56 protein-coding genes, 1 pseudogene and 1 riboswitch (2 of these 58 running past the window's edge) are annotated in these 55,696 nt (G+C 58.9%); of the genes and pseudogenes, 26 read left to right on the top strand and 31 right to left on the bottom strand.

The genetic code is table 11. The features are described from left to right. The 3 genes from AB4O41_RS22150 to AB4O41_RS22140 form a co-directional block, all read left to right on the top strand. On the top strand, positions 1–490 hold the 3' portion of the coding sequence (locus AB4O41_RS22150) for an ornithine cyclodeaminase family protein (protein ID WP_460144710.1). It extends 458 nt beyond the left edge of the window; only the last 490 of its 948 coding nucleotides appear in the window; the start codon falls outside the window, past its left edge; its stop codon occupies positions 488–490. Between the two features lie 149 nt (positions 491–639). Then, complete coding sequence (locus AB4O41_RS22145) at positions 640–1,767, top strand: NAD(P)/FAD-dependent oxidoreductase (protein WP_460144709.1); 1,128 nt, start codon at positions 640–642, stop codon at positions 1,765–1,767. A gap of 99 nt (positions 1,768–1,866) precedes the next feature. Then, positions 1,867–2,508 (top strand): helix-turn-helix transcriptional regulator, encoded by a 642-nt coding sequence (locus AB4O41_RS22140; RefSeq protein WP_038981650.1) that lies wholly within the window; start codon positions 1,867–1,869, stop codon positions 2,506–2,508. A 119-nt stretch (positions 2,509–2,627) separates the two neighbouring features. Here AB4O41_RS22140 and AB4O41_RS22135 read toward each other — a convergent pair whose 3' ends face one another. Beyond that, positions 2,628–3,404, bottom strand: a complete 777-nt coding sequence (locus AB4O41_RS22135) for an ABC transporter substrate-binding protein (RefSeq protein WP_460144708.1) — start codon at positions 3,402–3,404, stop codon at positions 2,628–2,630. Positions 3,405–3,636: 232 nt separating this feature from the next. Beyond that, a complete protein-coding gene (gene hmpA / locus AB4O41_RS22130) occupies positions 3,637–4,818 on the bottom strand; it encodes an NO-inducible flavohemoprotein (RefSeq protein WP_460144707.1) in 1,182 nt (393 codons plus the stop codon). A gap of 146 nt (positions 4,819–4,964) precedes the next feature. On the opposite strand from hmpA, the gene norR reads away from it, so the two are divergent. From norR to AB4O41_RS22105, 5 genes are all read left to right on the top strand, one after another. Beyond that, a complete protein-coding gene (gene norR / locus AB4O41_RS22125) occupies positions 4,965–6,518 on the top strand; it encodes a nitric oxide reductase transcriptional regulator NorR (protein ID WP_460144706.1) in 1,554 nt (517 codons plus the stop codon). A gap of 232 nt (positions 6,519–6,750) precedes the next feature. Continuing rightward, on the top strand, positions 6,751–7,653 hold the full coding sequence (locus tag AB4O41_RS22120) for a chemotaxis protein CheW (RefSeq protein ID WP_460144705.1): 903 nt from the start codon (positions 6,751–6,753) through the stop codon (positions 7,651–7,653). A 27-nt stretch (positions 7,654–7,680) separates the two neighbouring features. Next, positions 7,681–8,139 carry a GNAT family N-acetyltransferase gene (locus AB4O41_RS22115; protein WP_460148400.1) on the top strand — a complete coding sequence of 153 codons (459 nt, stop codon included), beginning with the start codon at positions 7,681–7,683 and terminating at the stop codon, positions 8,137–8,139. A gap of 144 nt (positions 8,140–8,283) precedes the next feature. Beyond that, positions 8,284–8,610, top strand: coding sequence for a hypothetical protein (locus AB4O41_RS22110; RefSeq protein ID WP_460144704.1), 327 nt, complete (start codon positions 8,284–8,286; stop codon positions 8,608–8,610). Positions 8,611–8,693: 83 nt separating this feature from the next. Then, entirely contained in the window at positions 8,694–9,443 is a 750-nt protein-coding gene (locus tag AB4O41_RS22105; RefSeq protein ID WP_460144703.1) for a YkgJ family cysteine cluster protein, read from the top strand. 155 nt (positions 9,444–9,598) lie between these two features. Here AB4O41_RS22105 and AB4O41_RS22100 read toward each other — a convergent pair whose 3' ends face one another. The 8 genes from AB4O41_RS22100 to rplM all read right to left on the bottom strand — a co-directional run bounded on the left by AB4O41_RS22100 (position 9,599) and on the right by rplM (position 14,972). After that, positions 9,599–9,856: a hypothetical protein gene (locus AB4O41_RS22100; protein WP_367372892.1), complete on the bottom strand. Its 258-nt coding sequence runs from the start codon at positions 9,854–9,856 to the stop codon at positions 9,599–9,601. A gap of 228 nt (positions 9,857–10,084) precedes the next feature. Then, on the bottom strand, positions 10,085–10,498 hold the full coding sequence (locus AB4O41_RS22095; protein ID WP_008004998.1) for a ClpXP protease specificity-enhancing factor: 414 nt from the start codon (positions 10,496–10,498) through the stop codon (positions 10,085–10,087). Between the two features lie 16 nt (positions 10,499–10,514). Beyond that, positions 10,515–11,132 (bottom strand): glutathione S-transferase N-terminal domain-containing protein, encoded by a 618-nt coding sequence (locus AB4O41_RS22090; RefSeq protein WP_007905304.1) that lies wholly within the window; start codon positions 11,130–11,132, stop codon positions 10,515–10,517. Between the two features lie 150 nt (positions 11,133–11,282). Then, positions 11,283–12,065, bottom strand: coding sequence for a cytochrome c1 (locus tag AB4O41_RS22085; RefSeq protein WP_123358157.1), 783 nt, complete (start codon positions 12,063–12,065; stop codon positions 11,283–11,285). Continuing rightward, a complete protein-coding gene (locus AB4O41_RS22080; protein WP_367372893.1) occupies positions 12,065–13,276 on the bottom strand; it encodes a cytochrome b in 1,212 nt (403 codons plus the stop codon). The genes AB4O41_RS22085 and AB4O41_RS22080 overlap by 1 nt, the downstream gene beginning before the upstream one ends. After that, a complete protein-coding gene (gene petA / locus AB4O41_RS22075; protein WP_007905300.1) occupies positions 13,276–13,869 on the bottom strand; it encodes a ubiquinol-cytochrome c reductase iron-sulfur subunit in 594 nt (197 codons plus the stop codon). The genes AB4O41_RS22080 and petA overlap by 1 nt, the downstream gene beginning before the upstream one ends. Before the next feature lie 267 nt (positions 13,870–14,136). Continuing rightward, positions 14,137–14,529 carry a 30S ribosomal protein S9 gene (gene rpsI, locus AB4O41_RS22070; protein WP_002555064.1) on the bottom strand — a complete coding sequence of 131 codons (393 nt, stop codon included), beginning with the start codon at positions 14,527–14,529 and terminating at the stop codon, positions 14,137–14,139. Positions 14,530–14,543: 14 nt separating this feature from the next. Next, entirely contained in the window at positions 14,544–14,972 is a 429-nt protein-coding gene (gene rplM, locus AB4O41_RS22065; protein WP_007905295.1) for a 50S ribosomal protein L13, read from the bottom strand. A gap of 245 nt (positions 14,973–15,217) precedes the next feature. Here rplM and AB4O41_RS22060 point away from each other — a divergent pair, with 245 nt between their 5' ends. Beyond that, positions 15,218–16,258: an NADP(H)-dependent aldo-keto reductase gene (locus tag AB4O41_RS22060; protein ID WP_460144702.1), complete on the top strand. Its 1,041-nt coding sequence runs from the start codon at positions 15,218–15,220 to the stop codon at positions 16,256–16,258. Between the two features lie 117 nt (positions 16,259–16,375). On the opposite strand, the gene AB4O41_RS22055 is transcribed toward AB4O41_RS22060, so the two are convergent. Continuing rightward, a complete protein-coding gene (locus tag AB4O41_RS22055) occupies positions 16,376–17,512 on the bottom strand; it encodes an acyl-CoA dehydrogenase family protein (protein ID WP_460144701.1) in 1,137 nt (378 codons plus the stop codon). A gap of 244 nt (positions 17,513–17,756) precedes the next feature. Here AB4O41_RS22055 and AB4O41_RS22050 point away from each other — a divergent pair, with 244 nt between their 5' ends. Further along, entirely contained in the window at positions 17,757–18,653 is an 897-nt protein-coding gene (locus AB4O41_RS22050) for a GlxA family transcriptional regulator (protein WP_173667540.1), read from the top strand. A gap of 187 nt (positions 18,654–18,840) precedes the next feature. Here the strand turns inward: AB4O41_RS22050 and zapE are convergent, their stop codons facing one another. The 3 genes from zapE to AB4O41_RS22035 form a co-directional block, all read right to left on the bottom strand. Further along, positions 18,841–19,935: a cell division protein ZapE gene (gene zapE, locus AB4O41_RS22045; protein ID WP_460144700.1), complete on the bottom strand. Its 1,095-nt coding sequence runs from the start codon at positions 19,933–19,935 to the stop codon at positions 18,841–18,843. Positions 19,936–20,025: 90 nt separating this feature from the next. Beyond that, positions 20,026–21,381, bottom strand: coding sequence for a tryptophan--tRNA ligase (locus tag AB4O41_RS22040; protein WP_460144699.1), 1,356 nt, complete (start codon positions 21,379–21,381; stop codon positions 20,026–20,028). Between the two features lie 24 nt (positions 21,382–21,405). Continuing rightward, positions 21,406–22,050, bottom strand: a complete 645-nt coding sequence (locus AB4O41_RS22035) for an alpha/beta hydrolase (protein WP_460144698.1) — start codon at positions 22,048–22,050, stop codon at positions 21,406–21,408. Between the two features lie 145 nt (positions 22,051–22,195). On the opposite strand from AB4O41_RS22035, the gene AB4O41_RS22030 reads away from it, so the two are divergent. The 3 genes from AB4O41_RS22030 to AB4O41_RS22020 all read left to right on the top strand — a co-directional run bounded on the left by AB4O41_RS22030 (position 22,196) and on the right by AB4O41_RS22020 (position 23,946). After that, positions 22,196–22,630, top strand: coding sequence for a Z-ring associated ZapG family protein (locus AB4O41_RS22030; protein WP_447794267.1), 435 nt, complete (start codon positions 22,196–22,198; stop codon positions 22,628–22,630). A gap of 180 nt (positions 22,631–22,810) precedes the next feature. Continuing rightward, entirely contained in the window at positions 22,811–23,113 is a 303-nt protein-coding gene (locus AB4O41_RS22025) for a transposase (RefSeq protein WP_223464023.1), read from the top strand. Next, the gene (locus tag AB4O41_RS22020) at positions 23,110–23,946 is read left to right on the top strand and encodes an IS3 family transposase (RefSeq protein ID WP_223464022.1); all 837 of its coding nucleotides are present in this window, start codon (positions 23,110–23,112) and stop codon (positions 23,944–23,946) included. The genes AB4O41_RS22025 and AB4O41_RS22020 overlap by 4 nt, the downstream gene beginning before the upstream one ends. A gap of 205 nt (positions 23,947–24,151) precedes the next feature. Here the strand turns inward: AB4O41_RS22020 and AB4O41_RS22015 are convergent, their stop codons facing one another. The 7 genes from AB4O41_RS22015 to AB4O41_RS21985 all read right to left on the bottom strand — a co-directional run bounded on the left by AB4O41_RS22015 (position 24,152) and on the right by AB4O41_RS21985 (position 35,480). Continuing rightward, a complete protein-coding gene (locus AB4O41_RS22015) occupies positions 24,152–24,874 on the bottom strand; it encodes an OmpA family protein (RefSeq protein ID WP_460144697.1) in 723 nt (240 codons plus the stop codon). Between the two features lie 117 nt (positions 24,875–24,991). Further along, the gene (locus AB4O41_RS22010; RefSeq protein WP_460144696.1) at positions 24,992–25,633 is read right to left on the bottom strand and encodes an MBL fold metallo-hydrolase; all 642 of its coding nucleotides are present in this window, start codon (positions 25,631–25,633) and stop codon (positions 24,992–24,994) included. 84 nt (positions 25,634–25,717) lie between these two features. Further along, the gene (locus AB4O41_RS22005) at positions 25,718–28,456 is read right to left on the bottom strand and encodes a LuxR C-terminal-related transcriptional regulator (RefSeq protein ID WP_460144695.1); all 2,739 of its coding nucleotides are present in this window, start codon (positions 28,454–28,456) and stop codon (positions 25,718–25,720) included. A 393-nt stretch (positions 28,457–28,849) separates the two neighbouring features. Continuing rightward, positions 28,850–30,214 carry a DUF1329 domain-containing protein gene (locus AB4O41_RS22000; protein ID WP_460144694.1) on the bottom strand — a complete coding sequence of 455 codons (1,365 nt, stop codon included), beginning with the start codon at positions 30,212–30,214 and terminating at the stop codon, positions 28,850–28,852. Positions 30,215–30,240: 26 nt separating this feature from the next. Then, the gene (locus AB4O41_RS21995) at positions 30,241–32,130 is read right to left on the bottom strand and encodes a DUF1302 domain-containing protein (RefSeq protein WP_460144693.1); all 1,890 of its coding nucleotides are present in this window, start codon (positions 32,128–32,130) and stop codon (positions 30,241–30,243) included. 334 nt (positions 32,131–32,464) lie between these two features. After that, the gene (locus AB4O41_RS21990) at positions 32,465–34,147 is read right to left on the bottom strand and encodes a fatty acid--CoA ligase (RefSeq protein ID WP_460144692.1); all 1,683 of its coding nucleotides are present in this window, start codon (positions 34,145–34,147) and stop codon (positions 32,465–32,467) included. Between the two features lie 148 nt (positions 34,148–34,295). Further along, on the bottom strand, positions 34,296–35,480 hold the full coding sequence (locus tag AB4O41_RS21985) for an MFS transporter (RefSeq protein ID WP_460144691.1): 1,185 nt from the start codon (positions 35,478–35,480) through the stop codon (positions 34,296–34,298). 85 nt (positions 35,481–35,565) lie between these two features. Here AB4O41_RS21985 and AB4O41_RS21980 point away from each other — a divergent pair, with 85 nt between their 5' ends. Then, entirely contained in the window at positions 35,566–36,336 is a 771-nt protein-coding gene (locus AB4O41_RS21980; RefSeq protein WP_460144690.1) for an AraC family transcriptional regulator, read from the top strand. A 13-nt stretch (positions 36,337–36,349) separates the two neighbouring features. Here AB4O41_RS21980 and AB4O41_RS21975 read toward each other — a convergent pair whose 3' ends face one another. Next, a complete protein-coding gene (locus AB4O41_RS21975) occupies positions 36,350–36,979 on the bottom strand; it encodes a LysE family translocator (RefSeq protein WP_460144689.1) in 630 nt (209 codons plus the stop codon). Between the two features lie 350 nt (positions 36,980–37,329). Between AB4O41_RS21975 and AB4O41_RS21970 the strand changes: the two genes are divergently transcribed. The 3 genes from AB4O41_RS21970 to AB4O41_RS21960 all read left to right on the top strand — a co-directional run bounded on the left by AB4O41_RS21970 (position 37,330) and on the right by AB4O41_RS21960 (position 40,344). Further along, positions 37,330–38,295, top strand: coding sequence for a 2-hydroxyacid dehydrogenase (locus tag AB4O41_RS21970; RefSeq protein ID WP_460144688.1), 966 nt, complete (start codon positions 37,330–37,332; stop codon positions 38,293–38,295). A 33-nt stretch (positions 38,296–38,328) separates the two neighbouring features. Beyond that, positions 38,329–39,327, top strand: a complete 999-nt coding sequence (locus tag AB4O41_RS21965) for a methyltransferase (RefSeq protein WP_460144687.1) — start codon at positions 38,329–38,331, stop codon at positions 39,325–39,327. A 216-nt stretch (positions 39,328–39,543) separates the two neighbouring features. After that, a riboswitch (yybP-ykoY riboswitch) is annotated at positions 39,544–39,668 on the top strand. Positions 39,669–39,759: 91 nt separating this feature from the next. After that, positions 39,760–40,344, top strand: coding sequence for a TMEM165/GDT1 family protein (locus tag AB4O41_RS21960; RefSeq protein ID WP_460148398.1), 585 nt, complete (start codon positions 39,760–39,762; stop codon positions 40,342–40,344). A gap of 148 nt (positions 40,345–40,492) precedes the next feature. On the opposite strand, the gene AB4O41_RS21955 is transcribed toward AB4O41_RS21960, so the two are convergent. After that, positions 40,493–41,311: a M48 family metallopeptidase gene (locus tag AB4O41_RS21955; protein WP_460144686.1), complete on the bottom strand. Its 819-nt coding sequence runs from the start codon at positions 41,309–41,311 to the stop codon at positions 40,493–40,495. Positions 41,312–41,578: 267 nt separating this feature from the next. Between AB4O41_RS21955 and AB4O41_RS21950 the strand changes: the two are divergent. Both AB4O41_RS21950 and AB4O41_RS21945 read left to right on the top strand, forming a co-directional pair. Next, positions 41,579–42,817, top strand: a pseudogene (locus AB4O41_RS21950) (cache domain-containing protein); the annotation flags it as partial. A gap of 60 nt (positions 42,818–42,877) precedes the next feature. Further along, positions 42,878–43,720, top strand: coding sequence for a methyl-accepting chemotaxis protein (locus AB4O41_RS21945; RefSeq protein WP_390176107.1), 843 nt, complete (start codon positions 42,878–42,880; stop codon positions 43,718–43,720). Positions 43,721–43,833: 113 nt separating this feature from the next. Here the strand turns inward: AB4O41_RS21945 and AB4O41_RS21940 are convergent, their stop codons facing one another. Genes AB4O41_RS21940 through AB4O41_RS21930 form a run of 3 tightly spaced genes read right to left on the bottom strand, consistent with a single transcriptional unit; the run spans position 43,834 to position 44,942 of the window. Further along, positions 43,834–44,457, bottom strand: a complete 624-nt coding sequence (locus tag AB4O41_RS21940) for an SOS response-associated peptidase (protein WP_460144685.1) — start codon at positions 44,455–44,457, stop codon at positions 43,834–43,836. 35 nt (positions 44,458–44,492) lie between these two features. Further along, positions 44,493–44,753, bottom strand: coding sequence for a putative signal transducing protein (locus AB4O41_RS21935; RefSeq protein ID WP_038981600.1), 261 nt, complete (start codon positions 44,751–44,753; stop codon positions 44,493–44,495). Positions 44,754–44,759: 6 nt separating this feature from the next. Then, a complete protein-coding gene (locus AB4O41_RS21930) occupies positions 44,760–44,942 on the bottom strand; it encodes a CPXCG motif-containing cysteine-rich protein (protein ID WP_123359205.1) in 183 nt (60 codons plus the stop codon). A 142-nt stretch (positions 44,943–45,084) separates the two neighbouring features. Between AB4O41_RS21930 and AB4O41_RS21925 the strand changes: the two genes are divergently transcribed. Further along, positions 45,085–46,248 (top strand): 1-acyl-sn-glycerol-3-phosphate acyltransferase, encoded by a 1,164-nt coding sequence (locus AB4O41_RS21925; protein WP_460148396.1) that lies wholly within the window; start codon positions 45,085–45,087, stop codon positions 46,246–46,248. Positions 46,249–46,338: 90 nt separating this feature from the next. On the opposite strand, the gene AB4O41_RS21920 is transcribed toward AB4O41_RS21925, so the two are convergent. Further along, on the bottom strand, positions 46,339–46,617 hold the full coding sequence (locus AB4O41_RS21920; protein ID WP_460144684.1) for a hypothetical protein: 279 nt from the start codon (positions 46,615–46,617) through the stop codon (positions 46,339–46,341). Positions 46,618–46,810: 193 nt separating this feature from the next. Here AB4O41_RS21920 and AB4O41_RS21915 point away from each other — a divergent pair, with 193 nt between their 5' ends. Next, on the top strand, positions 46,811–47,017 hold the full coding sequence (locus AB4O41_RS21915) for a hypothetical protein (protein ID WP_460144683.1): 207 nt from the start codon (positions 46,811–46,813) through the stop codon (positions 47,015–47,017). Positions 47,018–47,338: 321 nt separating this feature from the next. Continuing rightward, positions 47,339–47,713 (top strand): DUF6124 family protein, encoded by a 375-nt coding sequence (locus AB4O41_RS21910; protein WP_460144682.1) that lies wholly within the window; start codon positions 47,339–47,341, stop codon positions 47,711–47,713. Positions 47,714–48,455: 742 nt separating this feature from the next. Here the strand turns inward: AB4O41_RS21910 and AB4O41_RS21905 are convergent. Further along, a complete protein-coding gene (locus AB4O41_RS21905) occupies positions 48,456–49,040 on the bottom strand; it encodes a YajG family lipoprotein (protein ID WP_007905851.1) in 585 nt (194 codons plus the stop codon). A gap of 204 nt (positions 49,041–49,244) precedes the next feature. Here AB4O41_RS21905 and AB4O41_RS21900 point away from each other — a divergent pair, with 204 nt between their 5' ends. Beyond that, complete coding sequence (locus AB4O41_RS21900; protein WP_123719503.1) at positions 49,245–49,478, top strand: hypothetical protein; 234 nt, start codon at positions 49,245–49,247, stop codon at positions 49,476–49,478. A gap of 739 nt (positions 49,479–50,217) precedes the next feature. Then, positions 50,218–51,726: a malate dehydrogenase (quinone) gene (gene mqo, locus AB4O41_RS21895; RefSeq protein ID WP_052965774.1), complete on the top strand. Its 1,509-nt coding sequence runs from the start codon at positions 50,218–50,220 to the stop codon at positions 51,724–51,726. Between the two features lie 179 nt (positions 51,727–51,905). On the opposite strand, the gene AB4O41_RS21890 is transcribed toward mqo, so the two are convergent. Together AB4O41_RS21890 and AB4O41_RS21885 are read right to left on the bottom strand one after the other, a co-directional pair. After that, positions 51,906–52,193, bottom strand: a complete 288-nt coding sequence (locus AB4O41_RS21890; protein ID WP_123719505.1) for a PA4642 family protein — start codon at positions 52,191–52,193, stop codon at positions 51,906–51,908. Between the two features lie 63 nt (positions 52,194–52,256). Next, the gene (locus AB4O41_RS21885; RefSeq protein ID WP_460144681.1) at positions 52,257–52,742 is read right to left on the bottom strand and encodes a hypothetical protein; all 486 of its coding nucleotides are present in this window, start codon (positions 52,740–52,742) and stop codon (positions 52,257–52,259) included. A 151-nt stretch (positions 52,743–52,893) separates the two neighbouring features. Here AB4O41_RS21885 and dauA point away from each other — a divergent pair, with 151 nt between their 5' ends. Then, positions 52,894–54,615 carry a C4-dicarboxylic acid transporter DauA gene (gene dauA, locus AB4O41_RS21880; protein WP_460144680.1) on the top strand — a complete coding sequence of 574 codons (1,722 nt, stop codon included), beginning with the start codon at positions 52,894–52,896 and terminating at the stop codon, positions 54,613–54,615. A 100-nt stretch (positions 54,616–54,715) separates the two neighbouring features. Here dauA and AB4O41_RS21875 read toward each other — a convergent pair whose 3' ends face one another. Further along, positions 54,716–55,273: a hypoxanthine-guanine phosphoribosyltransferase gene (locus AB4O41_RS21875; RefSeq protein WP_033061274.1), complete on the bottom strand. Its 558-nt coding sequence runs from the start codon at positions 55,271–55,273 to the stop codon at positions 54,716–54,718. 163 nt (positions 55,274–55,436) lie between these two features. Between AB4O41_RS21875 and upp the strand changes: the two genes are divergently transcribed. Beyond that, positions 55,437–55,696, top strand: partial view of a uracil phosphoribosyltransferase gene (gene upp / locus AB4O41_RS21870; protein WP_367372917.1) — the 5' portion only. Its footprint extends 379 nt past the window's final position; only the first 260 of its 639 coding nucleotides appear in the window; the start codon lies at positions 55,437–55,439; its stop codon lies beyond the right edge, outside the window.

The raw sequence follows: 55,696 nt of genomic DNA, 5'->3' as shown, positions 1-55,696 counted from the left end.
GCAAAGCATCAGCCTGTATTCGCCGAGCCTGCGCGGCAAGAATCCCGAAGCGCTGGCACAGCTCAAAAGCCTCGATCCACGACTGACCCTCGCCGACAGTTGCGAAGCCGCGATTCAGGACGCCGACGTGATCATGCTCTGCACCTCGTCCGCCGGACCGGTGATCGACCCGTCAATTTTGAGCAAGCCGGCGCTGATCACCTCCATCAGCACCAACGCCCCACGCGCCCATGAAGTGCCGCCGCAGAGCCTCAATGACATGCAGGTGTTCTGTGACTATCGTCAGACCACTCCGGGCTCGGCCGGCGAAATGCTGATCGCTGGCGAGCAGCATGGCTGGGACAAGCGTTCGATTGTCGGCGACCTGCCCGACTTGCTCAGCGAAAAAGTCCAGCGCCCCGAATACGATCGCCCGGTGTTCTTCCGCTCCATAGGCCTGGGCCTGGAAGACATCGCACTGGCCAATGCCCTTTACCAACTACAGCGCTAACACCACAACCCCTGTGGGAGCGAGCCTGCTCGCGATAGCGTCGGGTCAGTCGACATCGATGCTGGATGATTGACCGCTATCGCGAGCAGGCTCGCTCCCACAAGGGGACATCTTCAACATTGGCATTTGCGCCCCCACAGGAGACGTTCATGAGCCAGGCAGACTTCATCATCATCGGCGGCGGGATTGCCGGCGCTTCCACCGGTTTCTGGCTGTCGCAGCACGGGCGGGTGATTGTGCTTGAACGCGAATCCCATCCGGCCTATCACTCCACCGGACGCTCGGCAGCGCTGTTCACCGCCGCCTACGGCACACCGCAGGTTCGGGCATTGACCCAGGCCAGCCGCGACTTCTTCGACGCACCGCCGCCCGGTTTCTGCGAACACCCATTGCTGACCCCGCGCGGCGAGATAACCGTCGACTTCACCGGCGATCCGGCCGAGCTGAGCAACCAATACCTGAGCGCCAAAGCCACGGTGCCGGAAATGCAATGGCTCAGCGCCGACGAAGCCTGTGCGCGTCTGCCGATCCTGCGCCGGGAAAAAGTCCATGGCGCAATTTATGATCCAACCGCCAGCGACATCGATACCGACGCCCTGCATCAGGGCTATCTGCGCGGTATCCGGCGCAATAAAGGTGAGGTTCATACCGACAGCGAAGTATTGAGCCTGAGCCGTGATGCCGAAGGGCAATGGCAGGTTCAAACCAACACTCAGACCTTCAGCGCCCCGATCATCATCAACGCCGCCGGTGCCTGGGCCGACAAGATTGGCGAGCTGGCCGGCGCCCAACCGCTGGGCTTGCAACCCAAGCGTCGGGCAGCCTTTATCTTTGCCGGCCCCGAGGGCCTGGATATCCATGACTGGCCAATGCTGGTCAGCCTCGACGAATCCTTCTATATGAAGCCCGACGCCGGCATGTTCCTCGGCTCACCGGCCAACGCCGACCCGGTAGAACCCCACGACGTGCAGCCCGAAGAGCTGGACATCGCCATGGGCATTTACCAGATCGAAGAAGCCACCACCCTGACCATTCGCCGCCCGACCCGCACTTGGGCCGGCCTGCGCAGTTTCGTGCGCGACGGGGATTTGCTGTCCGGCTTCGATCAGCAGGTGCCGGGGTTGTTCTGGGTCGCGGCGCAAGGCGGCTACGGCATCCAGACGTCTCCGGCCATGGGCCAGGCCAGCGCTGCGCTGGTACGCGGTGAAGCCTTACCCGAGCAGCTCACCCGTTTCGGCCTGGACGCCGAGATGCTCTCCCCCGCCCGCCTGAGCTGATTCTGATCCTGCCTCTCAGGTGACGTGTCCACACGATTGCGGCAAACTTCCAGCGCCCCCTTTTTAACGGGGCGCTGACGCCGCCTGGAGTTCCACTGTATGAACGCACCTGAAAAAGACTCGGCCCTGGACGCTACGTCCATGGACAACTTCCGCGCGATTGCCGATGCGATCGCCACGTTGTTCTTCCCTCACGCCGAGGTGGTGCTGCACGACCTGCGCACGCAAAAGGTCGATTACATCGCCAACAACCTGTCCAAACGGGAAATCGGCGACGACTCGTCGCTGGAAGACATGCTCAGTGAAGAGGTCAGTGAACGAAACATCGGGCCGTACGAAAAGCTCAACTGGGACGGCCAGAAGATTCGCAGTCTCAGCAGCGTGCTGCGCGACAGCGAGGGTCGTCCGCTGGCGGTGTTGTGCATCAACCTGAACATATCGCTGTTCGAGAACGCGAAAGCGGCGCTGGATTTGTTCCTGTCGCCGACCAAGCTGATCCCGCAACCGGACTCACTGTTTCGCGATGACTGGCAGGAACGGATCAACACCTTTCTGCACGCCTGGTTGCGCGAGCGTCAGTTGAGCCTGAACGTGCTGACCCGCGACCACAAACGCGAACTGGTGCTGGCGCTGCACGCCGAAGGCGCCTTCAAAGGCAAAAGCGCCTCCAACTATGTGGCCAATGTGCTGAACATGGGACGGGCGACGGTGTACAAGCATTTGAAGGAATTGAAGGGCTGAGAGTTGAGATGTGTTCTGTCTGCCGAGGCCCCTTCGCGAGCAAACCCGCTCCCACATTCGATCGCATTTCTTCAGGAAGAACTCGATCAACAAGCGGGCTTGCTCGCGAAAACGATCGATCAATCGCCGTAGATATCCGACTTGAAATACTTCTGCGAAATCTTCTGATACTCGCCACTAGCGCGAATCTCGTCGATCGCCTTGTTCAGATCCGCCACCAACTGCGTGTTGCCCTTGCGCACGGCAATCCCGGCACCCTCGCCCACGTATTTCGGATCCTTGAGCTCCGGCCCGACAAAAGCGTAACCGGCGCCACGAGGCATCGCCAGGAAGTCACTCAACGGGATGGTGTCGGCAAAGATCGCATCGAGACGACCGGCTGCCAGATCCATGTAAATTTCTTCGTTGTTACCGTAGCGCTTGACGTTGATGCCTTTGGGTTCAAAAACCTCGGTGGCGTAACGGTCGGTAGTGGTTGCGCGTTGCACGCCGATATTCTTGCCCTTGAGGCTGGCGTACTGGTCATCCACCACGGCGCCGTCCTTCATCACCAGACGCGACGAGGTGAAGTAATACTTGTGAGTGAAATCCACCGACTTCTTACGGTCTTCGTTAATGGTCATGGACGATAGCGCCATGTCGATTTTCTTCACCTTCAGGGAAGGAATCAGACCGTCGAACTCGCCTTCGACCCACTCACACTTGACCTTCATCTGCGCGCACAGGGCATTGCCGATCTCGTAGTCAAAACCGACTATTTTGCCTTCCTGGGTTTTGGACGCGAACGGTGGATAAGCCGCTTCGATGCCGATGCGCAGGTTTTTCTCGGCGGCGAACAGGCTACTGCACGCCAACAGGCTCAAGGCCAGACCGGTGATGAGGGGGAATTTCTTCATATTCGTTCTCTCGCGGGTTGTTGTTGGTTTGGCAAGACAGAAGAAGCTGAAACAGGGAAGCACTTTTTTGTACTTATAATTCCATACTGGACTTTTACGTATTATCCGTCAATCGGGCAGACAGCCTTATATCCGGCCTCTGGTCGGGTGCTAGCCAAATGCAAAAAAGGCCGGGTCGGTGTTTCGCAAACAAGCGAAACACCGACCCGGCCCTCAGGAACCGCCCAGACAGTTATTCCAGCGCGGCAGCCGGCCCGAAGAACTCGTAACGGCTCTGCTTCTCTGGCACACCCAAGGCCTTGAGGTGACGCTTGATCGCCGCCATGAAGCCTTTAGGCCCCAGGAAGTACGCATCCACATCGCGCTGTTCCGGCATCCACTCGCCGAGTTGCTCCTGGCTCAACAGTCCAACCTTGTCCGCCGCCGGGCTGACGCCATCGTCTTCGGCGTAGCAATAAAAACGCTTGAGCTGCGGATGACGCTCGGCCAGGCCATCGATCCAGTCACGGAAAGCATGCACGCTACCGTTGCGCGCGCAGTGGATAAAGTGCACCGGCCGCTCGGTCGCCAGCGCCGCTTCGAGCATCGCCAGCGTCGGGGTGATGCCGACGCCACCACTGATCAGCACCAGCGGTTTGTCGCTGGCGGTCAGGGTGAAATCGCCCGCTGGCGGGAACAGCATAATGCTCGCGCCCACATTCAGTTGATCGTGCAAATGGTTGGAAGCGCGGCCGCCGGTTTCACGCTTGACGCTGATGCGGTACTGGCCCTTGTTGGCCAGCGCCGACAACGAATAGTTACGTCGAATTTCTTCGCCATCGAGGATCAGTTTCATGCCGATATACTGGCCAGGCTCTGCCGCGAGAATCGGGCCCTTGTCCGCCGGTTCGAAGTAGAACGAGGTGATTTCCGCGCTTTCCTCGACCTTGGCCGCCACGATGAACTCCCGCCCACCACGCCAGCCGCCCGGCGCCTGTGCTTTCTGGTCGTAGATGCTGGCTTCGGCGCCGATCAGGATCTCTGCCAATTGGCCATAGGCCGCGCCCCAGGCACTCATCACTTCAGGCGTGGCAATCTCTTCGCCCAGCACTTCGGAGATCGCTCGCAACAGGCAGCTGCCCACAATCGGGTAATGTTCCGGGAGGATTTGCAGGGCCACGTGCTTGTTGATGATCTTGGCCACCAAGTCGCCCAACTGATCGAGCTGGTCGATGTGCCGCGCATACATCAATACACCGTTGGCCAAGGCGCGAGGTTGATCGCCGCTGGCTTGGTGGGCCTGGTTGAACAGTGGGCGGACTTCCGGGTATTCGGAGAGCATCATGCGGTAGAAGTGAGTGATCAACGCTTCGCCGCCGCTTTCCAACAATGGCACGGTGGACTTGACGATGGCACGGTCTTGAACGCTAAGCATAAGAGCAACCCTGGGCTTTATATGAATAGCCTTTACATATCAGTTTCCATGCCAACAATTAAAACCTTATAAATCATATAGTTAAAAACACAGTAGTCATATCGACACACAACACTTTATAGTCATACCGACTACACGGAGTCATTATGACTGCAAAACTATTGCTCACGACCCTGCTGCCCCTGGTCTCCGACCTGTCCCGCGAATTGCCCGAAGGCGAGCGTTACCGACGCCTGCTCGAAGCCATGCGCGCTCTACTCCCTTGCGACGCCGCGGCCCTGCTGCGACTCGACGGCGAATGGCTGGTGCCGCTGGCGGTGGATGGATTGAGCACCGACACCCTCGGGCGACGTTTCAAGATCAGCGAACACCCGCGGTTCGAAGCGCTGCTCAGCAGTCCCGGACCGACTCGATTCGCCGCCGACAGCGATTTGCCCGATCCTTATGACGGTTTGGTCGATGGTCTTCACGATCACCTGGAAGTCCACGACTGCATGGGCTGCCCGTTGTTTATCGATGAGCGTCCGTGGGGTTTGCTGACCCTCGACGCGCTCGACCCTGAACGTTTCGAACCGATCGAACTGGACGCCCTGCAAGCCTTCGCCAGCCTCGCCGCCGCCACGGTCAACGCCGCCGAGCGCATCGAACGGCTGGCCAATCGCGTCGAAGACGAACATCAGCGCGCCGAGGTTTACCGTCAGGCCAGCAGCCAGCAGAGCCGCGAAATGATCGGCCAGAGCAAGACTTACAAACGACTGGTGGAAGAGATCAGCCTGGTGGGCGGCAGCGACCTGACGGTGCTGATCACCGGCGAAACCGGAGTCGGCAAAGAGCTGGTGGCCCAAGCCATCCACGCGGCGTCCCCACGGGCCGACAAACCGATCATCAGCCTCAATTGCGCCGCCCTGCCAGACACGCTGGTGGAGAGCGAATTGTTTGGCCATGTGCGCGGTGCTTTCACCGGCGCGACGAATGATCGGCGCGGCAAGTTCGAACTGGCCAACGGCGGCACATTATTTCTCGATGAAGTGGGCGAACTGTCGCTGACGGTGCAGGCCAAATTATTGAGGGTGTTACAAAGCGGTCAACTGCAGCGCCTGGGCTCGGACAAGGAACATCAGGTCGACGTGCGATTGATTGCAGCGACCAACCGCGACCTGGCCGAAGAAGTGCGCAGCGGTCGCTACCGTGCCGACTTCTATCATCGCCTCAGCGTTTACCCGCTGCTGGTGCCCGCACTGCGCGATCGCGGTCGGGATGTGCTATTGCTCAGCGGCTATTTCCTGGAACAAAACCGCTCACGCATGGGCCTCAACAGCCTGCGCCTGACCAGCGATGCGCAAGCGGCATTGTTGACGTATGACTGGCCGGGGAACGTGCGGGAGTTGGAGCATTTGATTGGTCGCAGTGCCTTGAAGGCGTTGGGTAACTGCAAGCAACGGCCGAAGATTCTCAGTTTGAGCGCGGCAGATCTGGACTTGCCCAATGGCAGCGTTGAACCCGCGCCAGAATCGGTGGATGCTGCGCCGGCGGCTGTGTTGGTTTCAGGGGATTTGCGTGAAGCCACCGAGCATTATCAGCGCCAACTGATCAGCGCTTGCCTGGAACGGCACCAGAACAACTGGGCCAGCGCGGCGCGGGAACTGGGTCTGGATCGAGCGAACCTTGGACGAATGGCCAAGCGCCTTGGAATGAAGTGACGGCCTCATCGCGAGCAGGCTCGCCCCCACATTTGATCTTTATGAGACACACATATTGTGTTCGGCGAAAATCCATTGTGGGAGCGAGCCGGCTCCGGGCGGCGTTCCGACGATGGGGTCCTGCCATTCACCCAAATTGCTAAAGCCTGCCCCCGACAAGTCGATAACCCGGCATCGATAGTTGTTGGCGATCTTCTCAATCGCCCATCACCTTTTTCCACAGAAGGTTTTTATGTCCTCCAACAAAGCCCGCGCAGATTCACTTTCGCTTCTGCTGTTTACCTTGCGCAGCGGCAAGCTGATGGCGATCAACCTGCTGAAAGTCAGCGAAATCATTCCCTGCCCGCCGCTGACCAAGCTGCCGGAGTCGCACCCCCACGTCAAAGGCATCGCCACCCTGCGCGGCGCCTCGTTGTCAGTGATCGACCTGAGCCGCGCCATCGGCGAGCGACCGCTGGAAGACCCGAACGGTGGCTGCCTGATCGTCACCGACGTCAGCCGCTCCAAGCAGGGCCTGCACGTTCAGGCGGTGAGCAAGATCGTCCATTGCCTGACCACCGACATCCGTCCACCGCCCTTCGGCTCCGGCGGTGTGCGTTCGTACATCACTGGCGTGACCTCGGTCGACGGCACGCTGGTGCAAGTGCTGGACATCGAAAAGGTCATCCACGGCATTGCTCCGGCGCAGATCGAAACGGCCCCGACCGAACTGAGCATGGAAGACGCCGAAGTACTCGGCAACGCGCGGATTCTGGTGGTCGATGACAGCCAGGTCGCCCTGCAACAATCGGTGCACACCCTGCGCAACCTCGGCCTGCAATGCCACACCGCTCGCAGCGCCAGGGAAGCCATCGACTGCCTGCTGGATCTGCAAGGCACCGCCCAGCAGATCAACCTGATCGTCTCGGACATCGAAATGTCGGAAATGGACGGCTATGCCCTCACCCGCACATTGCGCGAGACGCCGGACTTCTCGCACCTCTATGTGTTGCTGCATACGTCGCTGGACAGCGCGATGAACAGCGAGAAGGCCCGACTGGCCGGGGCCAACGCGGTGCTGACCAAATTCTCCTCGCCGGAACTGACCAAATGCCTGATCGTGGCGGCCAGGGCCATCGCCGAACAAGGTCACTGAGTTGTGGCTGAGTTTTTTTGTTTTCTGATGCGGCGCAACCTGGCTGAGGCTGTGCCGCCTTTCACTTGGCCAAATGGCATTGAGTTGACCCAGTACCGCCCTGAACTTGCCGAAGCCGTTCATCACTTGATGGAACTGGGCTATCGGGAAGGTAGCGGTCGCGTTCCGGCGCTGGAAGTCTGGCAGCAGCGTTTCGAAACCGATCCTGAATACGATCCGACCCTGTGCTTCATCGCGTTCGACGCCGAAGGAATCGTTGGCGTCGCCCAATGCTGGACCAGCGCTTACATCAAGAGCCTGGTAGTGCATCCGCGCGCTCAAGGCCTTGGACTTGGCCGTGCGTTGCTGCTAAATGCTTTCAATGTGTTTCAGCAACGCCGCGAAGGTTTTGTGGATTTGAAGGTCTTGGAAAACAACCTTCGGGCACAGCGATTGTATGAAAGTGCGGGGATGTATGTGGTCCGCCGGGAGCCGGTTCCAACCTGACACCGCTTTCGCGGGCTAGCCTCGCTCCCACAGACTCAGGTGATCCCTGTGGGAGCGTGGCTGCCCGCGAAGAGGCCCGCACAACCACCCAAAACCATCAGGCATACTCCGACCTCGGCCACTACACGCCAAGGATGCCCAACCATGAAAGCCACAACCCTGACCTTTCTCTGCGTCACCACCCTCGCCACCCAAGCCTATGCCTCCAGCCCCGACGCCTGGGCCACCTACGACAAAGCCGTGCTCGACAGTTGCACCAAAACCAGCGGCCTGAAGAATGCCAAACCCGTCGGCACCGCCGCACAGTTCGACGATCGAGTCGGCTATACCGCGCTCCTGCTGCAAGGCCAGTACCCGCAAAAACACATGAAAGGCCAGCAAGGCACCGAGCTGTGCCTCTACAACAAGAAAAGCAAAACCGCCTACGTGACCGAATGGGACTCCATCCGCCCAACAGCAAAAGCGCAGTAAATGGCGCATAACTTGCTTCGGCACAGGCCTTTGCGGTGGCTTTTTGTCGCCATTTCATGCCCCCACAGGTGACTGGCCGTTCAATGAATACAACGTTTTCCTGCGTAGGTTGTGGCAAATGCTGCAACGACCACCACGTGCCCCTGACACTGGCCGAAGCCCGGATGTGGGCGGCCGATGGCGGTCAGGTGATCGTGCTGGTGGAGGCCTTCCTCGCCAATGGCCTGGGCCTGCCCATGCAGCAACGCGAACATGCCCAACGCCGTTCGGTGGTAGTTCGAAGTGGTGCTTGCGAGGCGCACGTGGCGATCACCTTCGCCGCCTACAACGTCGGTCCCTGCCGGAATCTTGACGAAGACAACCTCTGCCGCATCTACGAACGCCGACCGCTGGTGTGTCGCATCTACCCGATGGAAATCAATCCACACATCCCGCTCAACCCGGCGATAAAGGAATGCCCGTCCGAGTCGTGGGAAACAGGGCCGGATTTGATCATCGGTGGTGAACTGGTGGATCAGGAACTGGTGGGATTGATCCAGCGCTCCCGTCAGGCCGATCGCGATGAGATTCAGACCAAGGATGCGATTTGCGCGTTACTGGGGATTCGGACGACCGCGCTGAAGGGTGATGGATTTACTGCCTATTTGCCGGACATGACTGCGTTTGCCATGGTCATTGATCAGGTGGCGAAGCAGCCGCTGACAGAGTCGGGCGGTGAATGGATCTTTCATGTGTCAGGCGATGATATTGCCGGGCAAGTGTTGGCGGCCGGGGCGCAGGTGGCGACTGAAGTACTGCTGAACTATGCGTTTATTTCGTTGCGGGCGGCGTGAGCCAGAGGATGTGTTGTATTTAATGGCCCCATCGCGAGCAGGCTCGCTCCCACCTTTGATCTTCATGGGACACAGGTAATGTGTACGACGAGAATCCACTGTGGGAGCGAGCCTGCTCCCGATGACGGCAGATCAGGCACCGCAGAGGTAAAAACTCAGCGCTTACCCATCGAACGACGAGTGCCAGGAGGCGCTGCCCCCGGGGTCTTGGTATGGCCATTCTTCGCGCCATTCTTGTACCAAGGCTGGCTGGCATTCTTCGCAGCGGCCAAATCACCCGGTTTAAACGGGAACTTGAACGCCGGGATCGCCGCTTTGGTTTCGCTGTCTGCGCTGGAGTCGACGCTGTCTGGCAGGTCTGCCTGGTCGTCGCTCAAAGCGTCGCCAACCGGCGGTTGTGTCGGGGAAGTCATGAAAGCTCCGGGTGATGCTCAAAGAGTCGGGCCCGGTAGGCGAGCCACGAAAGGCGGCAGTATACCTGTGTCGGGAGCCGCAAGCTGCAGTTGCTCAGTTGGGTTTTGCGCTGACTGACCTGCCGTCTTCGCCGGCACAGTGGTTCATCGTCGCTCATGGATTCCGTATACGACACAGATCCACCGGGCGCACATAAAAAAAGCGATCCATTCGGATCGCCTTTTTTATTACTTCACCACCTTCAAACTCGGTCGACCGCTGGGACGCGGCGGCTCGCTGTCGGGTGGCGGAACATCATCATCCGGCTCGATCTCTTCCTCGTCTTCCAGAGGCGATTCCATATCGAACACCATGCCCTGACCGTTCTCCCGAGCGTAAATGCCCAGGATCGATGCGATAGGCACGTACAGGGTATGTGGCACGCCACCGAAGCGCCCTTCGAAGCTGACTGCCTCGTTATCCATGTGCAGATGACGCACGGCTGCCGGGGAAACGTTCAGGACAATCTGTCCGTCACTGGCAAAACCCTGAGGCACCTGCACCGACGGATACTCGGAATTGACCAGCATGTGCGGGGTGCAATCGTTGTCCACAATCCACTCGTAGAGCGCGCGGACCAGATAAGGTCGACTGGAGTTCATAGCGGCTCCTTAAGCCTTAGCGCATATCGCGTTCGACACCAGACAGACTCGCCTGGAAAGCCTCACGTGCAAACGAGCGCTCCATATAATCAAGCAACGGCTTGGCAGGCCGCGGCAGTTCAATACCCAGAATCGGCAATCGCCAGAGTATTGGCAATAGGCAGCAATCCACCAGACTTTGTTCCTCACTGAGGAAAAACGGCTTGTCGGCGAACAACGGCGACACGCCTGTCAGGCTTTCGCGCAGCTCTTTACGAGCCACGACACGGGCGGCTTCCTTGGTCCGCGAATCCAGGATCAGATCCACCAGACCACACCAGTCACGCTGAATGCGATGAATCAGCAGACGACTGTTGGCACGCGCCACAGGATAAACCGGCAGCAATGGCGGGTGTGGGTAACGCTCATCCAGATATTCCATCACCACGGTCGACTCCCACAACGCCAGGTCACGATCGACCAGGGTGGGCAGGCTTCCGTAAGGGTTCACTTCAATCAGTTTAGGCGGCTGGCGACCAGCCTCCACGTAAATGATCTCGGCGCTGACACCCTTCTCTGCAAGTACGATGCGCACTCGGTGGGAATAGTGGTCGGCGGGGTCGGAGTAACAGGCCAACCGATTGGTCACGCCCATGGCGGTCCTCCTCGCTTGTTGAAATTATCGGAAACGGAAAAACACGCGCGCCCAGAGGGCGCCTCCCGTAACGCCTGGGTCACCAGACTCGTTACACCTTCAGAGACGCCCTTGGGCGCGCGCGATTAACAGCAATGGCTTACAGCTTTATCAATGGACGTCTTTCCAGTATTCACGCTTGAGCAAGTAAGCGAATACGAAGAAGAACGCCAGGTACAGCAACACATAGGTACCGATGCGCTGATGCTGCAGCTTCACCGGGTTGGCCGAGTAGGCCAGGAAGGTCACCAGGTTCTTGACCTTCTCGTCGAACTGCTCTTCGTTCAGCGTGCCGGTTTTCGGCAATACCGTCAGCTGGTCGCAGGCTTCATGGGTCAAACCCGTACCGGTCAGCGGATCGTATTGCTTCTTGCCGTCTTCGACGATTTGAACTTGTTTACAGCCTACCACTTGACGACCCTGCAAGCCGACCAGAACGTTAGGCATGCCGACGTTCGGGAACACCTTGTTGTTCACGCCCCAAGGACGCGACGGGTCTTCATAGAAGGAACGCAGGTAGCCGTAGAGCCAGTCTGTGCCACGAACACGAGCCACCAGTGTCAGGTCAGGCGGCGCCGCACCGAACCAGGTCTTGGCGTCAGCCGGCTGCATGCCGATGTTCATGTGGTCACCGATCTTGGCGCCGGTGAACACCAGCTTCTCAAGCATCAACTCGTGAGGAATGCCCAGGTCATCGGCAACACGCTCGTAGCGCTGGAACTTGGCACTGTGGCAGCCCATGCAATAGTTGGCGAACGTACGTGCGCCGTCCTGCATGGCAGCCTTGTCGGAAACGTCGATGTCGACCTTCTCAAGCTCAGGACCACCGTGTTCGGCCGCAAAGGACAATACAGGCATCGCCGCAAGAATCAGTACTGCAAATAGCTTTTTCATCAGCCAGTCACCCTTTCCGGAACCGGTTTGGTCTTCTCGAGCCTGGTGTAGAACGGCATCAGAATGAAGTAGGCGAAGTACAGGAAGGTACATACCTGCGACAGCAACGTACGGCCTGGAGTTGGAGCCAGAACACCCAACACACCCAGGATCACGAACGAGATGCAGAACACCCAGAGCCAGATCTTGCTCAGCCAGCCCTTGTAGCGCATCGATTTGACCGGACTCCGATCAAGCCAGGGAAGGACAAACAACATTGCAATCGAAGCGCCCATGGCAATTACGCCCAGAAGCTTGTCCGGAATCGCCCGCAGAATCGCGTAGAACGGCGTGAAGTACCAGACCGGAGCGATGTGCTCAGGGGTCTTGAAGGCGTTCGCCACTTCAAAGTTCGGCTTCTCGAGGAAGTAGCCGCCCATTTCAGGGAAGAAGAATACGATCGAGCAGAAGATGAACAGGAACACCACTACGCCGACGATATCTTTCACGGTGTAGTACGGGTGGAAGGCAATGCCGTCCAGCGGTATACCGTTTTCGTCTTTGTGCTTCTTGATGTCGACGCCATCCGGATTGTTCGAACCGACTTCGTGCAGCGCCAGAATGTGCACCACCACCAGACCGAGGATTACGATCGGCAGGGCAACCACATGCAAGGCAAAGAAGCGGTTCAGGGTAATACCGGAAATCAGGTAGTCACCACGAATCCACTGGGTCAGGTCGTTACCGATGACCGGAATCGCACCGAACAGCGAGATGATCACCTGGGCACCCCAGTAGGACATCTGGCCCCATGGCAGCAGGTAACCCATGAAGGCTTCAGCCATCAGCGCCAGGTAGATCAGCATGCCGAACACCCACACCAGCTCACGCGGCTTCTGATACGAACCGTAGAGCAGGCCACGGAACATGTGCAGATAGACCACGATGAAGAACGCCGAAGCGCCGGTGGAGTGCAGCAGACGCAGGATCGAGCCGTACTCGACGTCGCGCATGATGTATTCGACGGAAGCAAACGCCTCTTCCGCCGATGGGGTGTAGCTCATGGTCAGCCAGACACCGGTAACGATCTGGTTGACCAGAACGAGCAGTGCGAGGGAGCCAAAGAAATAGAAGAAGTTGAAGTTCTTCGGGGCGTAGTACTTGCTGAGATGGTCTTCCCACATTTTGGTCGCGGGGAAGCGCGCATCAACCCAATCCATGAACTTGCTCATCACGCTTTCTCCGTATCGACGCCAATGACAATGATGTCATCGGTCTCATAGGAATGCGGGGGAACTGGCAGGTTCAAAGGCGCAGGTTGCGACTTGTAGACGCGGCCAGCCAAATCGTAGTGAGAACCGTGGCAAGGGCAGAAATAACCACCTACCCAATCCTTGCCCAGGTCGGCAGGAGCCACTTCCGGGCGGAAGGTCGGAGAGCAACCCAGGTGAGTGCAAATACCGATCAGCAGCAGAACTTCTGGCTTGATCGAACGCGTCTCCGGGTCGACATAGGTCGGTTGCGTAGAGTTCTTGGAGGTCGGGTCAGACAGCTGGCCCTCGATCTTTTTCAGATTCCCCAGGATTTCCTCCGTACGGCGGACAATGAACACCGGCTGGCCGCGCCACTCAGCAATCATTTGCTGGCCTGGCTCGATTTTGCTGACATTCACTTTCACCGGTGCACCTGCAGCTTTCGCCTTGGCACTGGGAAACCATGACCCCACGAACGGGACCGCAGCCCCCACCGCTCCTGCAGCACCCACCACGGATGTGGCTGCTACCAAGAAGCGACGCCGGCCTGCATTCACGCCGTCATTGCTCATTCAGTCCTCTCCCATCAGCTTTGTGGCCTGTTAAATCAGGCGTCTACTAAGTAAAAATCTGAACTTATAAAAATTTTGCCGAATGGTAATGAAAAGCCCCAATTCTGACAAGGTAATTACCGAGGGGCTCCACTGCCAAGCCTTGCAGTATAGGGCTTCTGCGGATGTGGCAAGTTGTCACAGCGCAATTCATTGATAAATCGCGCCCATAAAAAAACGCCCAGCTTCGCGAGGAAACTGGGCGTTCTTTTTGAACGCGAAAGCGAATTAACGCTTCGAGTACTGCGGACGCTTACGCGCTTTACGCAGACCAACTTTCTTACGTTCAACTTCACGAGCATCGCGAGTAACGAAGCCAGCTTTGCGCAGAGCGCCACGCAGGGTTTCGTCGTACTGCATCAGTGCGCGAGTGATACCGTGGCGGATTGCGCCAGCTTGACCACTTACACCACCGCCGATCACGGTGACGTAGATGTCGAACTTCTCGACAGTCTCAGTCAATTCCAGCGGCTGACGAACTACCATGCGGGCAGTTTCGCGGCCGAAGAAATTATCCAGCGAACGGTTGTTGATGGAGATGTTACCAGTACCCGGACGCAGGAAAACGCGTGCGGTTGCGGTCTTGCGACGGCCAGTGCCGTAATTTTGAGTCGCCGACATAATGAACTATTCCGTTAAAACTTCAGTTCTTGGGGCTGCTGAGCAGTATGAGGGTGTACAGCGCCCGCATAGACTTTCAGCTTACGATACATGTCGCGACCCAGCGGGTTCTTAGGCAGCATGCCTTTGACCGCGGTCTCGATCACGCGCTCAGGGGCTTTAGCAATCAGCTTTTCGAAGTTGATCGACTTGATGCCGCCCGGGAAACCGGAGTGGGAGTAGTAGATTTTGTCGGTGGTTTTAGCACCGGTTACACGAATCTGCTCGGCATTGATAACGACGATGTAATCGCCGGTGTCAACGTGAGGAGTGTACTCAGCTTTATGCTTGCCACGCAGACGGCTCGCGATTTCGGTGGCCAGACGACCCAGGGTCTGACCTGCAGCGTCGACGACAAACCAGTCGCGCTGTACTGTTTCCGGTTTAGCAGTAAAAGTTTTCATTCTTTATAGCCTCAGGGGCCGCCCTGTAAATTAGACGGCGGATCTTACTGAATAGTGCGTACTTTGACAAGTCAAAGGCAGCCGGATACAGACGCTTTCGGGGGCTCGGGTCGGCGCGTCCGTTCAACGGCAAGATTCTTCGGCGGCGGCGCATCACTTCCACTGCAGAAAGAGGTGCGCAATTATGCAGATTGCGAAAAATATTTCAACCTGCTTTTATGATTGTTTTGCCCAAGGAGCATCCGATGGACTATCGCCAGCTAGGCCGTACCGATCTTACCGTGAGTGCAATCTGCCTCGGCACCATGACCTGGGGCGAGCAAAACAGCGAGGCTGAAGCCTTCGCCCAGATCGAACGAGCCAAGAGCGCGGGCATCAACTTCATCGACACCGCCGAAATGTACCCGGTGCCGCCCAAGGCCGAAACCTACGCCACCACCGAGCGCTATATCGCCAATTACTTCAAAAGTCGCGGCGATCGCGCCGACTGGATTCTGGCGAGCAAGATCGCCGGCCCCGGCAACACCATCGACTACATCCGCGACAAAAACCTCAAACACAACCGCGAGCACATCGTCCAGGCCGTGGATGCGAGCCTCAAGCGCTTGCAGACCGACTACATCGATCTCTATCAATTGCACTGGCCGGAACGCAGCACCAATTTCTTCGGACAACTGGGCTACAAGCACACGAGCGAAGTCAACCTCACGCCACTGGAAGACACCCTCGAAGCACTGGACGAACAGGTCAAGGCCGGCAAGATCCGCCACATCGGCCTGTCCAACGAAACCCCGTGGGGCACCATGCGTTTCCTCGCCATCGCCGAAGCCCGGGGCTGGCCGCGCGCCGTTTCGATCCAGAACCCCTACAACCTGCTCAATCGCAGCTTCGAAGTCGGCCTGGCGGAAATTGCCATTCGTGAACAGTGCGGCCTGCTCGCCTATTCACCACTGGCGTTCGGCTTCCTGTCGGGCAAGTACGAAGGTGGTGCGCGTCCGCCCAAAGGTCGCCTGAGTCTCTACAGCCGCTTCAGCCGCTATTTCAATCCTCAGTCGGAGGCAGCGTGCAGCCGTTATGTGGCACTGGCTCGTGAACACGGTCTGGATCCGGCGCAGATGGCACTGGCATTCGTCACACAGCAACCGTTCGTCACCAGCAACATCATTGGCGCCACCACGCTTGAGCAACTGGACAGCAACATTGCCAGCTTCGAGCTGAAACTTTCCGACGAAGTGTTGGCGGGAATCGAGGTGATTCACCAGGATCATCCGAACCCCGCACCGTAACTCAAGACAATGATCGTTCCCACGCTCTGCGTGGGAACGCATCCCGTGACGCTCTGCGTCACTTCCAAAGCGGACGCAGAGCGTCCCCACGCAGAGCGTGGGAATGATCACGCTGCATTACAGCGACCGCGCAATAATCTCCTTCATGATCTCATTGGTCCCGGCATAGATCCGCTGCACTCGCGCATCCGCCCACGCCCGGGCGATCGGATATTCCCACATGAACCCGTAACCGCCATGCAACTGCACGCATTCATCGAGCACCTTGCATTGCAGGTCGGTGCCCCAGTACTTGGCCATGGCAGCCGTCGGCACGTCGAGTTTGCCTTGCAGATGCAGTTCCAGGCAGCGATCGACGAAAACCCGGCCAATCTGGATTTCGGTCGCCATTTCAGCGAGTTTGAAGCGAGTGTTCTGGAAGTCGGCGATGGCCTTGCCGAAAGCCTTGCGTTCACGGGTGTAATCCAGCGTCCATTGCAACGCCGCTTCGGCTGACGCCAAGCCACCTACCGCGACCGTCAGACGCTCCTGCGGCAATTCCTGCATCAGGTAGGCGAAGCCCATCCCGGCCTGGCCCAGCAGGTTTTCCTTGGGTACCCGAACGTCCTGGAAGAACAGCTCCGAGGTGTCCTGAGCCTTCATGCCGACCTTTTCCAGACGCTTGCCCTTGGCAAAGCCCGGCGTATTGGCCTCCACCAGAAACAGACTGGTGCCCTTCGCCCCCGCCTTCGGATCGGTCTTGGCCACGACGATCACCAAGTCAGCCAGAAAGCCATTGGTGATGAAGGTCTTCGAACCGTTGATCACGTATTCATCGCCATCCAGCACAGCGGTGGTTTTCACCCCTTGGAGGTCGGAACCGGCACCCGGCTCGGTCATGGCAATCGCGGTGACCATCTCGCCAGACACCAGTTTGGGCAGGTATTTGTGTTTCAGCGTTTCACTGCCGTAATGCAGGATGTAAGGCGCAACAATGTCCGAATGAAGAGAGAAGCCGATGCCGGTCAGCCCCAGACGGCCGACCTCTTCAATCACCACCGCGCTGTAAAGAAAGTCCGCCCCCAGCCCGCCATACTCTTCCGGCAGATGCGAGCAAAGCATCCCCGCCTCCCCCGCCTTGTTCCAGAGTTGACGGTCGATATAGCCTTGTTTTTCCCATAGCCCATGGAACGGCACGGCCTCTTTCTCGAGGAACGTTCGCACGCTGTCGCGAAAAAGTTCGTGCTCGGAGCTGAACAAGGTTCTGGGGATCATGCGGCACCTGTGGTTATTGTTAGCCGGAATTGACCTTTAGAGACTAAGCCTCGCTTCCGATACAGGACACTGGACACATCCGACAAAAAATAAGACGATCCAGCCGTCTGGTGACCACTTTCCCCTATAAGAATAAAGTTGAATTATGTCTAACCAAGTCTCCACGCCCCTGCGGCGCGTCAGCATCCTGGCTATCGACCGGGTTTTCGCTTCCACCCTCATGCAAGCCAAGGATTTCTTCCATCTGGCCAGCCTGCGCTATGGCAAACAACTGGGCCACGGCCTGACACCGGCGTTTGAAACCCGGCTGGTCAGCCCCGACGGCAAACCGGTGAACAGCTTCAGCGACGTGATCATGCCGGTGGACGGCGGCCTGGAAAATGCCGACGTCATCATCCTTCCCGCCTTCTGGGACGATTTCGACACGCTCTGCAAACGTTACCCACAGGTCCTGCCGTGGCTGCGTCAGCAGCATGCACGCGGTGCCGTGTTGTGCGGCGAGGCCACCGGTGTGTTCTGGCTGGCCGAGGCCGGGCTGCTCGATGGCAAGGAAGCGACGACCTACTGGCGTTTCTTCAATGCATTTGCCGAGCGCTTCCCGCAGGTCCAGCTCAATCAGGACAAACACCTGACTGACGCCGACAACCTGTATTGCGCCGGCGGCACCACCTCGGCCTGCGATCTCTACATTTACCTGATCGAGCGTTTTTGCGGCGCCAACGTGGCCCAGGCCGTGGCCCGCGACATTCTTTACGAAGTGCAGCGCAGCTATGCGCCGGGGCGGATCGGTTTCGGCGGGCAGAAGCTGCACCAGGACGTGATCATCCTGCAGATCCAGCATTGGCTCGAAGAACACTTCGCCGACAAGTTCCGCTTCGAAGACGTGGCCCGCGAACACGGCATGAGCATCCGCAACTTCATGCGCCGCTTCCAGACCGCCACCGGCGACAAACCGCTGCATTATCTGCAGCGACTGCGCATCGAGACGGCCAAGGGCTTGTTGTCCGGCAGCCGCAAGAGCATCAAGACCATCAGCTATGAAGTCGGTTACGACGATGCGAGCTTCTTCGCCCGGCTGTTCCGCCAGCACACGGAGTTGTCGCCGAACCAGTATCGGCAGCAGTTTCAGCAAGCGGCTTAAGGACTGAACACAAATCCAATGTGGGAGCGGGCTTGCTCGCGAAAGCGGTCTGACATTCAACATTGATGTCGACTGAACCACCGCTTTCGCGAGCAAGCCCGCTCCCACATGGTTTCTTCGGCGCGCACAAAAAAGGGCCTGCATAGGCAGGCCCTTTTTATTTTCCGAATCTTATTTTTGAATAGCCCTACGGCTTATGCGCCCGGGACAGAAACTCGTGCGACTGCATTTCCAGCAGGCGGCTAAGCGTGCGCTGGAACTCGAAGTTCAGGCGACCGCCGGTGTAGAGGTCTTTGAGCTCGACTTCGGCAGAAATGATCAGTTTCACGTTGCGGTCGTAGAACTCGTCGACCATATTGATAAAGCGTCGGGCGATGTCGTCGGTGGTGACGCTCATCTGCTCGACATTGCTGAGCAACACGGCGTGGAAGATTTTACCCAGTTCGATGTAATCGTTCTGGCTGCGTGGGCCGTCGCAGAGTTCGCGGAAGTCGAACCAGGCCACGTCGTCGCAAGTGCGCACGGCACGGATTTCACGGTTCTCGATCACCAGAACGTCGTTCTCGATGGCTGCCGTGCACTCCGGCGTCAGGGCCCGGAAGCTCTTGCGCAGGCTTTCCTTGGCGGCTTCATCCAGCGGGAAGTGGAACAGCTCCGCTTGCTCAAGGTGGCGCAGACGGTAATCGACGCCGCTGTCGACATTGACGATCTCGGTGTTCTGCTTGATCAGCGCAATGGCCGGCAGGAAACGCGCACGTTGCAGTCCGTCCTTGTACAGGCCATCCGGCACGATGTTCGACGTCGCGACCAGGGTCACGCCGTTCTTGAACAGTTCTTCCATTAACGTGCCAAGAATCATCGCATCGGTGATGTCGGAGACGAAGAACTCATCGAAACAAATCACTCGCGACTCGTCGGAGAAGCGCTTGGCGATGATGGTCAGCGGGTTTTTCTCGCCGCCCAGGGTCTTCATCTCTTCATGCACACGCTTCATGAAGCGGTGGAAGTGAGTGCGAGTCTTTTCCTTGAACGGCAGCGCTTCGAAGAAGGTATCGACCAGGTAAGTCTTGCCGCGACCCACGCCGCCCCAGAAGTACAAACCCTTGACCGGCACCTGGTCTTTCTTGCCAAACAGTTTGCCGAGCAGGCCCGGTTTGTTCTGCGAGGCCGCGACCAGATCGTCGTACAGGCGCTGCAAATGACGCACCGCCGTTTCCTGGGCAGCATCGTGGAAGAATTCCGGGCGTTTCAGATCAGCTTGATATCGTTCTAGGGGCGTCATAATTCGTTAGCAAGGCAACAAAAACGGGCCGTCACTGTAGCGACGGCCCGTGGGAATGGCAATCGGCCCTTGGTCGGACCGAGCCGTTGATTATTCCTGAACCGGTGTCAGGGCAACGCGCAAAGCCCCGATGGCAGCATCGCGAGCAGTGCTGTCAGCGAAGGCCGGGCTGTCGGCAACACACTCGCCTTCCAGCCAGACGCTGAAGCTCAGGTCTTCGCTGCGCACATCCAAGGCTTGACCGGATTGCAGTTGCTTGGTCACTTGCCCTGCGGTTTTACCGTCGGCGAAGTTGCGCGACAGCAACAGTTGCTCACCATCGGCCGCCAGCAGACGGAAGCGGAAACTGCCGTCGTCTTCACGGAAGCTGACGAAGCGCGCGGCTTTCGCAGCTTTCTTTTTGGTGGTCGCTGCGACTTGTGTCTGAGCGACGAAAGAGCGCAGGCCAACTGCCTCACGCAGTTCGTGAAGGAACGGCGTCGCCACCGAACGGGCCTTTTTGGCACCGATCTGCAGCATGTCTTCCAGATCCGCCGGGCGTTCGATCAGTTGGTGATAACGCTCGCGGGATTCGCCCAATTCGTTGTCGAGCAACTGGAACAGACGATTCTTCGCCTCACCCCAACCCAGCCCCTGAAGCAATTCGCTGCGGAATTCGTCGGACTGTGCCGGCGTAGCGAAGGCCTGGAACAAGGTGAACAGGTGCGAATTGTCCGGATCCTTGGCTTCGCCCGGGGCACGGGAGTCGGTGACGATCCGCGAAATCGCGTCTTTCATCTCTTTGGCGCTGCTGAACAACGGAATAGTGTTGTCGTAGCTCTTCGACATCTTGCGACCGTCGAGGCCCGGCAAGGTGGCGACGCTTTCCTCGATCAGCGCTTCGGGCATGGTGAAGAACTCTTTGCCCTGGCCGAACAAGTGGTTGAAGCGCTGGCCGATGTCACGGGCCATTTCCACGTGCTGGATCTGGTCACGACCGACCGGCACCTTGTGGGCGTTGAACATCAGAATGTCCGCGGCCATCAACACCGGGTAGCTGTACAAGCCCATGGTGATGCCGGCATCCGGGTCTTCGCCGGTTTCGACGTTCTTGTCCACCGAGGCCTTGTAGGCATGGGCGCGGTTGAGCAGGCCCTTGGCGGCCACGCAGGTCAGCAGCCAGGTCAGTTCAGGGATTTCCGGGATGTCGGACTGGCGATAGAACGTCACGCGGTCCACGTCCAGGCCACCGGCCAGCCAGGTCGCGGCGATTTCCAGACGCGAGCGCTGGATGCGCAGCGGGTCATCGCATTTGATCAAGGCGTGGTAGTCGGCCAGGAAGTAGAACGAATCGGCATTGCTGTCACGGCTGGCGACGATCGCCGGACGGATAGCGCCAGCGTAGTTGCCCAGGTGCGGCGTGCCGGTGGTGGTGATGCCGGTGAGGATACGGGTACGAGTCGTCATGGGTAATCGCTTGTCAGACTGCAATCAATTCGAAAGACGCGGCAGGATCAGATCCTTGAGATCGGTCAGCTTGCCATGAAAAAAGTGTCCGCATTCTGCCACTTTCAGCAGCTCATGGGGGCGATCGAGTGCGTCGGACCAGTCGTAAACGAGCTGTGGATCGATGACTTCGTCGGTTTCTGGCTGGATCAGGGTCAATGTACCTTGTTGCGGCAGTTGATCCTGTTCGCCCAAGCGCATGACGGCGGGCGCGACCATGAACAAATGCTTGAGGTGTTCGCCCTTGGTTTCCAGGCGTCCGCCGAGACTTGCTGCGACAAATCCGCCGAAGGAGAAACCGAACAGGGTCAGGGGCACGTCAGGATGTTTGGCCCGCAGCCACTCGGCCGCCGCCTGGGCATCGTCGACTTCGCCAGTGCCCATGTCATGCGTGCCTTCACTGGCGCCGACACCACGGTAATTGAAACGCAAGGTAATCAAACCGGCATCGCGCGCGGTGCGCTGCAAGGTCGAGACGACTTTGTTGAGCATGGTGCCGCCCTGCACCGGGTTCGGGTGGCAGATCAGCGCCAGGCCGCGGGGCTGCTCGTTATCCGGCCCCTCGCTATTTAAGTACAGGGCTTCCAGTTGGCCGACCGGGCCATCAATCACTACAGGGGTTTCGCGCATAAGCAAGGAAGGAACTCCGTGACCTCGAATCGGGTCGACTCGTCTAGCCAATTGTCTGTGCCAATTCTATTGCGAGTGAATCGCGGTATACAGCGCAGGTTCGAGCCGTTAACGTAAAGCAAAGCCGTTTATAGAGGAAGGACTCGTGGAACACTCGCTCTTAGTTTGGTTGTTGCCGACTCTTGCCCTGGTTGTGGGTGTCGCCATTGGATTCCTGATCGCTCGCCTGGTGCCGAATGCCGCGCCTAACCGCACGCAACGTCAGCTGGACGACATTCAGGAACGTTTCGACAGTTATCAGAACGAAGTGGTCACCCACTTCAACAGCACTGCAACACTGGTCAAGAAACTGACTCAGAGCTATCAGGAAGTGCAGGACCATCTCGCCGAGGGCGCCAATCGTCTGGCCCTGGACGAGCAGACTCGCCAACGCTTGCTGGCGGCCCTGCACGCCGACGCGGCACAGGCGCCACGGGAACGCCTGACGCCACCGCGCGATCAGGAACCGCCTCGCGACTACGCCCCTAAAATGCCGAACGCGCCGGGCATGCTCGATGAGCATTACGGCCTGAAGAAGTAATCAGGTTTCGCGCGACACAAAAAGCCCTCGGATGAGTGATCGTCCGAGGGCTTTTTTGTTGCTGATCCGATATCTCTGGTGCCTGTCAGGGCCTCATCGCGGGCAAGCTGAACTGGCCTAATGATTTTGGACACTTCAATCGGGCGCTATGATGGCGCCCAAATCTGAGGTGTTTTGGCTATGCGTAAATCTTATTCCAGTGAGTTCAAACTCAAGGCGGCGAGCATGGTGCTGGACGAGGGACAGTCAGTTCCCGAGGTCTGCGCCAGCCTGGATATCGGTCCTACGGCCCTGCGCCGCTGGGTCGACCAGGTTCGGAAGGAACGTTTGGGCTCGACTCCGGTGGGCGCTAAGGCGATTACCGCCGATCAGCGAGAGATCCAGCAACTCAAAGCCTTGCTCAGGCAAAAAGACCTGGATATCGAAATCCTAAAAAAGGCCAGTGCTCTCCTGCTGTTGGACGCCAAAGATCATTCACGTTGATCGATGAGCTGGACGAGCAGTACGGCGTTAACAATTGCTGTCGGGCGTTCGGCGTCAACCGCAGCAGCTTTTATGCCTGGCGTCAGCGCCAAGGCAAGGTCAAACCTGAGAGGGAGAAACTCAAGGCCGTGCTGGTCGAACATCACAAGGAATCCAGATCATCTGCTGGCTCGCGCACTTTGGCCAAGGAGCTGCAAGCCAAGGGACATCGTGTTGGGCGGCATATGGCTCGCAGCCTGATGCGCGAAGCGGGCGTTGCCAGTCGTCAGCGCCGGCGGCACAAGTACAAATCTTCCGGCGTGGAAGCGCTGGTGGCGCCGCATGTGCTCAAGCGCAAGTTTGATGTTACAGCGGTCAATCAGGTGTGGTGTGGCGATGTGACGTACATAAAGGTCGGCACGCGCTGGCTGTACTTTGCGGCGGTTCTGGATCTGTTCGCTCGCCGGATTGTGGGCTGGTCGTTTTCGATGATTTCCGATGCCACGCTAACCTGCGAAGCGTTGCGCATGGCGGTCGAGCTCCGAGGCCGGCCAAAAGAGGTGCTGTTTCATTCTGATCAAGGCTGCCAATACACCAGCCATAAATTCAGAAATGAGATGCGCAAGCATGGACTTTTGCAAAGCATGAGTCGTAAAGGTGAGTGCTGGGACAACGCCCCGATGGAGCGTTTCTTTGGGAGCCTTAAATCAGAGTGGGTGCCAGAAGATGGCTACAACTCTGAGCACGAAGCCCGAATAGACGTGCAACGCTACGTGATGCGTTACAACAACGTCAGGCTCCATAGCTACAACGGCTATCGTTCACCGGTAGCTATGGAGAAACTGGCGGCATGAAAACCGTAACTGGTGTCCAAAATTAGTTGACCAGTTCAAGCCCGCTCCCACAGTGTTCTTCGTCGATCACAAAATTGTGGTCAAACACAAATCCTGTGGGAGCGGGCTTGCCCGCGATGAGGCCCGAACTGACAAAACAAAAAACCGCCCGACCTGTTGAGGATCGGGCGGGCTTTTGTACGCCTGGGGTTCAGTCAGGCGGGTTTTAGTACTGCTGAACAGGCTGGCCCTGCTGCTGATATTCCTGACCCGGAATCGGCTTCAGGTTGACCTCGACGCGACGGTTCTGCGCCCGGCCGTTCACATCACCGTTGCTGGCAATCGGGTTATCCGGCCCGGCACCACGCGCCGACAGGTTGGTGCCGCTGACACCCTGAGAGGTCAGGTAAGTCGCCACACTCTGGGCACGACGCTGGGACAGGTCCATGTTGTGCTGACGGCTGCCGGTGCTGTCGGTGTAGCCGACGATCTCGATCTGGTTCTGGTTGAACTCCTTGAGCGAGCCCGCCAGATTGTTCAGCGGCTGGTAGAAGCCCGACGCGATATTCGCCGAATCGGTGGCGAATGTGATGTTGCCCGGCATGATCAGCTTGATCTGATCGCCTTGGCGCTGCACTTCAACCCCAGTGTTGGCCATGCTGGCCCGCAATTTTTTCTCCTGCTGGTCGGCGTAGTAACCGTAACCGGCGGCAGAAGCCCCCACCACGGCGGAGCCAATCAGCGCGCCCTTGCCACGGTTATCGTGACTGATGGCAGCACCGGCCAGTGCACCGGCCAAGGCGCCGAGGCCACCGTATTTGGCGGTTTTGCTCATGCCCGTAGAACCGCTATCAGCCTGACCCTGGTTGTCATAAGGGTTCTGCGATGCGCAACCGGACAACAAAGCCACAGCAGTAGCGACAATAATCAAACGACGCGAGGTGAACATGGAGAGCTCCTACTTTTTTTGCATTCTGTGGTGCAGCGGACTTAAGCAATGAACCTTTGCGGGCGTTGGATCATGGGCAACGCCAAAAATTCCTTCGTGCCTTTCACAACTGCAGCATCAGGCTCGCACAAAAGGGTTACCGCGCATTTCATCGCCCAGACGAGTATCCGGACCATGACCGGTCACCACCGTCGCCTCTTCGTCGAGGGTATACAACCGTTGTTTGATCGAACGCACGAGAGTCGCCTGATCGCCTCCCCATAAATCCGTGCGTCCTACCCCGCGCTTGAACAGCGTATCACCGGCAATCAGCAGCTTAGCCTCTGAAAACCAAAAGCTCATGGAACCTGGCGTATGACCCGGCGTGTGCAACGCCACGCCACACCCGCAAGCCAGCTCTTCATCGTCCGCCAACCAACGATCCGGCGATGGCACCGGGGTGTAAGGCACACCGAACATCTGGCACTGCATTTCCAGGTTGTCCCAGAGAAATTGATCTTCCTTATGCAGGTGCAGGGTCGCGCCGGTTTTCTCCTTGAGCTGCCCGGAGGCCAGGAAGTGATCGAGGTGCGCGTGGGTGTGGATGATGCTGACCACCTTCAGGCCCAAGGCGTCGAGGCGCGCGAGGATCAGTTCGTGGTTGCCACCCGGGTCGACGACGATGGCTTTTTTGGTGATCGGGTCGCCGATGATTGTGCAGTTGCACTGTAACGGCCCGACAGGGAAGGTTTCGCGGATGAGGGTGGGTTGCTGGGGCATCGGGGCACGCTCGGGAAACAGGAATGGCCAATTTTGGCACAAAATTGCCCTGATCCATTTCCCCATGTGCATTGTAAAAATGCGTTACCCCAACACCCCCAACTCCTTCGCCCGCGCCACCGCCTGCGTGCGCCGCTCAACCCCCAACTTACTGTTGATATGGCTGGCATGGGTCTTCACCGTATGCAGCGAAATGAACAGTTGATCGCTGATTTCCTGGTTCGAACACCCCTGCGCGATCAGCCGTAGAACGGCCATTTCACGTGTACTGAGTTGTTCCGCAGCAGAGGACGACTCCACCATTGGCCGAAAGACCATGGCCGGGAGTTTTTCCGAGAGACTCTGCGAAATAGCAGTTGGCGCACAGAGTTGAAGTTGCCCGCGCAGCCAGTCAGGGTGTTCGGTCAACAATGGGTCAAACGGTTGCAGGACACCGCCGGCGGCCGCTTCCAAAGCCTGGGCCAGTGCCTTGCGCGCCTCGGATTCGCGTCCGCCCGCCAGCAACAGCGTGACTTTCTGACTCAGCGCCATCACGCTGAGCATCTGCCGGCCGCTGTGCTGACCGTGTTCATGCAACGCGTTCAAGCGTCCTTCGGCGAGCATGGGCTGGCCTTTCATCACGTCCAGCACCGCCTGTTGCAGTTCAATGTGCAGCGGCAGTTGCGGGTGGAATTCCGGGGGGGCCGCCGGGTGCTCGCCGTTATAGGTCTGGCCCAATCGCGCGAGCCAGGCTTCGGCGAGGTCGGTGCGGCCCTGGGCCAGCCAGAGTTCGCATTTGACCAGGGTGATCATCGCCAGGTAGTAAATCGGCGGAACGTCCCAGATGTGCATCAGCCGTTCGGCCTCGGCGAGTTCGGCGAAGGCTTTGGCGAACTCGCTGCTGCTGCCCTCCAGTCGGGCAATCACGCAGTGGCCGATCAACACGCTGATGTCACGACAGGCCCGTGCTTCGCTCAACCCCGCGAGCAAACGTAGCCGCGCGGCCTGGGGTTGCAAACGCAGCGCCAGCAAAAAACCCTCGTATAAAGTCAACCGTGCGCGCACCGCATAAAGCCGTTGCGGGGATAGGCCTTGGAGGCGCTGCAACCCTTGGCGAACTTCGTCCAATGAACGAAGAATCTCCCCGCGCGCTTGCAGCACGCGGGCGCGATCGTAATGGGCCAGCGCCTCGAACAGCGGATTGCCGACCCGCTGTGCCAGCTCAAGGGACTCACGGTTCAACTCTCGTGCACGCCAGAGATCGCTGTCGGCAATGGCCAGATTGGACAATGTCGAGAGACACATCAGGCGCTGCCCATAGCGTTTGGCCGGCAGGCTCTCCAGCGCTTCGGTGCAATAGAGCAAGGTCAGCTCGCGATTGCCTCGCCCGCGAGCAATGATGCCGCTCAGGGCCAGCCATTGCGCCAGCATGGATTTTTGCGCAGTGGCCGACGGCGCCGGCAGGAAGCGGCTCAAGTGGCTGGCCAGTTCCTCGGCGGCGTCCAGTTGGCAGGCCAGCCCCAACGCCCAGCTGTAGAGCACGATCAACCGGGGCGTACTGATCAGCAGGCTGTCGGGCAAGTCCATTTTCCAGCGCAGCAGCATGCCGACATTCTGCTCGGCCAGCAGCTGTTCTTCAGAGAGGTTTTGTACCAGATTCGCCGCAACATCCAGATGCCCGGCACGCAACGCCTGCTCTACCGCCTCATCGAGTAACCCTTGAGAATTGAACCAGCGGCAGGCACGCAGATGCAGGCTGGCCGTCGGCACCATCGCCTGGGCGGTGGGCCGGCTACGCAGCAGGTCGGAAAACAGGTGGTGATAGCGATACCAGTGACCGTGTTCGTCCAGCGGCACCAGAAACACCTGATGCGCCAGCAAGAAACGCAGGATCTCGGCACTGTCATGGGCTTCGCGCACGGCGTCGCACAACTCGCTGCAAAAGCGCTCTTGAAGCGCGGTCTCGAACAGGAATGACTGCACCTCGGCGGGCAGGCAATCGATCACTTCTTCGAGCAGGTAATCGCGAATCAGCCCTTCCCCACCGTACAGCGATTGGGGCAATGCGCCCTCGCTGCCGGCTTCGGAGGCCGCCAGCAGCCAGAAGCGCAGCCCGGCCACCCAGCCTTCGCTGCGCAGGATCAAACTCTCCAGTGCCTCGCCACGCAATGAAATGCTGTGTCTATCGAGTAGGGTCAGGGCTTCATCGTGGGTCAGTCGAAGATCCTGCTCATGCAACTCGAGCAGTTGCCGCGATAGCCGCAGGCGAGCCAGATGCCAGTCGGGACGTTGCCGGCTGGTGACCATGACCAGCAGACCATCGGGTAAATGATTGAGGAAAAACTGCAGGCAACGATCAAGCACCGTCCCCTGGGCCAGATGATAGTCATCGAGCACCAGCAACAGCGGCGTAACGGGTGAAAGGTGCACAGCCAGTTCATCGAGCAAACCGTCCAGCCATTCTTCGAACGCGAACGGCTGATGACGTTGGCGCATTTTCAGCAACCCCAGCGCCTGACTACCCAGTTGCGGAAAATACTCATGAAGCCCTTCGAGCAGCCGTTCAAGAAAACGACCGGGATCGCAGTCCCGAGGACTTAACCCCAGCCACAGGCTTTGCCAGTGATCCGGCAATCCCTGGCAAAACTCCACCGCCAATGAACTCTTGCCGAACCCCGCCGGCGCGCTGACCAGCAGCAGCCTGCCACCGAGACCGGCGCTCAGGCGCTCGCACAAACGCGGCCGCAGCACATGGCCGTCGGGCAGCGGAGGCCGGAAAAAGCGCCCGTCCAATACGGCGACGGCAACACTTGCAGGGCCCGGAAATGGGGACAGATCAGTCATGGCCGGCTCTTGTTTGAAAGGCTGATGGCGGCGTTACAGATGTCCGCAGCCTAGCGGTAAACGAAGAGCTATTGAAGGTTGTTGCTACAAATGGCTACAAAAAGACTACGAGCAGAAGTTGCCAAACCTGAGATGCAGTTTTCCGACAGACCGTGTCGCCCCTCTTCGCGAGCAAGCCCGCTCCCACACTGGATCTCCATTGCTCACAGATTGTATGTCCACCAAAGATCAAATGTGGGAGCGGGCTTGCTCGCGAACGGGCCATCACAGGCACCGAAGTTTCGCGAGCCACCCCGCGTTAACAATTGCGCCCTGATACAAAATTCCGATAAAAAAACGCCCCGAACCAGTCGGGGCGTTTTTTTCGAGGATGCGGCCTCGGTTCACAACGTATTAGCGAACGCCTTCCTGACGCAAGGCTGCCGGAGTGAAGTCGGCGGTGCTCGCGGTGAAGCCGAAGTTATACGCCGACTTCTCTTCGTTCTTCATGCCCAGTGCCAGGTAGCGGCCCGATTGCAGGTCGTACAAGGTTTCGAGGGCGTACCACGGCACTTGCTTGTCGTAGTAGTTCTCGGAGTGAGCCTCGGCGACACGCCACAGTTGCCCGCGACCGTCGTAGTGGTCGACCACAGCCGCCTGCCAGGTGTCTTCGTCGATGTAGAAGTCACGCTTGGCGTAGATGTGACGCTGACCTTCCTTCAGGGTTGCGACCACATGCCAGACCCGACGCAGTTCATAGCGAGCCAGGTCCTGGTTGATGTGACCGGCCTTGATGATGTCGGCGTACTTCAGTTGTGGCGAATCGAGCTTGTAGCTGTCGGAGGCGATGTACATCTCTTTCTTGCCTTCAAGCTTCCAGTCGTAGCGATCCGGCGCACCGTTGTACATGTCCAGGTTGTCGGAGGTACGCAGGCCATCGGCAGCGGTACCCGGCCCGTCATAGGACACTTGCGGTGCACGACGTACACGGCGTTGCCCGGCGTTGTAGACCCACGCCGAACGCGGTTCTTTAACCTGGTCGAGGGTTTCGTGTACCAGCAACACACCACCGGCCAGACGCGCCGGCGCGGTCACTTTCTGCTTGAAGTAGAACAGGATGTTGCCCGGATTTTTCGGGTCGTAATCCTTCATCTTGTCGCGGAACACGAACTGGTCCTCGAAGTACACGAGGCTGAACGAGCCGTTCGGCTGCGGCGTGGCCTGGGTTATCAGACGGGTCACACTGCCGCCGCGATAACGGGTGATATGGTTCCAGATGACTTCAACGCCACTTTTCGGAATCGGGAACGGGATCGCGGTTTCGAAGTTTTCCAGACCGTTGCCGCCGGACACCAGATTAGTGTTGGTGGCGTTTTTCTTGATGGAGGCGAACACGTCATCCGGCACGGTGGCGCCGCGATGGGACGGGTAGACCGGCATCTTGAAGGTTTCCGGGTAGCGCTTGAACATTGCGTACTGGCCCGGCGCGAGCTTGTCCTTGTACTGGTCGACGTTCTGCGCGGTGATGGTGAACTGCGGTTTTTCACTCGCGAACGGATCAGACAGAAAACCCTTGCTGTCCACGCTACCGGCGTTTTTCGGCATGGGTTTCCAGGCCGGGATCGAACCGTCGGCGTTGCCCGCCATCTCGGCGCCCATCGGGGTCAGGCTCTTGCCCAGCTTGTCTGCTTCGGCCGCAGGGACCGCCGCCATGACACCAGTTGCCAGCAGCGACAGCCCCAGAACGCCAACGTGGAACAGACTCTTTGTTATGTTCATAAATGTGTTCGTCCTGAAAATAGTGCTTAGAAGTTCACGCCGAAGCTGAGCGCAACGAAGTCGCGATCATCCACAGTGGTGTACTTGCCGTCGAAGAAGTTGGTGTACGCCAGGCTCGCGGTGTAGGTGTTCTGGTATTCGGCATCCAGACCCAGGCTCACCGCCTTACGACCTTCCTCGAAGTTGCCGCCAGGGCCAGGCGAGTAACCGCTCACGTCGTGGGACCAGGCCACGTTCGGCTTGAGGTTCACACCGGCGAATACGTCGGGGTAATCCCAAATGGCACGAGCGCGATAACCCCACGAAGTGGCCGTAGTAAAGCCGTCGTCTTCGCAATTGCGGCTGCGGTTGTTGGTAGCAGCACCTGCGCCGGCACCGTTGATGGTGCTGGTATTGAGGATCGCCGAGCAGGTGTTGAGGCCGCCGGTAGACGGCAGTTCACCAGGCCCGTAGACAGGGTCACGGCCATAACGAATGTCGGAGCTGCTTTCCAGGCCGCCAACATGGGTCACGCCCACTTCGCCCACCAGCGTCAGACGGCTGGCGCCCATGACCTGATCGAAGAAGTGCGTCAGAGTGGTCTGGAACTGGGTGATTTCCTTGCGGCGATAGCCGTGCAGATCCTGACCCGGTACACCGGGGAGCAGCGAAGCATTGGTCAGGGCGCCGCCCAATGGGCGCACGCCAGCAAACAGGATATCGGTGGAATTGAGTTGCACCGGCGCGTTCGGACGGTAGCTGATCTCGCCGCTCCACGCCGTACCGGTAGGCAGGGTGGTGGAGAAGCTCAAGCCGTAGAGGCGGATGTCTTCAGGATACTCGACGAAGTACTCGGAATTACCGGCGACCACCAGTGGCCCCAGCGCACGGAACGCCGCCGGCAAAGCTGCCACGCCGTTGTAGATCGATTGCGGAGCCCCCGTGGCGCTGAAGATCGGTGCACGGCTGTGGTAGTTCATGAAGTACGCGCCGAACTCGGTGTCGAGCGGATCGAACATGTACTTCAAGGACGCGCCCCACTGGCCGCTGTCCCGCGCATCGCGGTCAGGACCACGACGCACCAGTACACCTTCTTCGTTGACGTCGACGCCTGCGTTGGCCAATGGGCCCAGCGCGACGGCAGGAATGGTCGAGCGCTTGTTCAGCACGCGCAGATTGTCGGTGCAACCGTCGGCAATGATGTCTGGCTGGGAGAAAAAGGTACCGCAGTTATCGACAACCGTCTGGTCCCATTCCAGCTGATAGAAGGCTTCGGCCGACAGATTGTCGGTCAGGCTCTGGGATACATAAAACATGTTGACCGGGATCAGACCTTCCTTGACCTCGGCACCGGGACGACGGAACGCGGACACGTCGATCGGGTTGATCGAGTTGATGCCGCCGCCGATGAAGGTACTTTCACCCCAGCTCACAACCTGCTTGCCCAGACGCACGGAACCCGGCTGATCGGCAATGGAGTAGTTGTGGTAGACGAAGGCGTCGAGGATCTGGCCGCCGGAGGACTTGGCGCCTTCCTTGCGATTTTCGTCGCTGATGTCCTTGAACTCGCGGCTTTCATCCTTGAGTTCGAAGTCGTACCAGTATTTGCCCCGGACGAAGACACCGGTATCGCCGTATTTCAATTCAAGGTCATGGATGCCCTTGAAGATCTTCGAAAAGGTTTCGCCGCTCTTGAAGTTGTTGTGACCGTCATCGGACGTCTGGGACAGGCCGTGGCCCCCGTTATTGACGCCGATGAGGTTTTTGTTCGGGCTCTGAGTAGACCAACTGGCGCCGATCGACAGGGATGAGTCGAATTGACCTTCGATCTCACCGACGTTGAAACTGACGCCGAATGCAGGCCCGGCGAGCGAAGAGGCAAGACTGACCGCCAGGGGCAGTTTCGCCCGGCGCCAGAACTGGTTTACTGATGTCATCGACGCTACTCCATGTGCATTATTGTTATGGCTGAGTACTTTTAAAAACGTTGTGGGTGACCGGAAGCCAAGTGGTCCGAAGTCACTCCAAAGTTGCATCGCCCCATTTTGTGCGTGCGCTCCGTTCTTAAAAATCCTTGAGCGGACTATAGCCAGCAGGTAGTAGTGCTTGATCCCTCTAAAGTGTGATTTGCAGCTGCCGGCCACTCTGGAACAGTCCTTTCGCCAGTCCGACACATGTCGGCACGGCAAGGATGGCTGAAAATTCGGATTTCACAAGCCAAGCGCTTGCTTGGTGGGTCTGGCGCGCCGTTTTCGGCGCGCCAGCGGACGCTTAAAGCGTCGAGAGGAAGGTACTGTTGTTAGCCTGCCATTCGGTGATGTCGACGCGGATGCGCTTCTTGTCGAGTTTGCCGACACTGGTCTTGGGAATTTCAGTAACAATGGCAATCTGGCTCGGGATGGCCCATTTGCTCAGGTGCCCCTGTTCAACGAACGGCTTGAGGTGTTCCTTGAGTTCCCTGGCCCCGATCTCATGCCCTTCCCTGACGACCAGAAGCGCGAACGGTCGCTCGCCCCACTGCGGATCGGCGATGCCCACCACTGCTACTTCGCGTACCGCAGGGTGGCGGCTGATCAGGTCTTCCAGGTCCAGAGAGGAGATCCACTCGCCACCGGTCTTGATCACGTCCTTGATCCGGTCGCGAATATCGATCACGCCCATGCTGTCCAGCGTCGCCACGTCACCGGTGTGCAGCCAGCCGCCGGCCCAGAGCTCGGCGCCCTTCTGCGGCTCGTTGAAATAACCCTCGGTGAGCCACGGCGCACGCAGCACCAGTTCGCCCTGGGTCTCGCCATCGGCAGGCAGGAAGTTGCCGTCGGCGTCGACGATCGCCGCCTCGACCAATGGCCCTGGTACACCCGCCTTGATCCGGTAGGTGGTGCGTTCGTCTTCGGTGCCGGCCATCAGCTCATCGTTGAGGTGCGCACACGAGACCAATGGCCCGGTTTCCGACATGCCGTAAGCGGCGGTCAACTGAATGCCCTTGGCCTTCGCCGCTTCGTACAGCGCACGGTTCAGCGCACTGCCGCCGATGACGATTTTCCAGCCACCGAAATCGATGTCTTTCGCTGCCTTGGCATTGAGGACCATTTGCAGAATGGTCGGCACGCAGTGGGAAAAACTCACCTTCTCCTTACGCCACAACTCCACCAGATATTCGGGGTCGTAGCGGCCGGGATAAACCTGCTTGAGCCCGAGCATGGTCGCCACATACGGCAAGCCCCAGGCATGCACATGGAACATTGGGGTAATCGGCATGTACACGTCGTTGGTGCCCAGCAGCCGCACGCTGTCAATGGAACCCATAATGGTCGACACGCCCATGGTGTGCAGCACCAGTTGACGATGGGTGAAATACACGCCTTTGGGATTACCGGTAGTGCCGGTGGTGTAGAACGTGGTGGCGACCGAGTTTTCGTCGAAGTCCTCGAAGTCGTACTGCGTGCTCGCGGCCGCCAGCAATTGCTCGTACTCGCCAATCAGGTTTGGCAGGTCGGCGGTTTTTTCCGGCAAGTCGGTCAGCAGCAGAGTTTTCTCCACCGTGGTCAGGTGCCCGGCAATCGCCTTGTACAGCCCGACGAACTCGCTGTTGACCAGCACGAAGCGGTCCTCGGCGTGATTCATGGTGTAGAGAATCTGTTCCGGCGACAGGCGCACGTTGATGGTGTGGATTACCGCACCGATCATCGGGATGGCGAACATGCATTCCAAGTAGCGATGGCTGTCCCAGTCCATTACCGCCACGGTGTCCCCGGCCTTCACACCGGCGGCCGTCAGCACGTTGGCCAGCCGCGCGACCCGCTCGATCAGGGTCGGATAGCTATAGCGCAATTGATCGCGGTAGATGATCTCGCGGGTTTTTTCATAACGGGCGCCGGACATCAGCAGCCGTTTAATCAACAGCGGATACCGGTAAGCGCCCTCGGCTGGGGGGATAACGCGAGTCTGCAACATAAGAGTCCCTTTTCTGACTGCACGGTCTTGGCTTTTAAAGCTAAGCACTCTAGAGCCCTTGAACGCCAGCCAAATCAGCCAAAGGGATGATTTGCATAGCTGTATAAATGCTAGCTTTGCGCCAGCATTTACAGGAATTCGTTAGCCGTTACGCCGCTTTTCCTACGACAGCCTCGGATGGCGTTCGGGGGAAAAACACTGCTGCTATGAAGGTCAACGCTGCAAAACCCGCCAATATCAGGTAAAGGCCTACAAAACCTTGGCGCGGTTCGACGAACGAAATCAGCGGAATCGCGCAGGCACTGGCACCGAACGATAAACAGTAACGCAGCGCGAAAACTCGGGATTGCCATTGCGGTGCGACGAAGTTAGCGACCATCGCATCATTCACCGTGACCTGGCCAAACACCACGAACATGAACGCCGCACCCAGCGCGATCACAGCCCAGCCCTCGACATAGGCCAACCCGAACAACAGCGGCGCCTGGCACAGCGTCAACACTATGAACGGCCATTTCAGACTGAAACGATGCAAGACCCGGCCGATGCTCAACTGCGCCACGGCGCCGAAGGCATATGCCAGGCTGACCACGACGCCAAGGAGTTGCGGCGAAGCGAACAAATCGTGCAGGCGTTCCTGAAACAGTTTCGGGTAGGTCATCGTCGTGGCGTTGAATACCACACCGCCGGTGGCGGTAGCCAAGGCCAATACGCCGAACACCACGACCATGGAAATCCGCTGGCCAGCCGCACCTTTGAGCGGTATGTGCGCACGCTTCGGGATGGGTTCTTCACGCACCTGAAGCGCGAAACCGATGCCCAGCACAATCGCCACCACGCCCGGCAAAATGAACGCCGAGCGCCAGCCGAACTGCGTCACCAGCAACCCGGTGATCAGCGCCGAAAACGCCACGCCGAGGTTGCCCCACATGCCGTTGATACCGATTTCCCGGCCCCGGTTCTGTGCGTAAGCCACCAGCATCGCTGTGCCCACCGGGTGATAGATCGCGGCGAAAACCCCGATCAGCGTCAGGCCGAGTACCAACATCGGTGCGCTGCTGCTCACGCCGGTAAAGATCGCCGAGGCGCCAATGCCGAAAAAAAACACCAGCATCATTTTCCGTCGGCTCCAGTGATCCCCCAGCCAACCGGCAGGCAACGAACAGCCGCCAAAGGCAATGAAACCGCCGAGGGACAGGCCGATCAGCGCGGCATAGTCCAGCGCGAACGCCTGGGTCATGCCGAGAATGGCGGCCGGAAAAATAAGCATGAACATGTGATCGATCACATGGGCTGCGTTGATGTAGCGGAGGACATTTCTGGACTGGTTCATCGCGGCACGCTTTACGTTGTAGTGAGCGGCTTATGCTAAGTTGGCGAAAAAGCGTATTCCTGACAACAAAGTCATTGGATCTGACATGTTAATCAGCCATTTCCTGCACGGGCCGGTCAGCGCCTATCCGCGAGATTACGTGGACGGTGCTCACCAGCAATTGCATCAACACCGCGAAGCGCAGTTGCTGTACGCCGTTCGCGGCACCATGCGAGTGGTCACGGCACAAGGTGCCTGGGTCATTCCGCCGACCCGAGCCGTGTGGATTCCGCCATTGGTGGCGCATGAGATTTTCATGTCGGGCGAAGTACGCATGCGTTCGCTGTTCATTGCCCCCGAACTGTCGCCGCCAACGCTGCAGCAATGCTGCGTGCTGGCCGTCACGCCGTTGCTGCGCGAGCTGATCCTGCGCGCGGTGCAAGGTCCGCAACACGCGGAAAATTCATTGATTCAGAAGTTGATGCTGGAAGAGATCGCCAGCCTGGAAAACCTTCCGCTACACATTCCGATGCCCGAGGACCGACGCCTGCTGGGCATCTGCCTGGCGCTGCTGCGCGCACCGGACCATTCCAATACCCTGGAAGACTGGGCACAACAAGTCGGCGCCAGCTCTCGAACCTTGGCGCGGTTGTTCCAGCAACAACTGAAGATGAGTTTCAATGCCTGGCGTCAGCAACTGCGCCTGATGGAAGCCTTGCCGCGCCTGCTCGCCGGAGAAAGCGTGCAGAGCGTGGCGTGTAATCTAGGCTATGGCAGTGCTCGGGCGTTTAGCGCGATGTTTTGCCGTTTACTCGGGGAAAACCCTCGGGAATACCTGAACGCGTTGAACAAATTGAGCAAACTCAATCCCCCGTAGGCGTTCAGCGCGATCAATGCATTTCGGTGAACGCGAGTTTCACACCGATGGCAATCAACACCGCGCCCATGGTCCGGTCGAACCAGTGGCCCATGCGGGCGAAACCGGCACGCACGCGCTGTTGGCTGAACAGCATCGCCACGAGGCAAAACCAGACCGCCGTCGCCGCTGCCAGGTAAACCCCGTAACCGGCCTGTACCGTCAAAGGTGTTTGCGGGTTGATCACCACGGTGAACAGCGACAGGAAAAACAGCGTGGCTTTCGGGTTCAAACCATTGGTTACGAAGCCCGAGGTGAAGGCACCGCGTGCGGTGCGTTCGCCGGCCTCCTGGTGCAGATCATCAGCCATCGGTTTGGCCGGTTGCGCGCGCAAGGCCTTGAAGCCGATGTACAGCAGATACGCGGCAGCGGCCCATTTCAAGGCGTTGAACAGCACGATCGACTGAGACACGATCAACCCGATCCCCAGCAGCGAATAACCAACGTGCAGGAAAATCGCCGAGCCGACACCCAGCGCCGTCCAGGTCCCGGCACGGCGACCGTGGGTCACGCTCTCACGCACCACCACGGCAAAGTCCGGGCCGGGGCTGGCGACGGCCAGCAGGTGAATCAAGGCAACGGTCAAGAACTCTGTCCAGTACATGGGGGCTCCTTTTGGGCAGGGCGATCGATAAAAAACTCTGAGGCCGACTTCACCTCTGTGCCAACTCTCAAATCTGTGTTGTCCACCAAACATGTGGCGAGGGGGCTCGTCGGAACACCGCATCGCCCCGTTCGGCTGCGAAGCAGTCGCAAAACCGGATGATGCGTTCTGCCTGACGAAACACTGTCGCCTGGTTTGGGGCCGCTTCGCGACCCAACGGGGGCCCCCCCTCGCCACAGCAAGCTCCCTCGCCACAGGTTTGTACCAGGCCAGACAATGCGTAACAGTTTATTTCATCTGGTAGGCTCGGCAGATTACGCCTTCAGTTCAATGCACAAAAGGTACAGTTGATGACGAACTCTCGCCGCGCCGTTTTCCTCGACCATCCGTCCCTGGATCTCGGCGATCTCGACCTCAACCCGCTACGCGAGTGCTTCAGCGACTTGCAGCTGTTCGCACAAACCACGCCAGAACAGGTGATTGAACGCCTCAAAGGCGCCACCGTCGCCATCAGCAACAAAATCCTGATCGATGCGACGGCCATGGCGGCCAGCCCAGAGTTGAAGCTGATCCTGATCACCGCCACCGGCACCAACAACGTCGACCTCGCTGCCGCCCGTGCTCACGGAATCACTGTCTGTAACTGCCAGGGTTACGGCACGCCGTCGGTGGCTCAGCACACGATCATGTTGCTGCTGAATTTGGCGACGCGTCTGGCCGATTATCAAAAAGCTGTCGCCGAAGGTCGCTGGCAGCAGGCGAAACAGTTCTGCCTGCTGGACTATCCGATCGTCGAACTCGAAGGCAAAACCCTCGGCCTGCTTGGCCACGGTGAACTGGGCAGTGCCGTGGCGCGGTTGGCCGAGGCGTTCGGTATGCGCGTGTTGCTGGGGCAGATTCCGGGGCGCCCTGCCCGACCGGATCGCTTGCCGCTGGATGAGCTGCTGCCACAAATCGACGCCCTGACTCTGCACTGCCCGCTCAACGAACACACTCGCCACTTGATCGGCGCCCGCGAACTGGCCTCGATGAAACCCAGTGCCTTCGTGGTCAACACCGCGCGCGGTGGTTTGATTGACGAGCAGGCATTGGCCGACGCCCTGCGCAACGGTCACTTGGGCGGCGCGGCCACCGACGTGTTGAGCATCGAGCCACCCACCGCGGGCAATCCGTTGTTGGCCCACGATATTCCACGGCTGATCGTGACCCCGCACAACGCCTGGGGCAGTCGCCAGGCGCGACAGCGAATCGTTGGCCAGTTGACCGAAAACGCCCAAGGCTACTTCAGCGGTCAAGCGCTGCGGGTCGTCAGTTGATAAACTGCGGCACTTTTTTTCCAGGAGCAGAGTATGGATCCGCGCAGTGAAGTACTGCTTCGTCAGGCCGAGTTATTCCAGGGTTCGGTGCTACTGGCCGGTTTGCCCGCCGATGATTTGCTGGGCCGCTTGCCCGATGCCCATGGTTGGTGCTGGCACGCCGGCGATCAAACGGCGCTGGACACCCGTTTCGCCGAGCGCAGCCATTTCGGCGTGAATGCGCCGGAGCGCGAGTTCGACAGTGCCGTGGTGTTTCTGCCCAAGTCCAAAGACCTGACCGACTACATTCTCAACGCCCTCGCCTCTCGTTTGGCCGGCCGTGAGTTGTATTTGGTGGGCGAAAAGCGCAGCGGCATCGAAGGCGCGGCCAAGCAACTGAACCCCTTCGGCAAACCCCGCAAGCTCGACAGCGCACGGCATTGCCAGCTCTGGCAGGTCACCGTGGCCAACGCACCAGAAGCCAAGTCGCTGGAAAGCCTGGCCCAGACCTACGAACTGCCGTTGGCCGAAGGCCCATTGACAGTCATCAGCCTGCCGGGCGTGTTCAGCCACGGTCGCCTGGATCGCGGCAGCGCCCTGCTGCTGGAACATTTGGACAAACTGCCCAGCGGCCACTTGCTGGACTTCGGTTGCGGCGCGGGTGTGTTGGGGGCGGCGGTCAAGCGGCGTTATCCACACAACCAGGTCACCCTGCTCGATGTGGACGCGTTTGCCGCCGCCAGCAGTCGCCTGACCTTGGCCGCCAACGGCCTGGACGCGGAGGTGATGACCGGTGACGGCATCGATGCCGCGCCCATGGGTTTGAGCGCGATTCTGAGCAACCCACCGTTCCATGTCGGTGTACATACCGATTACTTCGCTACTGAGAACTTGCTGCGAAAAGCGGCCAAACATCTGAAAAACGGTGGCGAACTGCGCTTGGTGGCGAACAGTTTCCTGAAGTATCAACCGCTGATCGAAGAGCATCTCGGCACCTGCGCGATCAAGGCTGAAGGGCAGGGTTTCCGAATCTACCGGGCCAAACGCGGCTGAAAAACTTTTGAAAAAAGCAGGCACGCCCTGATGGTGCCGGATCAGGAACTTGAACACCGCAGCTCTTGTGGGAGCGAGCCTGCTCGCGATAGCGCCGGGTCAGCCGATATTGATACTGAATGTACCGACGTCATCGCGAGCAGGCTCGCTCCCACAGGTTTTGTGGTTTAGCTACCGATATTGGGGCTTGCCCAATCGGATTTGCCTAGGCAGAATCCGCTCCGTCCTAGGGGAGTAGTCTCCCACGAGCGCCATGCTCGTCCGGCATACGTCAACATACTTGGTCCTCAGACCATGGCGTATGCGACCCAAGCGTCCGCATCAGACGGATCGCAGGGTTTGACAAGACCTATGACACGAACACCTTACCCGGGGCGGGAAGGCTGTACGTGTCATAGCCGTGTCGACCCGCCCCTTAGGAAAACCCTGATGATGCTGGACTCTCTGCTCGTTCCCACCGCAATCGTTGCCTTGGCCGAAATCGGCGACAAGACGCAACTGCTCGCGCTCATTCTCGCTGCCCGCTTTCGCAAACCCTGGCCAATCATCGCCGGCATCGTCGCCGCGACCCTGGCCAACCACGCGGCAGCCGGTGCGGTAGGCGCCTGGTTCGGCAGTTTCTTCTCGAATGCGACGTTGCACTGGATCCTCGCCGCGAGTTTTACCGCCACGGCCCTGTGGACGCTGGTGCCAGACAAGATGGACGAAGACGAAGCCAGTACCGCCCGCAAATTCGGGCCGTTCCTGACAACGCTGATCGCGTTCTTCCTCGCGGAAATGGGCGACAAGACTCAAGTCGCCACCGTGATGCTTGCCGCGCAATACCCGGATCTGTGGCTGGTGATCATCGGCACTACCGCCGGGATGTTGATTGCCAACGTGCCGGTGGTACTGGCAGGTAACTTTGCGGCGGACAAACTGCCCTTGACCCTGATCCGTCGACTGGCGGCATCGGCGTTCTTCGTCCTGGCGATTGTTGCGGTGTACAAGGCGATGGAGAGCAGTGGGTGGGTTTGATGCGGTAGGTCAGTAGACCGCGTTATCGTTCTTCGCGGGCAAGCCTCGCTCCCACAGGTTTTCGGTCGATTACATAATGGGTGTACGACACAAAACCTGTGGGGGCGGGCTTGCCCGCGAAGGCGTCAGCAGCATCAACGCCTATCTATCAGGATTTCCTGGCTTTTTCATATAACGGCATGACTTTAGGAATCGCCGCCTGCAAGGCAGCAATCCGACTGGCCGACGCCGGGTGCGTGCTCAAGAACTCTGGCGGCGCACCATTCGAGGCTTTGCTCATTTTGTTCCACAAGGTGATCGCCGCGTTCGGGTTGTAGCCGGCACGGGCCGCCAGTTCGAGGCCGATCAGGTCCGCCTCGTTTTCATTCTCGCGACTGTTGGGCAAGGTCATGCCGTATTTCGCCACGGTGTCCGCCAGAGCCAGGCCGCCCTCGCCCAGGCCGAACAACGCACCAGCACCTTGCTTGGCCATTTCGATACCATAGGCCTTGGACATCGCTTCACGGCCATGCTCACGCAAGGCGTGAGCGATTTCATGGCCGATGATGGCAGCGATTTCGTCGTCGGTGAGTTGCAGGGTGTCGATCAGCCCGCTATAGAAAATGATCTTGCCGCCAGGCCCGCAGGAGGCATTCAGCTCGTCGCTCTTGATCAGGTTCACTTCCCATTGCCACTGGGCTGAGTCCGGACGGAACACCGGTGCCTGGGCAATCAGACGACTGGAAATCGCCTGGACGCGCTTTGCATCGTTACTGGTTTGGTCCAGCACGCCTTTGCTACTCGCCTCCCCGACAGTCTTTTGATAAGACTGGGCGTACATCTGGTTGACCTCAGAGGTCGACAACATGCTGAACATGTATTGCTTGCGCTCAACGCCCACGGCACCACCGCTAGTGGTGTTGACCGACTGACAACCGGCGAGCAGCAGACTTGCGCTCAGTGCACACAAAACCAATGTCTTATTCATCAAGAAGCTCCCTGGAAACATGCCGCGTATCCTAGGTGGGGATTTGTATCGGCGCCAGATACAACGGACGTTTAGCACGTACATTTCAGACAAAGCCCCGTAGGAAAAAATTCATATACCAGCGCCCGCCACGGCTGATCACGGCCAGCAATGATTCATTTGCGACATCCAGCACTCCAAAACAGCCAATTCGTCATGAGTCGTTCATGACCCTTCGCCACCCTGCCGATACAGCACCGCAGACGTCCTCTTGCGTGCGGAGCACCCATGAAATTCAAGTCGATCCAGTTTTCCGTTGCCGCCCTGGCCGGCGCCATTGTGCTCAGCGTCGTCGCCGCCCTGGTGCTGTACGCGCTGTTTTCCGGTGCCCGCACCCAAGACATGGTTCAGCAACGGACTCAGGCGCAGTTCGAGCAAGTCATCGAACAGCGCCTGACCTCGCTGGCGCAAACCCAGGTCAGCCAGATCCAGCGCGAACTCGAAGCACCGCTGCTGATTGCCGGTGGCCTGGTGCGGGTGAACGCGTTGATCGGTACCCCGGGCACTGATGGTCAGCCACAGTTGAGCCTGAGCCGTGAGCAACTGATTAGCCTGATTAAGGAAAACGTCGCCCGGAACCCGAAAATTCTCGGCACCTACATCGGTTGGGAAAAAAACGCACTCGACCACAATGATGCGGCCTACGTCGACACCCCTGTGGTCGGCATCGACGCCAGCAACGGGCGCTTCCTGCCGTGGTGGTTCCGCAACGAAGACGGCAGCCTGGGCCTGGACAAACTGGTGGACGTCGACGACCAGAAAACCCTGTCTACTGGTGTGCGCGCCAGCGAGTACTACCTGTGCTCCAAGGAAACCAAAAAATCCTGCGTGATCGATCCGGCGCCCTACAAGGTCGGCGACAAGATCGTCATGCTCGCCTCCTTCATTGAACCGATCATGCTCAACGGCGCGTTCCAGGGCATCGTCGGCGCCGACCTGTCGGTGAACTTCATCCAGGAAATGCTCCTGGGGGCGAATCAGAAACTGTACAGCGGCGCCGGTGAAATGGTCCTGATCGGTGGTAACGGCCGGATCGTCGCCTACACCAAAGACCCGAGCAAATTCGGCGAAAAGGTCAGCGACATTCTCGACAGCAAACAGATTGCCAACATGGCCAATCTCAAGCGCGGCGAAGTGACTTACACCGTCGACAAGGCCCAGGGCCGGATCGAGTTGTACCTGCCCTTCGGCATCGGCCAGACCGACGCCCGTTGGACCTTGATGCTGCAATTGCCGCTGAACGCGGTAATGGCCGATCTGCAAAAACTTCAGGGTGATCTGGACGCGCAGCGCAAATCCGACACCTTTGGCATGGCCATGGTCGGCCTGTTGATCGCCGGTATCGGTTTGTTGGTGACCTGGCTGGTGGGCCACGGAATTGCTCGACCACTCAAGCAAATGGTCGCGATGCTTGATGATATCGCCCAGGGCGAAGGCGACCTGACCCGTCGACTGAGCAGTGACCGCGCCGACGAATTGGGCTCGATCGCCAAAGGCTTCAACACCTTCCTCGCCAAGTTGCAGGCGATGATCACGCAAGTGGTGACGTCGGTGCAGAGCGTCAGCGACTCATCGGAACACACCGCCGACATCGCCATCCGCACCAACATCGGCGTGCACAAACAAATGGCCGAGATCGATCAGGTCGCTACCGCCGTGCATGAAATGACCGCCACCGCCCAGGATGTCGCGCGCAATGCGACCCAGGCCGCGCAAGCCGCCAGCCATGCGGATCAGGCAGCAGCGCAAGGCATGCAAATCGTACGTGATACCTCGAATTCCATCGGCGTACTGGCGGTGGAAATCGGCAAAGCCGTCGGCGTGGTGCAGACCCTGGCCAAGGACAGCGAGAACATCAATGCGATCCTGACGGCCATTCGCGGCATCGCCGAGCAGACCAATCTATTGGCCTTGAACGCCGCCATCGAAGCTGCCCGTGCCGGTGAGCAGGGTCGTGGTTTTGCCGTGGTGGCCGATGAAGTGCGCAACCTGGCGCAGAAAACCCAGAAGGCCACTGAAGAAATCCAGACCATGATCCAGCATCTGCAGCAAGGCACCCGCGATGTGGTGCGGGTCATGGAAGACAGCCAGAACCGCACCGACGAAAGCGTGCAACACGCGGCGAAAGCCGCCGAGGCGCTGGAGACCATTACGCAGGCGGTGTCGGTGATCAACGACATGAACACCCAGATCGCCAGCGCTGCCGAGGAACAGAGTGCAGTGGCGGACGACATCAACCGCAACGTGATCAACATCGGGCAAGTGGCCAATGAAGTGGCCGGTGGGGCGGATGAATCTAGCGCGGCCAGTGCGGATTTGACCAAATTGGCGGAACAGCAGCGGCGGTTGATCAATCAGTTCAAGGTTTAGGGTTCAATGATCGTTCCCACGCTCTGCGTGGGAATGCAGCCATGGACGCTCCGCGTCCACTGTGACGCAGAGCGTCACGGGATTCATTCCCACGCGGAGCGTGGGAACGATCATTACGCCGGCGTCAAACACTCCGGCCCATTAAGCTTGGGATCATTCACCAGATTCGCCAGCACCCGCTCACGCAACGCCGCGGGTTCACTGGCCAGCAACGCCTGCAAGGCATGCAACGGGGTTTCGGGGTTGAGCCAGGCTTCCTGCCCCGCCGCATCGAGAATCAACGGTCGACGCTGACTCGAAGCCGGCTGGGTGATCACTGCCGTGCTCAACCACACCTGTTCCTGCACCGGATACGCTTCCCAGATCGCCGCAAAGAACAGCGCCGAACCCTCCCCCGGCGTCAGCCAGTACGGACGTTTGCGTGTGGTGCCGCGCCATTCATAGAAACCATTGGCCGGCAGCAGGCAGCGACGCAGGCGCAAGGCTTCGCGAAACATCGGCTGTTCGGCAACGGTTTCGGCGCGGGCATGGGCCGGCGTGCGGGACAGGTCGGTCAGCCACGGCGGCGTCAGGCCCCAGCGGGCGCGGGCCAACTCACGTTGCCCGTCTGCGCCGGCACGCAGCATCAACACCGAATCGTTGGGGGAAATATTCCACTGGGCCTGCTGATCGGCGGGGAATCCGGGCAGGGCCGCAAAGGCGGGGTTCCAGCGAAACAGGGCATAACGTCCACACATGGGGCAATACGACTCTTGATCAAACGAACGTCAGCCTAACAGACCAGCGTGCCGGGAAAACTGTCCGGTTCATCGCCGGACAACGGCAGCGCGGCATTGTACGCGGTGATCAGCTCCCGGGCGTATTCGGCCTGGTCATTATCCACCGATAAGCCCAGCAGGCCGAACATCGGCAACTCCCCGGTGCCGCCGACCAAATCACGCCCAACCAGATGCGCCTCGATACCCTCACTGGCGAGCATGCCTTGCAGCAATTCGCCTTCCATCAGGTTTTCCGGTTCGTAGATGCGCTGCATAGACCCTCACTCGTTTTCACTGTGAACTTCGAGCAACCACTCATGGCCGTCAGTCTGCAAAACAAAAGTAATGGGACGGCAACACACAGGACAATCTTCAATATAGGTCTGATCGCCGCCGGACAAGTCCAGAACAGCCTCACACTCTTCACCGCAATACGGGCATTCATAGCGCTCGGTTTCCAGCATCGCGGTCTCCCAGGTGACTTGTGCGTATAATCGCCGGTCTATTTGCAGGGCTATTTTCGTCTGGCTACCTTTTCAGACCGTGCCCCGTTGGTTTTTTATCAAAACCTTTACTTACCCTAGCCGTTTCTAACAAGAGAGCATGATGGGCGAATTCGATGCCATCCGACCTTACGACGACAGCGAAGTCCCAGCGGTGCTGGCCCGGCTGCTCGGCGACAAGGCGCTTCTAGATATCCTCATCCACTTCCGCTTCCCGCGTTATGCCGGTGCCTTCGGCTGGATGCTCAAACCTCTTATAGCTCATCGGCTGCGCCGTGAGTTCGCCAGCGTCAATTCTGTGGCCACGTTGCAAGACAAGGTCGAGGTTTACGTCGACCATACCATCGAGCGTGCCACGGACGGTGTCACCTACACCGGCGTCGAGCAATTCAAGTCCGGCAGCGCCTACCTGTTCATCGCCAACCACCGCGACATCGTGATGGACCCGGCTTTCGTCAACTACGCCGTGTACCACGCCGGCCTGCCGACCCCGCGCATCGCCATTGGTGACAACTTGCTGCAAAAGCCTTTTGTCAGCGATTTGATGCGCCTGAACAAGAGCTTCATCGTGCACCGCTCGATCACTGGTCGCCGGGAAAAAATGGCGGCGTATCAGCTGTTGTCGGCGTACATCAACCATTCGATCCGCAACGACTGCGCCTCGATCTGGATCGCCCAGGCGGAAGGCAGGGCCAAGGACGGCGACGACCGCACCGAGTCGGCCATCCTCAAGATGTTCCACATGAGCCGCAAGGACGAGCCGTTCGGCGAAGTCATCCGCTCGCTGAACCTCACCCCGGTGTCGATCAGCTACGAATACGACCCGTGCGACCAGGCCAAGGCCCGCGAGCTGTACATCCGCGCCACCACCGGCAGCTACACCAAGGCGCCGGGCGAGGATGACGTGAGCATCGCCAAAGGCATCACCGGTTACAAAGGCCGGGTCCACGTGAACTTCGCCGCGCCGATCACCGAACTGTTCGAAGACACCAAGCAATTGGCGATCGAAATGGACAAGCAGATTCTTGGTGGTTACCGGTTGTTCCCGGTGCACTACCTGGCCTATGCGCAGTGGAAAGACGCTGATGCGCAACTGCAGGTGCCGAAAGCGGCTGAGGTGTTTGCGGCTGATGAACTGGCCAAGGCTCAGGAAGAATGGCAGCGCCGACTGGATGCCTGCCCTGAGGAGCATCGTCCGTTCCTGGTGCTGCAATATGCGACGCCGGTGCGCAATCAGTATCGGGTGAAGGCCGGGTTGCCGCTGTAAGGCAATGGGCTGGATACGACAACGGCGCCTTCGGGCGCCGTTTTTGTTTGTCTTGATGCGACAGGACAGTCAGGCACCTGTGTCAGATCTTCAGACGCGAGTACTGATCCACGACACCAGCAACGCCATCCCGAGGCAGGCGAAACCGAAGCGGTAGAAAAACCGGTTCATGCGCAGGGTCGCCCAATCCAGTGTTGGCTCTTCACTGGGACGACTTTGGCGCTGCGCTTCGATACTGGCCAGGGCGCGCTGTTCGCGGCGACGGGTGGCGTGCAGCAACCAGCCGCCCGGGAAGGCTAACAGCAAGGCCAGCAAATTGATCAATTTGGCGGGATGAGCGGTAAAGAGCGAAATCAATTGCAGCGACATCACAAACCTCAGGCAAACCGGTGTAGCAGACGCCGGACCGACGACCACGGCGCAGATTCTACCGAAAGCGCTCCGACCTGCCCCGGCTTTCCGACAAATAACGAAACCATTTAGTCGATTACTGTCCTGTGTCACGACGCCGTCATCTGAATCCGCCAGTCTGTTGCCCCTCGAAACCGACACGGACTCCGTCATGCTCCACGCCGAAAACCAGGACCGCCTCTACCTCATTGCCCAAAGCGACGAACAACAAACCTTAGTCGGCAGCCTCGCCTTCAACGTACAGGACCGGCATTGGCTGGTGTATTGCGCGCTGAGCGGGCATCAACATGCGGATTTGCCGGAAGCGGATTTGCTGACGGGGGTGAGTGTTCTGGATTTTTATTCAGAGGCGGCTTGAGCGTCCTACAAACGCAGTGATTGAAAGGGAACATTCCGACAGGTTTTGAAGGTTGTCGCTCGGAAGTGGGGTGGATAGGCTTTGGGGGGTCGCTGCACATCAGCGATCGGGTGTGGAAACCCGAGGTTCAACAGACATGGTCCCATGGCATACTGCGGCGTTTTTTCTGACCGCCGTTTTGAGTTATGGCGGCTGTGCGTGGGAGGCCTTCGGGTCTGCCGGGTTTTGTCCGTTGTCTCGGTTTTCCACCCTGCGCACAGCTGCCACCTACTCGTGTGGAAACGGAAAGTGGCAGCTCCAATGACTCAATGGAGATTTGCCATGATTAAAGAAACACCGAATCCCCCAGACGAAGACGTTTCCCCCTACGAATCCCTCGATTCAAAAAAACTCCACGACGCCGCTAACCGCGCGCTCGATCACTACCTCAACCCCTCCGCCCTCAAATCACCCGTAGCCCGCAAGCCGAGCACGATGTATATGATCGCGCCGGATATCAAAGACGAAGACCTGCTGGCTCACACCTGTGAATCGTTGGCCCAGGCCAGTGTGATGGCGAGTGATTTTGCAGGGTATCTGGAAGGGCCGCACCGGCACACGGCGATGGCGATTCAACAGATCGTCATGCTGGCAGAACTGGCGGTGAACCGGATGCTGGATAACGTTGCCATCCCAAAACCCGCGCCACACAGCTAATCCCCCTGTAGGAGCGAGCGGTGCGGCGATCCGACTTGCCCGCGAAGGCTTTCTCACATTCAACATTGAGGTCGTCTGACACGCCGCCATCGCGAGCAGGCTCGCTCCCACAATGGGTCGGCGTACAACTGAGGGAGATTGGTTGGTTGACAGGCCGTCTTCGCGGGCAAGCCTCGCTCCTACAAGTGGGGCGGCATATGTCTGAGAGAGATTGGTCGGCTGTCAGGCCGCCTTCGCGAGCAAGTCGAATCGCCGCACAATACAGCGGCGTACACCCACCCGCCCCTCACCACTCAACAGGCCGAGCGTTAGCTCGCCTGCAGCTCTTGATCTTGATCCACCCGCCCCTTCGGGAGGCTGAGTGGAGGTGTTCATCTGGGGATTGGCGCGCAGCGCCGTTCGACGCAGTCGAACCCATCGCATGTAGGTCGTAGCGAAGCAGACCGTAGGGCGATGCCCCCAGATGGATACCGGAACGAAGGAACGCCGAGCCTCAGCGAGGGGCCGGACGCTTGGGGCGAAGACCTTTGCTTCCTTTGGGGCGTTTGCCAAAGGGAGTCGCCGTAAGGGCGAAACCATAAGCCGCCGTTACCGCCGCAATGGATATGCACACACCCCAACCAAAACATGGTCGGCCCAAAGGCCGCCATCGCGAGCAGGTTCGCCCCCACAATGAATCTGCAGGCACAAAAAAACCCGGTGCCATCACTGACACCGGGTTCTTTAAACAAGCCGAAAACCGTTACTCGGCAAGCACCTGACCGATCGTCGGGTCCTTGAACAAGCGGGTCAACGCATCACTCAACACGTCACTGACCAGCTTGGTGTTGGTTTCCTGATTCGGCGCCATGCCAAAACGCTGATCCAGCGACGCACCGTAGCGACCGCTGTAACGACGGTTGGCATTCTGCACATCCGAACGGAACGTCGCGCCAATCGTTGCCTCAGTCACATACAGGCCTTCCTTGGGCGACTGATACTTCAGCTCGGCCAGGGTCACCGTCAATTGCGGTGCATTCAGCGCATTGGCTGTCGGGGTAAAGCCCAGCAAGCGCACGGCCGCTTCAGCCTGAGCCTGCAGCTTCGGCAGAATCTGCGCGCCCTGCACGGTGATCGCACTGGTCTCCGGGTACAGACCACCACGAGTCCCCAGCGTTGGCGACGGACGACCGTCCACCACACGCACCACCACCGGCTGACCACGGCCGACCGGCGCCAGCTGAGCCGTCAGCTTGGGTTCCGGGTTCAGTTGTTGCGGGCTGTGGGCGCAGCCGACGAGGGTCAAACTGGTCACAGTGATCAAACCGAACAACAGGCGTTGCAACATGCTCTTCTCTCCAGAATCAGGCACAAACAGACCCGCAGTATAGCGGTGCGCCACTGCGGCGAACTAGCTTCGTACAACGATTACTAAAATCTCTGACAAACCCGGCGTAGCGCGGTTCCTGTCACACATCTGTCATCGCCCAGACACAGGCATGTCATCGCCCACTGGCAAGCTTCACGACAGTCACCCACAAGGTACGTTGCCATGCGTGTTCTCATCTCCCTGTTCGCGCCACGCCCACTGCATCGCTGTTTTGCCCTGCTCGACCGCGATGGCCGTTGCCAGGCATTCAAACAGTGCAGCCTGCAGCCCATGGGCGATGGCTGGGTCGAAATCGAAGAAATCCGCCTCAACTGGCTGCACCATCCCCTGCCCGCCAGCGCCCGTGTCAGCCAGCGCCAGCCACGTGCTCGTGCGCAACAACTGTTGACCACCTGACCGGACGCCTAATAAAAGTCATTAAACACGACCATTTCCCTGCGTTTCTTAGATACAATCTCCCCCCGATTATAAGGACGTCTCCTGATCGGGCCTCGCAGCATCGTCAATGCCTCGGTATTGACACCCCCGCACCGCCCACAGAGAGCCGCCCACACAGATCGAGTGAAGCTGGCGCGCTTGCTGTTTCTTAAGCAAAACACCACTTTTCGCGAATCTGCAGAGCTGTCATTACGCTCGGTTACTGAGCTGTTTGCCCGTTTTGCTTGTCATGTATCCCATGGCGGCAATCCATCCGGGCACGGTGCCAGGCTGGGACAGCCCTTTTTTGAGGTTCACGTCTTCAAAAGAGCGTGAAAAAAACGGGTTTTCACAACTTCACAAGAGTGTGGCGAGCAAATGAATAGTTTTGCGTCTGAACATGCACCATTAGCGTCTACAACAGCCCAACGACACAGGACCGAGTATTCCTCGAACACCGGAGCCTGAAGCCTGTCCGCTACGGATTTGGTTGCACAAACGGATGTCTCGACCATAAGTCGAATTGCCAGCCGCGTGCCGAAATGAGTTCATGTGACTCTTGAGGCCGGGCCGCATGCATCCGTCGAAGTTGCGAAAAATTGCGAAGATTCGGACATGGCGATCCTGGCCATGGGTACCTGGGGCATCACTGACACGCCCCGTCACTCCTGGCAGCTATGCCGACAATTTGGTGCTGCAGATTTTGGAGACGCGTTAAATGGCGCATAACGAAGCAGTCGACGTAGTACTGGTTGGGGCCGGCATCATGAGTGCCACCCTGGCTGTACTGCTCAAAGAGCTCGACCCCGCGATCAAGCTGGAAGTCGTCGAGCTGATGGATTCCGGTGCTGCGGAGAGTTCCAATCCGTGGAATAACGCCGGTACCGGTCACGCCGGGCTGTGTGAGCTGAACTACACGCCACAGGCCGCCGACGGCACCGTCGACATCAAGAAAGCCGTGCACATCAACACCCAGTTCGAGGTGTCGAAGCAGTTCTGGTCCTATCTGACCAAAAAAGGCACGTTCGGCTCGTGCAAGTCGTTCATCAGCCCGGTGCCGCACCTGAGCTTCGTGCAGGGCGACGACGGCGTCTCCTTCCTCAAGGAACGTTTCAAGACGCTGAGCAAGCACCACGCCTTCTCGGACATGGAATACACCGAAGACAAGGCCACCATGGCCGAGTGGATGCCGTTGATGATGCCCGGCCGCCCGGCTGACGAAGTCGTCGCCGCCACCCGCGTGATGAACGGCACCGACGTCAACTTCGGCGCCCTGACCAACCAATTGCTCAAGCACCTGACCAGCGCACCTGATGCCCAGGTCAAGTACTGCAAGCGTGTGACGGGCCTGAAGCGTAACAACGGTGGCTGGACTGTCAGCATCAAGGACGTCAACAGCGGCAATACCCGCGATGTCGATGCGAAATTCGTGTTCCTCGGCGCCGGCGGTGCGGCATTGCCACTGTTGCAAGCGTCGGGCATCGAAGAAAGCAAAGGCTTCGGCGGTTTCCCGATCAGTGGCCAATGGTTGCGCTGCGACAATCCGGAAGTGGTCAAGCACCATCAGGCCAAGGTCTACAGCCAGGCTGCGGTAGGTTCGCCACCGATGTCCGTGCCGCACCTGGACACCCGTGTGGTCGATGGCAAGAAGTCCCTGCTGTTCGGACCTTACGCCGGTTTCACCACCAAGTTCCTCAAGCACGGTTCGTTCATGGACCTGCCGATGTCGGTTCGCGCCGGGAACATCGGCCCGATGCTGGCCGTGGCCAAAAACAACATGGACCTGACCAAGTACCTGGTCAGCGAAGTGATGCAGTCGATGGAACAACGCCTGGAATCCCTGCGTCGCTTCTACCCACTGGCGAAAGCCGAAGACTGGCGCCTGGAAGTGGCCGGTCAACGGGTGCAGATCATCAAGAAAGATCCGAAGAAAGGCGGCGTTCTACAGTTCGGTACCGAACTGGTCGCGGCCAAGGACGGTTCCCTTGCCGCCCTGCTCGGCGCGTCCCCAGGCGCTTCGGTGACTGTTTCGATCATGCTTGAGCTGATCGAGAAATGCTTCCCGAACAAAGCGTCCGGTGAATGGGCTGCCAAACTGGCGGAAATCTTCCCGGCTCGGGAAAAGGTTCTGGAAACCGACGCTGCGCTGTATCGCAAGATCAATGCACACAACAACGTCGCACTGGAACTGGTTGAAGCCAGTAACGAGACCGAAAGCTACGCTTGATTCGGCCTAAAAAAACGCCCCGTCCTCATTGAGGGGCGGGGCGTTTTTTTATGGATCTTCGTCAGCCTTGGAAAAGATCTCAGCCTTCGGCAGCTCCTTGTATCTACATGATCGCGTCGATCCGCGCATTGTGTAGGAGTTGCCGAAGGCTGCGATCTTTTGATCCTGATTTTTTGATCTTAACCGCGAGCTTTGCTGATCAGCTCGATGTATTCGGCCGCGTTGCGCTGATCCTTGATCAGCGCGACGAAGTCATTGCCGTGCTCATCCTTGCCATCCAGGTCATAGCCGGCTTCAACAAAGAACGTCAGAAAACGCTCGAAGTCATCGATGCGCAGGCCACGGTACGCCTTGATCAGTTTATGCAGCGACGGTGAAGTGGCGTCGACCGGCTCAAAATCGAGGAACAGCTTGATCTGCTCATCGCCGATCTCGTCACCAATCACTTGCTTCTTATCTTTACGCATTGCCGACTCCAGCTCGCAGACATTTCACGGGGCGGGCAGTTTACCCCTGCGCAGGCGCCAGGCTCAACGCGGACGAACGCTGCCTGTGTGCAAATCGGCCCAGATATGGCCATTGGCGTAGCTGAGGAACTGGCAATAGACCGTGTCATTGCGCAACAAGTCGATCACCACCCGGTATTGAGCCAACGGGTAATAGAGGGTCAGGGTTTTGCTTTTTTCGTCGTAGATCGGCTTTTTCAGGCTTTTGCTTTCGCCATCGAAGTTGACCAGCACCTGGCTGATGGTCGCGCCCTTGTTCAAGGATTTGCCCTTGAGACGGATCAGCAATGGCGAGGTGACCGGGATCGGCTGTTGGTTGGACTGGCGCTGGCTGCCGATCACCACCGAATAGTCGGTGACCTGCAACAGTTGCTGCTGCTCGGGTTCAGCATCACGCAGGGTCAGGTCGTCCGGGGGCAAAAACTGCAAGTGCATCGGCGACGGGGCGGCGGCCAGGGGCAGGCTGACGGTCAGCAACAGGGCGGCGCAGCTGCGGATCAAAAGGCTCATGGATGGCTCCGGGGGCGGGGCCGAGCACTCTAGCATGAGGATCTATCCGGCGAATAACCGATCCCGGTCAATACTCTGGAAGACAAGGCTGGGCATACTGAAAGAGCTTTCAGCCCCATTTCGACAGTGCACCCTTTGTTGTGGAGTCCCCATGTCATTCTCCATGCCCCCGTTATTCGCCGCCTGGCGTCAGACTTGGCGCGCAGGTTATAGCCTCAGACGTTTGCGCGGCGATATCAGCGCCGGGGTGACGGTCGGGATTATCGCCATCCCTCTGGCCATGGCCTTGGCGATTGCAGTGGGAGTAGCGCCCCAGCAAGGTCTGTATACGGTGCTGATCGCCGCGCCCCTGATCGCCCTGACGGGAGGCTCGCGCTTCAATGTCAGCGGGCCGACAGCCGCATTCGTGGTGATACTGCTGCCAATCACCCAACAATATGGCCTGGGTGGCCTGCTGCTCTGCACCATGCTAGCCGGGGCAATTCTGATTGCCTTGGGGCTGATTCGGGCCGGACGGCTGATTCAGTACATCCCTTATCCAGTGACCTTGGGCTTTACCGCCGGGATCGGCATTGTCATCGCCACCCTTCAATTAAAGGATTTGCTGGGCCTGAGTACCACCGGGCATGCCGAACACTACATCGAGCAATTAGGCGGGCTACTCCAGGCGTTACCCAGCGCTCGCCTGGGGGACGGGATCATTGGTGTCATGTGCCTGGCGGTTCTGATCGTCTGGCCGCGTTTTGTGCCGAGGATTCCGGGGCATCTGGTGGCGCTGGCCGTCGGCGCATTGCTGGGGCTGGCACTGGAAAGCGGCGGGTTACCGGTTGCGACGCTGGGGGAGCGCTTCAGCTATATCGTCGATGGCGTCAGCCATCCCGGCATACCGCCGTTTCTGCCGAGCTTCGACTGGCCGTGGAATCTGCCGGGGCCCTACGGCCAGCCGCTGCACCTGTCTTACGACCTGATCCGCCAATTAATGGCCCCAGCCTTTGCCATCGCCATGCTCGGTGCCATTGAATCATTGTTGTGCGCGGTGGTGGCCGACGGCATGACGGGCAGCAAACACGACCCCAATGCCGAACTGCTGGGTCAAGGCCTGGGTAATCTGGTCGCACCGCTGTTCGGCGGCATTACCGCCACCGCGGCAATCGCCCGCAGCGCCACCAACGTGCGCAGCGGAGCGTTTTCGCCATTGGCGGCGATTATCCACAGTGCGGTGGTGTTGCTGGCGATACTCGCCCTCGCGCCCCTGTTCAGCTACTTGCCGATGGCGGCGCTGGCGGCATTGCTGGTGATGGTGGCGTGGAACATGAGCGAAGCCCGGCACGTCGTGCACACCTTGCGCATTGCACCGCGCAGCGATGTGCTGGTCTTGCTGACCTGCCTGAGCCTGACGGTGCTGTTCGACATGGTGCTGGCCGTCGCCGTCGGCCTGTTGCTGGCCGCCGGCTTGTTCATCAAACGCATGAGCGACCTCACGGACACCGCCGAACTGCCTCGCGAGTTCCATCAAGCCTTACAGGATATGCCGGAGCATGTGCGTTGCTATGCGATACGCGGACCGCTGTTTTTCGGTGCAGCGGAAAAAGCCCTGGGCGTACTGCGCAAATTCAGCCCGGAGGTCAAAGTGGTGATTGTCGAGATGAGTGCCGTGCCCATGCTGGACATGACGGCGTTGGCGGCCTTCGACAATATCCTCAGGGATTACCGCACCGACGGCATCGGCCTGATTCTGGTCGGAACGGCTCCACGGGTACGCCTGAAACTCAGGCGCGCGGGCATCCATCGGGAACAGCGCCAGTTGGCCTATGTGAACAACCTGGAACAGGCTCGACGCAAAAGCGAACGCTGGCTCGCCGGACAGGGCTGAGCGCGCAGTTCAAGCAAACTGCGCATGCATCCCGATGTGAGGACTTGCATTCAAGCCTCAACGTGCCTGGCGGCAAGTCGCCCCCAGACAGTCATCCTGTTTACATGCCTTTAACGGCAAAAATCCCGTTGGCGTTACGCCAGTAGCCTTTGTAGTCCATGCCGTAACCGAAGATGTAACGGTCGATGCATGGCAGGCCGACGAAATCGGCTTTCAGGTCCGGGCGAGCCTTGCGGTCGTGGTCCTTGTCGATCAGCACGGCAGTATGCACGGCGCGGGCGCCAGCGTGTTTGCAGAAGTCGATGATCGCGCCCAGGGTGTGACCTTCATCGAGAATATCGTCGATGATCAGCACGTCACGGTCGATGAACGAGACTTCCGGCTTGGCTTTCCAGAACAGGTCGCCGCCGCTGGTTTCGTTGCGATAGCGGGTGGCGTGCAGGTAGGACGCTTCCAGCGGGAAGTTCAGATAGGTCAGCAGCTTGCCGGAGAAAATCAGCCCACCGTTCATCACGCAGAACACTACCGGATTGCTCTCGGCCAGCTGATCGTTGATTTGTGCACCGACGCGGGCGATGGCCGCCTCGACTTCAGCTTCGGTGTACAGGCAGTCAGCCTCTCGCATGATTTGACGGATATGCTCGAGATCAGCGGACATGGCGCTCTCCAAGGGGGACGGACAGAGGAAAAGCGGGCAAAGGTACGCATCCCGCACGGCCAGATCAAGCGTTTGTGGACTAACGTTCTATATGTCTATAGGACAACACCCTCGGATAGATTAATCTGGGCCGGTTTTTTTGCCCGCCTCCGGAGCCTTCCCCATGCCCATCCTCGAGATCCGCCATCCGCTGATCCGTCATAAACTTGGCCTTATGCGCCGCGCCGACATTAGCACGAAGAATTTCCGTGAGCTCGCTCAGGAAGTCGGTGCCCTGCTGACCTATGAAGCCACCAAAGACCTGCCGCTGGAAAGCTACGACATCGAAGGCTGGTGCGGCACGGTGTCGGTCGAGAAAATCGCCGGCAAGAAAATTACCGTGGTGCCAATCCTGCGTGCCGGTATCGGCATGCTCGAAGGCGT

This window comes from Pseudomonas sp. S2_A02, from assembly GCF_054668495.1.
The sequence above is the reverse complement of the archived record's forward strand: the minus strand, read 5'-3'. Positions and strand labels throughout refer to the sequence as shown.

What these genes read in the sequence shown, in the direction of transcription:
- AB4O41_RS22145 (WP_460144709.1), top strand. Translation starts at nt 640, where the DNA reads ATGAGCCAGGCAGACTTCATCATCATCGGCGGCGGGATTGCCGGCGCT.
- AB4O41_RS22140 (WP_038981650.1), top strand. Translation starts at nt 1,867, where the DNA reads ATGAACGCACCTGAAAAAGACTCGGCCCTGGACGCTACGTCCATGGAC.
- AB4O41_RS22135 (WP_460144708.1), bottom strand. Translation starts at nt 3,404, where the DNA reads ATGAAGAAATTCCCCCTCATCACCGGTCTGGCCTTGAGCCTGTTGGCG.
- hmpA (WP_460144707.1), bottom strand. Translation starts at nt 4,818, where the DNA reads ATGCTTAGCGTTCAAGACCGTGCCATCGTCAAGTCCACCGTGCCATTG.
- norR (WP_460144706.1), top strand. Translation starts at nt 4,965, where the DNA reads ATGACTGCAAAACTATTGCTCACGACCCTGCTGCCCCTGGTCTCCGAC.
- AB4O41_RS22120 (WP_460144705.1), top strand. Translation starts at nt 6,751, where the DNA reads ATGTCCTCCAACAAAGCCCGCGCAGATTCACTTTCGCTTCTGCTGTTT.
- AB4O41_RS22115 (WP_460148400.1), top strand. Translation starts at nt 7,681, where the DNA reads ATGCGGCGCAACCTGGCTGAGGCTGTGCCGCCTTTCACTTGGCCAAAT.
- AB4O41_RS22110 (WP_460144704.1), top strand. Translation starts at nt 8,284, where the DNA reads ATGAAAGCCACAACCCTGACCTTTCTCTGCGTCACCACCCTCGCCACC.
- AB4O41_RS22105 (WP_460144703.1), top strand. Translation starts at nt 8,694, where the DNA reads ATGAATACAACGTTTTCCTGCGTAGGTTGTGGCAAATGCTGCAACGAC.
- AB4O41_RS22100 (WP_367372892.1), bottom strand. Translation starts at nt 9,856, where the DNA reads ATGACTTCCCCGACACAACCGCCGGTTGGCGACGCTTTGAGCGACGAC.
- AB4O41_RS22095 (WP_008004998.1), bottom strand. Translation starts at nt 10,498, where the DNA reads ATGAACTCCAGTCGACCTTATCTGGTCCGCGCGCTCTACGAGTGGATT.
- AB4O41_RS22090 (WP_007905304.1), bottom strand. Translation starts at nt 11,132, where the DNA reads ATGGGCGTGACCAATCGGTTGGCCTGTTACTCCGACCCCGCCGACCAC.
- AB4O41_RS22085 (WP_123358157.1), bottom strand. Translation starts at nt 12,065, where the DNA reads ATGAAAAAGCTATTTGCAGTACTGATTCTTGCGGCGATGCCTGTATTG.
- AB4O41_RS22080 (WP_367372893.1), bottom strand. Translation starts at nt 13,276, where the DNA reads ATGAGCAAGTTCATGGATTGGGTTGATGCGCGCTTCCCCGCGACCAAA.
- petA (WP_007905300.1), bottom strand. Translation starts at nt 13,869, where the DNA reads ATGAGCAATGACGGCGTGAATGCAGGCCGGCGTCGCTTCTTGGTAGCA.
- rpsI (WP_002555064.1), bottom strand. Translation starts at nt 14,529, where the DNA reads ATGTCGGCGACTCAAAATTACGGCACTGGCCGTCGCAAGACCGCAACC.
- rplM (WP_007905295.1), bottom strand. Translation starts at nt 14,972, where the DNA reads ATGAAAACTTTTACTGCTAAACCGGAAACAGTACAGCGCGACTGGTTT.
- AB4O41_RS22060 (WP_460144702.1), top strand. Translation starts at nt 15,218, where the DNA reads ATGGACTATCGCCAGCTAGGCCGTACCGATCTTACCGTGAGTGCAATC.
- AB4O41_RS22055 (WP_460144701.1), bottom strand. Translation starts at nt 17,512, where the DNA reads ATGATCCCCAGAACCTTGTTCAGCTCCGAGCACGAACTTTTTCGCGAC.
- zapE (WP_460144700.1), bottom strand. Translation starts at nt 19,935, where the DNA reads ATGACGCCCCTAGAACGATATCAAGCTGATCTGAAACGCCCGGAATTC.
- AB4O41_RS22040 (WP_460144699.1), bottom strand. Translation starts at nt 21,381, where the DNA reads ATGACGACTCGTACCCGTATCCTCACCGGCATCACCACCACCGGCACG.
- AB4O41_RS22035 (WP_460144698.1), bottom strand. Translation starts at nt 22,050, where the DNA reads ATGCGCGAAACCCCTGTAGTGATTGATGGCCCGGTCGGCCAACTGGAA.
- AB4O41_RS22025 (WP_223464023.1), top strand. Translation starts at nt 22,811, where the DNA reads ATGCGTAAATCTTATTCCAGTGAGTTCAAACTCAAGGCGGCGAGCATG.
- AB4O41_RS22015 (WP_460144697.1), bottom strand. Translation starts at nt 24,874, where the DNA reads ATGTTCACCTCGCGTCGTTTGATTATTGTCGCTACTGCTGTGGCTTTG.
- AB4O41_RS22010 (WP_460144696.1), bottom strand. Translation starts at nt 25,633, where the DNA reads ATGCCCCAGCAACCCACCCTCATCCGCGAAACCTTCCCTGTCGGGCCG.
- AB4O41_RS22005 (WP_460144695.1), bottom strand. Translation starts at nt 28,456, where the DNA reads ATGACTGATCTGTCCCCATTTCCGGGCCCTGCAAGTGTTGCCGTCGCC.
- AB4O41_RS22000 (WP_460144694.1), bottom strand. Translation starts at nt 30,214, where the DNA reads ATGAACATAACAAAGAGTCTGTTCCACGTTGGCGTTCTGGGGCTGTCG.
- AB4O41_RS21995 (WP_460144693.1), bottom strand. Translation starts at nt 32,130, where the DNA reads ATGACATCAGTAAACCAGTTCTGGCGCCGGGCGAAACTGCCCCTGGCG.
- AB4O41_RS21990 (WP_460144692.1), bottom strand. Translation starts at nt 34,147, where the DNA reads ATGTTGCAGACTCGCGTTATCCCCCCAGCCGAGGGCGCTTACCGGTAT.
- AB4O41_RS21985 (WP_460144691.1), bottom strand. Translation starts at nt 35,480, where the DNA reads ATGAACCAGTCCAGAAATGTCCTCCGCTACATCAACGCAGCCCATGTG.
- AB4O41_RS21980 (WP_460144690.1), top strand. Translation starts at nt 35,566, where the DNA reads ATGTTAATCAGCCATTTCCTGCACGGGCCGGTCAGCGCCTATCCGCGA.
- AB4O41_RS21975 (WP_460144689.1), bottom strand. Translation starts at nt 36,979, where the DNA reads ATGTACTGGACAGAGTTCTTGACCGTTGCCTTGATTCACCTGCTGGCC.
- AB4O41_RS21970 (WP_460144688.1), top strand. Translation starts at nt 37,330, where the DNA reads ATGACGAACTCTCGCCGCGCCGTTTTCCTCGACCATCCGTCCCTGGAT.
- AB4O41_RS21965 (WP_460144687.1), top strand. Translation starts at nt 38,329, where the DNA reads ATGGATCCGCGCAGTGAAGTACTGCTTCGTCAGGCCGAGTTATTCCAG.
- AB4O41_RS21960 (WP_460148398.1), top strand. Translation starts at nt 39,760, where the DNA reads ATGCTGGACTCTCTGCTCGTTCCCACCGCAATCGTTGCCTTGGCCGAA.
- AB4O41_RS21955 (WP_460144686.1), bottom strand. Translation starts at nt 41,311, where the DNA reads ATGAATAAGACATTGGTTTTGTGTGCACTGAGCGCAAGTCTGCTGCTC.
- AB4O41_RS21945 (WP_390176107.1), top strand. Translation starts at nt 42,878, where the DNA reads ATGATCACGCAAGTGGTGACGTCGGTGCAGAGCGTCAGCGACTCATCG.
- AB4O41_RS21940 (WP_460144685.1), bottom strand. Translation starts at nt 44,457, where the DNA reads ATGTGTGGACGTTATGCCCTGTTTCGCTGGAACCCCGCCTTTGCGGCC.
- AB4O41_RS21935 (WP_038981600.1), bottom strand. Translation starts at nt 44,753, where the DNA reads ATGCAGCGCATCTACGAACCGGAAAACCTGATGGAAGGCGAATTGCTG.
- AB4O41_RS21930 (WP_123359205.1), bottom strand. Translation starts at nt 44,942, where the DNA reads ATGCTGGAAACCGAGCGCTATGAATGCCCGTATTGCGGTGAAGAGTGT.
- AB4O41_RS21925 (WP_460148396.1), top strand. Translation starts at nt 45,085, where the DNA reads ATGGGCGAATTCGATGCCATCCGACCTTACGACGACAGCGAAGTCCCA.
- AB4O41_RS21920 (WP_460144684.1), bottom strand. Translation starts at nt 46,617, where the DNA reads ATGTCGCTGCAATTGATTTCGCTCTTTACCGCTCATCCCGCCAAATTG.
- AB4O41_RS21915 (WP_460144683.1), top strand. Translation starts at nt 46,811, where the DNA reads ATGCTCCACGCCGAAAACCAGGACCGCCTCTACCTCATTGCCCAAAGC.
- AB4O41_RS21910 (WP_460144682.1), top strand. Translation starts at nt 47,339, where the DNA reads ATGATTAAAGAAACACCGAATCCCCCAGACGAAGACGTTTCCCCCTAC.
- AB4O41_RS21905 (WP_007905851.1), bottom strand. Translation starts at nt 49,040, where the DNA reads ATGTTGCAACGCCTGTTGTTCGGTTTGATCACTGTGACCAGTTTGACC.
- AB4O41_RS21900 (WP_123719503.1), top strand. Translation starts at nt 49,245, where the DNA reads ATGCGTGTTCTCATCTCCCTGTTCGCGCCACGCCCACTGCATCGCTGT.
- mqo (WP_052965774.1), top strand. Translation starts at nt 50,218, where the DNA reads ATGGCGCATAACGAAGCAGTCGACGTAGTACTGGTTGGGGCCGGCATC.
- AB4O41_RS21890 (WP_123719505.1), bottom strand. Translation starts at nt 52,193, where the DNA reads ATGCGTAAAGATAAGAAGCAAGTGATTGGTGACGAGATCGGCGATGAG.
- AB4O41_RS21885 (WP_460144681.1), bottom strand. Translation starts at nt 52,742, where the DNA reads ATGAGCCTTTTGATCCGCAGCTGCGCCGCCCTGTTGCTGACCGTCAGC.
- dauA (WP_460144680.1), top strand. Translation starts at nt 52,894, where the DNA reads ATGTCATTCTCCATGCCCCCGTTATTCGCCGCCTGGCGTCAGACTTGG.
- AB4O41_RS21875 (WP_033061274.1), bottom strand. Translation starts at nt 55,273, where the DNA reads ATGTCCGCTGATCTCGAGCATATCCGTCAAATCATGCGAGAGGCTGAC.